The organism is Streptacidiphilus sp. EB129 (assembly GCF_041262645.1).
Classification (GTDB): Bacteria; Actinomycetota; Actinomycetes; order Streptomycetales; family Streptomycetaceae; genus Streptacidiphilus.
On the sequence record NZ_JBGCCS010000003.1, the window covers coordinates 1 to 55910 of the forward strand.

Below are 55910 nucleotides of genomic sequence, written 5' to 3' on the forward strand. Positions count from 1 at the left end.
GCCCCCCCCCCCCCCCCCCGGGGGGGCGGGGGGGCCCCCCCCCCCCCGCCCCGGTCCCCCCCCCCCCCCCCCCCCCCCCCCCCCCCCCCCGGGGGGGGGGGCCGGGGGGGCCCCCCCCGGCCCCCCCCCGGCCGGTTCGTACTCGGCTGCCCGGGAGGCCGGGGCCGTCGGGTCAGCCGCTGACGCTCGCCGCGCCGGTCTCGATGTGGCCGACGAAGCGGCGCGACCAGGAGGCGTCGATGTCGACGGTCACCGTGAAGTCGTACCAGCCGTTGCTGTAGGCCACGGCGTTGAAGTAGTCCGAGACGTTGCCGCCGGCCGGGACCTGGTAGGTCCAGGGGCCGTCGGTGCGGTAGTTGTTCGTGGTGATGGTGAAGGTGGCCGTGGCGGTACCGGAGTTGGCCATGGCGAGCCAGAGGGCCTGCTTGCCGGTGCTGGAGGTGATCGCGTAGGAGCTGGTCACCTCGACGTCCTTGCCGGCGGCGGTGGCGTCGCCGGCGAAGTGGCGCAGGAAGCGGTTCGGGCCGACCAGGGTGAGGTCGTACTTGCCGTCGCCATAGCCGGTGCCGATGTTGAAGAAGTCGCTGGCCGTGCCGTCCTGGCCGGTGGACGGGTTGTAGGCGGGGACCGTGTACTGCCAGGGGCCGCCGCTGCGGTAGGCGTTGGCGTAGATGGAGAAGTGGGCCGCGCTGCCGGCCTGGACACCCTGGTTGGCCATGTTGATCCAGAGCAGGGTCTTGCCGTTGGCGTCGAACTCCAGGTGGTCCACGTTGCCGTTGGGCTGGTACGGCAGCGCTCGGGCCGGGCGGGTGCCGGGCTCCTGGGCGGGCAGGGAGTTGGTGGTCGGGCCCGGGTTGGGCATGACGTTGCAGGTGCCCTGCCCGATCACGGTGCCCGTGGCGGGGAGCGAGGGCAGCCCGTAGACCGGGTTGCCGAAGTCGAAGGCGCCGGTGAGGTCGCCGCAGACGGTGCGGCGCCAGTTGCTGATGCTGTTGCAGACCGCCGGGGTGCCGAGCGCCGCGGTCCAGGTCTCCATGAAGCGGATCACCGAAGTGTGGTCGGAGACCTGGGAGTCCACCCAGCCGCCGCGGGTCCACGGCGACACGATGACCATCGGCACCCGGAAGCCCAGGCCGATCGGCGTGCCGTTGACGAACTCGGCGTCGGTCCCGGCCGGGGGCACCGGCGGCGGCACGTGGTCGAAGAAGCCGTCGTTCTCGTCGTAGTTGAGGAACATCACGGTCGAGTCGAACGTCGCCTGGTCGGCGGCCAGCGCCTGGATCACCAGGTTCACGAAGTGCGCGCCGTCGTTCGGCGGGCCGTCGGGGTGCTCGGAGAAGGCCTGGTTGGCGACCACCCAGGAGACCTGCGGCAGGGTGCCGTTGAGCGCGTCCTGCCGGATCGCGGCGGCGATGTCGTCCGGGGTGGAACCGGTGCTGGGCACCGAGGACATGCCGCGCTGGTAGAGCGGGCTGCTGGAGGCGGCGTTGGCGAACTGCTTGAAGTAGGCCAGGCCGTTGTCGCCGAAGTTGTCGTTGGCGTTCTGGTAGACCTTCCAGCTCACGCCGGCGTTCTGCAGCGACTCGGCGTAGGTCTGCCAGCTGAGGCCGGACTCCGAGCCGCCGTCCGAGGCCGGGCCGCCGGCGGTGCCGGCCGGGTCGATCATCCCGCCCCACAGGTAGGTGCGGTTCGGGCCGGTCGCGCTGAGGATGGAGCAGTGGTACGCGTCGCACACCGTGTAGGCGTCGGCGAGCGCGTAGTGGAAGGGGATGTCGCTGCGGTTCAGGTAACCCATGGTGCGGTTGGACCCCTTGGCGGAGATCCAGTTGTCCATCTTGCCGTTGTTCCAGGCCGAGTGCTGGGTGCTCCAGCCGTGGTCCAGCGAGCCGTCGCACTGCGCCAGTTCCTCGTGGCTGACCCCGAAGTACCAGGTGTTGTTGGCGCTCAGCTGCCACGGGTACTGCCGCCCGGAGCCGTTGGGCTGGTTGAACACCGAGTTGCCGCCGGCCACCGCGATCGCGGATCTGTCGGCGAAGCCGCGCACGCCCTTGAGGCTGCCGAAGTAGTGGTCGAAGCTGCGGTTCTCCTGCATCAGCACCACGACGTGCTTGACGTCGCTGATCGTCCCCGTGGTCGCCGCAGCGGCTGAGGGGGCCGAACCGGGAAGGGCCTCAAGTCCGAGTGCCGCGCCGAGGGCGGCGGCGGAGCCGAGGAAGGTACGACGGGTGACGGGCGCCACGGGGGCCTCCGGAATTGGGTGACAGGCTCGATGTCGGGACTATCGGGTCACCAGATGTCCGCAGCCCCCGTACAAGGTGGCAGGAACATGAAGCCCCGCCCACTACTTGGACTGGACTCGTTATCCAACCGACATACAAAGCCGGGCGCGCCCCGGAATCGGGGCACGCCCGGCAGGTTGCCGTCGCCGTCGGCCGATCCGCGGCCGAGGCCTAGCCACGCAGGGAGACCACCTCGAACGCGGCGGCGTAGCGGACCCCGAGGCGGGCTCCGGCGGTGCGGCCGAAGGCCTCCAGCATCTCGTCGGGGTCGGCCATCGGGCCGCTCAGGCCCTCCAGATAGGCCCGGTGTTCCTTCAGTGAGGCCAGGCCCTGGCCGAAGTGATCGGTGGTGTCGACCGCGTGCCCGGCCTCGGGGGAACCGGCCGCGAGCAGCATCCGGACGCCGTTCCAGGGCTCCAGCCCCTCAGCGCGCAGTTCGGTGAACACCCACCGGTTGCCGGCGTCCCGCACCGCGTCCAGGGTGGCCCGGCCGACCGCGATGTGGTCGGCCTGGTTCGGGAAGCCGCCGCCGTAGCTGTCACGGTAGTTGGTGGTGATCACGACCTCCGGGCGGTGCCGGCGCACCGCCCGGGCGATGTCCCGGCGCAGCGGCAGGCCGTACTCGACCACGCCGTCCCGGTGGCCGAGGAACTCCACCACATCCACGCCGACCACCGCCGCCGAGGCGATCTGCTCGGCCTCGCGCAGCGGTCGGCACCGCTCCGGGTCGATGCCGTCGATCCCGGCCTCGCCGCTGGTCACCATCACATAGACGACGGACTTGCCCCGCGCGGTCCAGCGGGCCACCGCCGCGGCGGCGCCGTACTCCATGTCGTCGGGATGGGCGACCACCGCGAGGGCGGACTGCCAGTTCTCGTCGACCGGTTCGAACAGCTGGGTCTCCGGTTCGTTCATGGCCCGAACCCCTTGGTGTTCCTTCCCTGTTGGGCCGGGGGCGGGGTCAGGAGTCCTCCAGGCGGAAGCCCAGCTTCAGGCCGACCTGGAACTGGCCGACCGCTCCGTCCACGATGCTGCCGCGGACCTGGGTCACCTCGAACCAGTCCAGGCCGCGCAGGGTCTGCGAGGCGCGGGTGAGGGCGTTGCGGATCGCGGCGTCGACGCTGTCCGGCGAGGATCCGACGATCTCGGTGACGCGGTAGGTGGGGGTGCTCATGGCGGGCTCCAGTGGGTCGTTGGACTCCAGCCCTTCCACCCTGCCGCACCCGTGGGCCGTGCGCGCGCCGAGCGCCGGGCGGGCGGGGACTCCGGGCGGTGTCCGGGCCATTGACCGGCTCCCCGGCATTGGACTATACCTAGCGCTCATATGGTCTATACCACGTGGTTGATGCGTGGTGTCCGACCGCGGCTGAACGCGCCCCCGCGCCCTGCGCGGAGCGCGGCGCCGGCATGCCTCCGTGACGTACCCCGACATGCAGAGCCCATGAGGAGAGCCCATGTCCAGCCACGTCCCCGCCGGACCCGCAGCAGGGTCCGCCAGATCCGCCCGACGCCGCCGGGTGCTCGTCGCGGCCACCGCCACCGCCTGCGCCGCCGCGCTCCTGGGCGCCGCCCCCGCCGGCGCCCAGGAGCGGACCGGCGTGCCGGTGAACGCGCAGTCCCCGTCCGGCCACGCGCAGAAGCAGCTGGTCGGCTACTTCACCCAGTGGGGCATCTACAGCGGCTTCTTCGAGAAGAACCTGATCAGCTCCGGTGAGATCAAGCACCTCACCGAGCTGGACTACGCGTTCAGCAACATCGCCGCGGACGGCACCTGTGCCAGCGGCGACAGCTGGGCGGACTACCAACGGCCGTTCGCGGCGGGGGAGTCGGTCACCGGACAGGCCGACGCGGCCGGGCAGGCGCTGCTGGGCAACTTCAACCAGCTGCGTGAGCTCAAGGCCGCCTACCCCCAGCTGAAGATCGTGATGTCGATCGGCGGCTGGTCCTGGTCCAGCCAGTTCTCCGGGCTCGCGGCCACCGCCGCCGGACGGCAGAAGTTCGTCTCCTCCTGCGTGGACCAGTACCTGAAGGGGAACATCCCCGGCCTGCCGGCCGGTGCCGCCGCCGGGATCTTCGACGGCTTCGCGGTGGACTGGGAGTACCCCGGCGCCCCCGGCAACGGCAACCCCTACGGCCCGCAGGACACCCCCGACTACACCGCGCTGATGGCGGAGTTCCGCACTCAGCTGGACGCCGCCGCGCCGCAGGGCACGCACTACCTGCTCACCGCCAACACCTCGGCCAACCCGGCCACCGCGGCCGCGCTGGAGCTGAACAAGATCGCCAAGGTGGTCGACTGGTTCAACGTGATGACCTTCGACTACCACGGCAGCTGGGAGCCGGCCGGCCCGACCGACTTCGCCTCGGCGCTGTTCCAGGACCCGCGCGACCCGAACCCGGCGAACAACCGGTACACCGTGACGCAGGCGGTCCAGTACTACGAGCAGCACGGGGTGCGGGCGGACCAGATCTCGCTGTCCATCCCCTACTACGCCCACTCGTGGACCGGCGTCGCCCCCGGCCCCCACGGCGACGGGCTGTTCCAGACCGCGACCGCGGGCGGCGGTACGCCCAACTACAACCAGGTGGTCGCCGCCCCGGGCAAGACCTACTTCGACCCGCTGTCCGCGGAGCCGTACAAGTACGACGCCGCCTCCGGCACGTTCTACACCTACGACAGCCCGGCCTCGGTCTGGATCAAGGGCCAGTACATCCGCGCGGCCGGCCTGCGCGGGACCATGGTCTGGTCGCTCGACGGTGACACCTCCGACGGCCAGCTCACCGCGGCGCTCGGCGCGGGCCTGAACGGACGCTGACCCCCGCGGCGCGGGCCGCCTGCCGCGGGCGGGGGCGGGGGGCGGTGCGGCCGCAGGTGCGGGCGGCGCGCGGGGTGGGAGTGGCGGGGGGGGGGGGGGGGGGGGGGGGGGGGCGGGCGCCCCCCCCCGGGGGGGGCGGGGGGGGGGGGGGGGGGGGGGGGGGGGGGGGGGGGGGGCGGGGGGCGGGGGGGGCCGCCCCCCCCCCCCACCGCCGTTGGTGCCCCGGGTTGGGTGGGGAGCCGCTTAGACCCCGGGGGCGACGGCCGGTGCCGTGCCGTGACGGCCGGTGCTGCGGCGGTTGGACCCCGCGTGCGGCGTCGGAGTGTGGCCGGCCGGGTTGCCGAGGTCGGCGTTGTGACGGGCCGCGCGGCGGCGGTCTGTGCTGTGGCGGTCAGGTGTGTGAGTGGAGGTGGGTGGCCAGTCGGCGGGCCCACGCGGCGAGCTCCGGGCGGTTCCCGGACTCGCCCTCGCAGAGAGCGGTGAGCTGGGCGTCGCTGATCCGGTTGGGGCCGGGCGCCTCCAGCATCGTGGACAGGTGCGCCATGACGTGCGCCAGCCGCGCGGCGTCATCGTGGCCGAGGTTCACCGAGGGGTGCATGTGGCCGATCGTGACGGATCCGGGCATGGTCGTCGCCTCCTCTGATGCGGTGTTCCTCCACCGTACGGCCGGGCCCGCCCACCCGCGTGCCGGGATCCTGCGAGGTCGGGGGTATCCGCCCTGCGGGTGACTTCGGTGGCGGGTGACGCGCGTGTCGCGGCCGGCGGGACGGATCCGGGGCGGGCCCTGGTGATCAGCCGGGCGAAGGCCGAGGTATGCCTCGGTTGTACCGACTGGTATGTACACTCGATGACCCCCGTTCGAGTTGCGGGCGTCCACACGGTGGGTCCGACTTGTGTAGGGGCTGCGAGCGAGACAGGGCTGCACGCGAGAGAACGAGAGAACGAGGAGTGGGGTCTGATGGCCGCCGGGGTGTCGGAGCAGGAGGCGCAGGCCCATGTCTACGGCGTGTGTTTCAAGACCGGGCCGCCCGCACGGACCGGTGTGGAGCTGGAATGGCTGGCGCATGACGCCGCCGACCCGCGCCGGGAGGTCGCACCCCGACGTATCGACAGGGCCCTGGATCCGTGGACGGCTCCGGGCGCCCTCCCGGCCCGCGGTCGGCTGACCCGTGAGCCGGGCGGCCAGGTCGAGCTCAGCACCCCGCCGGCTGCCACCCTGGCCGCCTGCGCGGCCGGTGCCCGCAACGACGCGGAGGCGATTCGCGGTGCGTTCGCCGCCGAGGGCCTGGTCCTCGCCGACAGCGCCCTGGAGCCGTTTCTGGATCCGCCCAGGGTGCTGGACCACCCCCGCTACCGGGCCATGGAGGCGTACCTGGACCACGGCGGCCCCTGGGGCCGGCTGATGATGCGCAGCACCGCCGCCGTCCAGGTCAATCTGGACGCGGGGGACGACAGCGACGGCCCCCGCGGCTACCGCTTCCGCTGGGAACTGGCCCACCGGCTCGGTCCGGTGCTGGTCGCCGCCTTCGCCAACTCGCCGCTGTGGCACGGCAAGCCGACCGGCTGGCGGAGTTCGCGGCGGGCCGTGTGGCAGCGGATGGACCCCAGCCGTACCCGCCCCCCGGCGTACCACGGCGACCCCCGCGCGTCCTGGGCCCGCTACGCACTGGACGCCCCGTTGCTCTGCCTGCGCCGCGACCCGCCCGAGGACTGGGACGCGCCGTACGGGCTGACCTTCCGGGACTGGACCCGGGGCGTGCCGGGCCTGCGCCCGCCCACCACGGCGGACCTGGACTACCACCTGACCACGCTGTTCCCGCCGGTTCGCCCGCGCGGCTGGCTGGAGCTGCGGATGATCGACGCCCAGCGCGGCGACGGCTGGACCGTGCCGCTGGTCCTCGCCGCCACCCTGCTGGACGACCCGGCGGCGGCCTATGCCGCCTGGGACGCCACGGAGCCGCTGTGCCCGAACGGGTCGGTGCTCCCCCCGGAGCCGGTCTGGTGGCGGGCGGCCCGGCTCGGCCCCGCCGACCCGGCGCTCGGCAAGGCGGTCCGGGCCTGCTTCAGCGCTGCCCTCGGCGCGCTGGCGGACTCCGCCGTCGAAGCCGAACTGCGGGAGGGCGTGGCCGAGTTCGCGCTGAGCTATGCCGAGCGCGGCCGCTGTCCGGCCGACGACCTCCTGGAAGGGATCAGCAGGTGAACGAGCAACCCGACGCCATCCGGGCGAACGCCGCGGCGGCGCTGCGGACCGCGCGGATCCGGACCCTGGCGCTCACCGACTGCCTGGACGACGCCGAACTGCAGGCCCAGCACTCCCCGTTGATGTCCCCGCTGGTCTGGGATCTGGCGCACATCGGCAACCAGGAGGAGCTGTGGCTGGTACGGGCCGCCGGCGGCCGACCGGCGCTGCGGCCCGACCTCGACCCGCTGTACGACGCCTTCGCCCACCAGCGTGCCGACCGCCCCGCCCTGCCGCTGCTGCCCCCCGAACCCGCCCGGCAGTACATCCGCGCGGTACGCGACCAGGCGCTGGAGGTCCTGGACGCCGCGCGGTTCGACGAGACCGGCAACCCACTGCTGGCCGGAGGCTTCGTCTTCGGGATGATCGCGCAGCATGAGCAGCAGCACGACGAGACCATGCTCGCCACCCACCAACTACGGCTCGGTCCAGCCGTGTTGAAGGCCCCGGCACCACCGCCGGCGGATACGGGCCGGCTGCCCGCCGAAGTGCTGGTGCCGGGTGGGCCGTTCACCATGGGCACCGACACCGACCCCTGGGCGCTGGACAACGAGCGCCCCGCGCACCGCGTGGACGTCCCGGCGTTCTGGCTGGACACCGTGCCGGTCAGCAACCGCGCGTACCAGGAGTTCATCGCCGACGGTGGCTATGGTGACCCGCGCTGGTGGAGCCCGGACGGCTGGAAGCACCGGCAGCAGGCCGAGCTGACCGCGCCGCTGTTCTGGCAGCGCGACGGCAGCGCCTGGCTGCGCCGCCGCTTCGGTACCGTGGAGCCCGTCCCGCCGGACCAGCCGGTGCTCCACGTGTGCTGGTACGAGGCCGACGCCTACGCCCGCTGGGCCGGCCGCCGGCTGCCGACCGAGGCGGAGTGGGAGAAGGCCGCCCGGCACGATCCGGACACCGGCCGCTCGCGCCGCCACCCCTGGGGCGACGCCGACCCGACCGCCGAGCACGCCAACCTCGGCCAGCGCCACCTGGAGCCGGCCCCGGTCGGCAGCTACCCGGCCGGCGCGGCGCCCTCCGGGGCACGGCAGTTGACCGGTGACGTGTGGGAGTGGACCTCCAGCGACTTCCTGCCCTACCCGGACTTCGCCGCCTTCCCCTACAAGGAGTACTCCGAGGTCTTCTTCGGGACGGAGTACAAGGTGCTGCGCGGCGGCTCGTTCGGGGTGGACCCGGTCGCATGCCGGGGCACCTTCCGCAACTGGGACTACCCGATCCGCCGGCAGATCTTCTCCGGCTTCCGCACCGCCCGCGACGCGGACCCGAGCGACACCGCACCCCGTGGCACCGCAGCCCGGGACGCCGATCGGGAGGTCAGCTGATGTGCCGTCATCTCGCCTACCTCGGACCGGTGACCACGCCGGCCGCGCTGATCCTGGAGCCGGCGCAGGGGCTGTACCAGCAGTCCTGGGCGCCCCGGTTGCAACGGCACGGCAGAGTCAACGCCGATGGCTTCGGCATCGGCTGGTACCCCACGGACCACGAGGCGCCCGACGCCGCCGACGCGGACGAGCCCCCGGAACCGGCGGAGTCCGCCGATCTGTCCACCGCGGCCGTGGAGTCCGGGGTGAGCGCCGAAGCGGCAGAGGCAGCCGACGCCGAGGAGGACCGGCCGGCCCGCTACCGGCGCGCGGTGCCGATCTGGACCGACGGCAACCTGCCCGACCTGGCCCGGACCGTCCACAGCCACGCCTTCCTGGCCGCCGTCCGTTCCGCGTCGGAGGGCACCAGCCGGGACGAGTCCGCGGCCGCGCCGTTCCGTGAGGGCCGCTGGCTGTTCAGCCACAACGGCTTCGTCCCCGACTGGACCCGGCTGCCGCTGGCGGGTACGGGTCTTGAGCCCGCCGACCTGCTGGCGCTGGACGCCCGCTCCGACTCGGCACTGCTGTGGGCGATGGTCGCGCTGCGGCTGCGCCGGGGCGAGCCGGCCGGCCTGGTGCTGGCCGCCGTGGTGCGCCAGGTCGCCGACGCGCGACCGGACGCCCGGCTGAACCTGCTGCTCACCGACGGTCACACCATCGCGGCCACCCGGCACGGCGACACCCTCTGGTACCGCAGCGCTCCGGGCCGCGTGGTCGTCGCTTCCGAGCCCGACCTGGGCCTTGATCCGGACCAGGGCGAGTGGCGCGAAGTCCCCGAGCACTCGCTGCTGCTGGCCACTCCGGCCTCCGTCCACTGCACCCCCCTGCGCCACCCGCACAGCAAGGAACAGCATCGGATGAACGACCGCTTCAGTCTCGAACTCCGTCTGCCCGAGGACTACTTCGCCTCCACTCTGCGTGCCGACGTACTGGCCGGGCTGTCCGCCCCGCCGCGTACCCTGCCGCCGAAGTGGTTCTACGACGACCGGGGCAGCAAGCTCTTCGAGCAGATCACCGATCTGCCGGAGTACTACCCCACCCGGGCCGAGCAGGAGATCCTGGCCCGGCGGGCCCCCGAGATCGCCGCCGCCGGGCGGGCCGCGACCCTGATCGAGCTGGGTTCCGGCTCCTCCCGCAAGACCCGGCTGCTGCTGGACGCCCTCACCGCCGCCGGCACCCTGCGCCGCTACACCCCGCTGGACGTCAGCGTCTCCGCGCTGGCCGAGGCCGGCGAGGCGATCTGCCGCGACTACCCCGAGCTGAGGGTCACCGCCACCGTCACCGACTTCGAGCACGACCTCGCGCTGACCGACGAACCGGGCCCGCGCCTGTTCGTCTTCCTGGGCAGCACCATCGGCAACCTCGACCAGGCCCAGCGTGCGCTGTTCTTCGGCATGCTGCGGCACGCGCTGAGCGCCGACGACGTCCTGCTGCTCGGCGCCGACCTGGTCAAGGACCCGGCGGTGCTGGTCGCCGCCTACGACGACAGCCAGGGTGTCACCGCCGCGTTCGACAAGAACGTGCTCTCGGTGCTGAACCGGGAACTGGGCGCCGACTTCGATCCGGACGCGTTCGACCACCGGGCGGTCTGGAACGCCGACGAGTCGCGGGTCGAGATGCACCTGGTCGCCCGGTCTCCGCAGCGGGTCGGCATCCCGGCGGTGGGCCTGTCGGTCGACTTCGCCGCCGGTGAGGCCTTGCGCACCGAGATCTCGGTCAAGTTCCGCCGTGAGTCGCTGACCGCAGAACTCGACGCGGCCGGCTTCACCGTCCGGCACTGGTGGACCGACCCGGGCGCCCGCTTCGCGCTGCTGATGGCCGTGCCCAGCCGGTGACGGCGGCGACGGGCATCGGCGGTTACGGTGACGGCGGCTACGCGCGGTCCTCGTGGTCGGGGCGGTCGCGGTCGTGGCCGGGCCTGTTCCACTCCGGGTCCTCCCAGCGCGGGTCGTCCCACCAGTCGTCGTCCCGGTCGCGCGCGTTGGCCAGTACGGCCGCGACCGGGGGGATGACCATGGCGACCACGCAGATGCCGACCGCCGCGCCGACCGAGTAGAAGCGCACGAACCCCCACGCCACGACGAACATCCCTACGCAGACGCTCATCATGACGAAGTACCTGACATGGCGTCGGTGTGCCTGCACACTCCCAGGCTACGACCCCGCAGCGCCCTGACGGCAGTCGCGCGCGCTATTTCAGCAGCCGGGAAAGCCGCCGGTCGGCCAGCGGCTTGCCGCCGGTCTGGCAGGTGGGGCAGTACTGGAGCGAGGAGTCGCTGAAGGACACCTCACGGATGGTGTCCCCGCACACCGGGCAGGGCTCTCCGGTGCGCCCGTGCACCCGTAGCCCGCTCTTCTTCTCCGCCTTCAGGTCCCTGAGCGCCAGTCCCCGGGAGCGTTCGACCGCGTCGCGCAGGGTGCTGCCGACCGCCTGGTGGAGCCGGGCGACCTCGTCCTCCGAGAGGGCGGCGGCGAGTTTGAACGGGGACATCCGGGCGGCGTGCAGGATCTCGTCGGAGTAGGCGTTCCCGATCCCGGCGAGCGTGCTCTGGTCCCGGAGGACCCCCTTGATCTGCCGGCGCTCGCCGCTGAGCAGCTCGGCGAAGGCCGTCAGGGTGAAGCCCGGGGCGAGCGGGTCGGGTCCGAGCCGCGCGATACCGGGAACGTCCAGCGGATCGCGTACCAGGTAGACCGCGAGGTGCTTCTGGGTGCCCGCCTCGGTCACGTCGAACCCGGGGCCCGCCGGCTCCGGCAGTCCCGGGTCCGTCAGCCGTACCCGCAGGGCCAGCGGCCCCTTGCCGGGGCGCGGCGGAGCCTCCGGCAGTGCGTCGTGCCAGCGGACCCACCCCGCCCTGGCCAGATGCACGACCAGGTGCAGCCCCCCGGCCCGGAAGTCCAGGAACTTGCCGTGCCGCCCCACCCCGTCGAACACCTGTCCCTCCAGTGCGGAGAGCGGGGGATCGTAGGTCTTCAGCGCGTGCACGGCCAGCGCGGACACCCGGCTCACGGTACGTCCGGCGACGTGGTCGCCGAGGAACCCGGCCAGCGCCTCCACCTCCGGCAGCTCAGGCATGCCCCCAGTCTGCGTCCGCGCCGCCCGCTCCGCCGCCCGGACCCCCGCGGCCCCGCCGGTCAGGTGTGGGCAGCGGGGGGACCGTCATGATCGCGGTGTAGTAGTCGGCGGGGTGGGGTTCGCCGACGGGTTCGCCGTCGACCGAGACCCAGGCGTGGGCGCGGAACGGCTGGGTGCGCACCCCCGTGCACCAGGTGGGCCAGACGCCCCGCATCCTGCACAGCACCGCCGTGGCCAGCGAGCGCTGCAGGCAGCCCCGGTGGCTCGCACAGCGACGGCTGACGGTGATCACCGCCGCCCTGGCCCTGGCCGTCTGCTCGGCACCGGCCGGATCCGCGCCTCTGCGCAGCACCCCCAGCGCCTGGCTGATGCGGTACGGCGGGAGCCGGGACAGCAGCCGTGCGACGGTGACCGCGCACAGGGCCGCAGGCCGGTGCCGCAACCGCAGCGGCTCACGCGGGGCGACGACGAGGTCGTTGCTCAACGGGCCTCCTCCTGCCGGTCCCGGCCGTCAGCCCGGCCCGGTTCGATCAGACCCGGTTCGATCAGCCGCGCCTGGTCGAGCTGCTGGACGATGGCCGCGACATCGGCTGCCGCCCGGTCCGCCGCCGAGGGATGCGCGGCGGTCAGGGCGGCAGCCGCCTCCTCGGCGCTCGCGCCGGCCACCAGGGCCCGCACCACGAGTGCGGCGGTGGCGTTGATCTGCCAGTACGTGCCGGAGAGCTGGTCGAGCAGCACCATGCCGTCCGGGGTCGGGGTCGCCGTCACATGCCGGCGCAGCGCGAGGGGTGGGGTCGGTCGGGTCATGTCTCTGGGTCACCTCGGTGGCGGCCGGGATCGGGCCGGAGAAGGGGGAGTGGGGACTGGAAGCGGAAGGGGCGAAGCGGACCCGGGGTCAGGCCGGGCTGACCGCCCGGAGCCACATCTCGCAGGCCAGGGTGGCGTCCAGGCGGACCAGCTCGGTGGTGTTCTTGTGCGGACGCAGCAGCACCTCCCGGACCGCGGCGGCGTCCACCAGCCCATGCCGGGCGAGCAGTGGTTCGTCGAAGAGGGCCAGCAGGTCGCGGCGGTGGCGGCGCAGTCCGACGTAGAAGTCGGCACTGAACTCGCCCTTGGTGGTCCGGTCCAGCAGCGGGTCGGGGACGATCCCGCGCATGGCGGCGCCCAGCAGCGGTTTGAAGCGGTAGGGGGAGTTGCGGTCCGCCAGTCGCACCGCCATGGCCGCGCCGACCACCTGGTCGTCCAGATAGGGAACGGCCAGGCGGACGCCGTACCCGGCGCTGATCCGGTCCGCCTGCCGAAGCGCCACCCCGCCGGAGCGCAGTGCGAGCAGCACGGCGTGCTGGGCCCGCTGCGGCGCCAGCGGCTCCACCGTCCCCCGGGCGGCCTCCGTCAGCAGGTCGCGGGCGGCGGCCGCGGCGTCGGAGGTGGTCCAGCCGGGCATGCGGTGCGGGTGGGTCCAGCCGAACTCGACGTCGCGCGGGCGCGGTACCGGAGCGGTCAGCGCGGAGGCCCGGGCGGCCAGTTCCCGGGCCGGGGACTGCCGGTCGGCCAGTGCCTTGAGCAGTGACACGGTCGACCACCGCCCCTGCACCCGGTGGTCGCGGACGTGCCGCAGTCCGGCCAACGGGCGTTCCCGGAACAGGTCGTAGAGGTAGCCGGGGCCGATCCGGAACAGTTCGTCGCCGCCATGGCCGGCCAGGTGCAGCCGCGAGCCCTCGGCCGCCATCGCGCGGGCCACGTGGGCGATGCGCTGCCGGTTGCGTGCGAAGGCGAAGGGCTCGTCCGGATCGGCCGGTGAGGCGTCCGGAGCCAGGTCGCCGAACATCGGCGCGACGTCCTGCGGCGGATGGACGATGTGCAGGGTCTGCGGCAACCGGGCTGCGGCCAGCGGGGCGTAGCGGGCGTCGTCGTTGCCGCTGTCGTGCTCGGCCCAGCGGTAGGTGACCAGCCGGGCCGGGCCGCGCGCGGCGAGGAAGGCCAGGCTGGTGGAGTCCATACCGCCGGACAGGTCACTGCTGACCGTGCCGCCGTCGGCGGTGCGGACGTCCACGGCGGCGGTCAGCGCCTGCCGGACCGCGACCGCTCCCTCGGCGAGCGGCAGCGCCGGTTCCGGCGCGGTCCAGTGCGGCCGTACGGCGGCCGTCCCGTCCGGTTCCAGTGCCAGCCAGTGGCCGCCGGGCACAGCCCGAACGCCCCGCCAGGGACTGGACTCGTGGAACGGGAACGGGGCAGTGGTCAGGCTCAGCCGCAGGGCCAGCCAGGCCCGGTCCCAGTCGGCGCCGATCAGCCGGGCCAGCGTGTACGCCGAATCGGCGGCGATCTCCACCCCGCGGTACCGGGCGTGGAACACCCGGCGCACCGACGCGAGGGTGCCCTGGGCGCGCACCCGGCCGCCGGCCGAGACGAGCAGGTGGAAGCAGCCTGCCGCCCCGGCGACGGCGGCGTCCGCGTCGTCGACCGAGCGCACCCGGCCCACCCGGGTCGCCAGCGAGGCCTCCGTGGGACCGGTCCCGAGCAGGGCCATCCGCACCGTCCCCGCCGTGGCGACGGTGAGATCCCCGGGCGGCCAGCGGCCGAGCAGCCAGGGCCGCCCCGAGACGTGGTCGACCGTCTGGCGCGCGGACGGACGAAGTCCGCGCGCCGCGGCCCGGCCCGCGTCACTGTCGGGAAAGACGACGAACCATTCCTCAGCCATCGTTCGGCCGTCCTCCGCGGTGCGCTGGGGTTGCTGGTACTGCTGGAGCGCCGGTGGGGCCGACGGTGGCCGGGGCACGACCCGGCCACCGTCGGCCGCTGGGCTCACCGCCCCTAGAAGTAGTACGTGTACCAGGTGTCGGTGGAGACACCCTCGTAGAACCCGAGCGTCATGTCGCCGAACTCCCCGACCTCCACCAGCATCGGCGGTTCGTACACCTCTGTTTCGTCATGCTGGTCCTGCATGGATCGATCTCCTTCCGTCTGTATACGGCTTGTACCTGCCTGGAGGGCTGATGCCCGGTGATTCGGCGAAGGAACGGGCAGGTTGGCGGGATCACTCCATATGATGAATCGTAGTCAAACCAAGGAGCGGGCACCGAGCTGGCGTCCGAGCCGGGACGGGCTATCGGCCTGACCTCGTGGGGAACTGATGGTGAATCAGATCTTCGGGATCCGCTCCGTCCCGTTGACTCGTTGGTTACGATCGGCGTGAGAAGGATCAGTGGTGGGTTTGTCTGGTGGTTGGGGAGTGTGACGTGGCTGTTGGGCGTGTGGTGAGGTTCGACGCGGGGCGTGGATACGGGTTCATCGCCCCGGAGCAGGGCGGGGAGGATGTCTTCCTGCATGTGAACGACCTGTTGATCCCGGAGCTGTATCTCCGCTCGGGGCTCGCGGTCGAGTTCGAGGTCGCCACCGGCGACCGGGGCCTCAAGGCGACGGGAGTGCGCTTCGCGCCCGGCACCGAGGCGGCGGCCCTCGCGCACCCGCCGGAGCCCGCGCGGGTGGCCCAGGCACCGTGGTCGGCCGCGCGGGCAGCGGACCAGCCGGGCGAGGAGCCGATGTGCGACGTCCTCGGCGTCGACGAGTTCCGTCGTGACGTCACCGAACTGCTGCTGGCCTCCGCGTCGCAGCTGACGGGCGAACAGGTCCTGGCGCTGCGCGCCGCGCTGCTGCGCTTCGCCCAGGGCCACGGCTGGGTCGAGGACTGACCCGCCAGAACCCGCACGGCGGACCGGTGCGCGAATGCCCCCGCCCCGCCTCTTCGGGCGGACGCGGTTGGCTGACTCGAGGCATGCTTCGCCTCGTCCATCATTGGATCGACGGGGCGAAGCGCTGCGAAGTGGCGGGTCCGGGTGCTCGGTCTTCTGCTCCGCCCGGCGTTGGTGGAGAACCGCGCAGCGATGGGCGCCATGCCGGGCAACCCCCACGGCACGGGCGTGACCGCGCCGTTGGGCAGCCTCCGCAGTGCTTAGCGGGCCTGGGCGGGAGTCGAGGTCGTGCGGCTATGACGCCGGTTCGGCCAGGACGATCGGCAGGCCGGTCATGTACTCGCGGAAGCAGTCCTCATGGTTGATCGCCACGCGCCTGGACGTGGGGTCGCCGGGGCGCTGGCGGACGGTGATGCCTTCGGCGGGCAGGTGGCAGAAGTCGCACATGCGGGCCGGGCGTGGGCCGGTGGTGGGTGTGGTCACTCCGTCACCTCCGCCAGGTCCCCGACCAACTGCAGCACGTTGTACAGGCTGCTGGTGAGCGCCCCGACGATGAGCAGTAGCTCGGCCGCTGGAGCACCGCCCAGCTCGAGCTGACGGGCCCGCTCCAGATCATTGCGGGCGACCCGCACCCGAAAGTCCTGCGGTGCCGTCAGAGGGTGCCGTGACACCCCGAGTTCTGCTGCCTCAAAGGGCCTCATCTCGTTCATGAGAGCCAAGGTGGTCCCGGTTGGGAAGAGCGGCAATGACGAGATCTGTGCGAAGACGAGACTTCGTCATACGGAGCCAGTGAATACATGGGTCTCCTCGCACAGCGGATATGAAATCAGCGTCCCGCAGCCACAATGCAGCCCTACCGTAGAGGCCGGAGCCACAGAAACCGGGAGGGCGCGATGCCCCGCACCGATCCGAAGAAGGCCACAGCCGCACGCCTGCGTGAGGTTGCGACTCGGGAACACTGGTCGTCCTGGCAGCTTTCGGGCGCCATTGGTGAGCAGTGCTCTGTTGGTCTCCTTCAGGCCCACCGCCTCGCCCGTGGCTGGACCTTGGAGGACGCGGTCGCCAAGTTCGTGCAGATCTGTGTTCACACAGGTGTCCGCGATGCCAAGCTCACGGTTCAGCAGTTGAGTGCGTTCGAGACCGGGCGGAGTACTCCAGGGGCAGCGAACCTGGACCGGCTGTGTCGCCTGTATGCCACACGCCCTGACCGCCTCGGGTTCGGCAACGACTACACCCTGTCGGACGCGGTCATCGGAGACGATGAGGTGCGGCCCCTTGCGGCAGATCCGTCACGGCCTTTACATACAGGGCGCACTGAGCCCTCCTTGGAGGAGAAGGCCAAACGGTCCAGCCGGCGCGCAATACTGCGCGGCCTTCTTGCTCATGCCGGGGCATCCCTGTCGATGGGGGTCCTCGACGCTCTCGCGGATGTGCGCCTATCCATGGCTGACACCCTGGAGAGTGCCACGGTCGGCGAGACCACGATCGAGCAGTTGGAACGCAGCGCCACTGAATATGGCCACGCCTACCAGATGAGCCCCCCGCTGACCCTGCTCAGTGAGAGCGTGCAGGACTTCCTCGACGTCCACGCCCTGCTGGAACGCCGGCAGTCGAGCGACATGCGTACCCGTCTGTGCCGAGTCGCCGCCCAATTGGCGGGTACAGCGGGGATCGCGCTGGTCGCGCTTGGTGAGCATCGGGAAGCGCGGGCTTGGTTCCGAACTGCCCAGGTCGCCGCCGATGAGACCGGCGACCGCGCGTTGCGGGCGTGGCTGTTCGCCCGAGAGGCCGTGATCCCCTTCTACTTCGGAACGCCCCACGCGGCCCTGGAGCTGGCTGAACGTGCCCGCTTGGTCGCGGGCAAGACGCCCTGCTCCGCCGCTGCCTGGGCGCCCAGCCTGGAGGCCCGATCCCTCGCCCGCCTTGGTCGACTGGCTGACGCCGAGGCCGCGATGCGCCTGGCGCGGAATGCGTTCGCCCGGCTGCCCGCTGACCAGATCGGTGACACCGCATACGGGTACACAGAGCGGCAGCTGCGCTGGCACGAGGGCAGCATGTACACGGTGCTGGGCGATACCCGCCGGGTGCAGGGCCCGCTGGAAGCCGCTTGGGGCCTCTACTCTCCGGCGGAGCACTTGGACCGGGCCCTGATCGGATTCGACCAAGCCACCTGCCTACTGCGCGTCGGGGAGATCGGCATCGCCTGTCAGGCCGCCGAGCGGATCCTCGACCATGTCCCGCGCGAGCATCTGACGGGCATCGTTGTGACGCGCGCCCGGGATCTACTGGCCGCTGTACCGAATCGAGGGGCCCGCCTACCTGCTGTGCGCCAGCTGCGGGAACTCGTCGCCGTTGGCGCGGCGGCTCAGTAGGCGCAGCGGCGGGCCAGGAGTTGTAGTAGTCCGGTCACAGCGACTCCAGCGACGATCTCCCGTCGATCGATCATCTCGTGGATGCGGTCGAGCGGGATCCACTCGATTCTGTCCGCCTCGTGAGCGTCGACGGGTTCGGTGACGTGCACCGCGTCCCTCCCGAGGAAGACATGGTGCTCAGCGTTGGACATGCCGCCGATCGGCTGGTTGTACGCGAGTGGAACGAGGCGCCGCGGGTCGATCTGGTAGCCCGTTTCCTCAAGGACTTCGCGGGCGGCCGCGACGGTCAGATCCTCGCCCGCTTCGACGATGCCCGAGGGGATTTCCCAGTTCCAGGTCTGGGTGGCGAAGCGATGCCGCCACATCAGCAGGACTTCGTCCCGGTCGTTGAGGAGGACAGTGGCGGCGACGGGTGCCCACTTCACGAGATGGTGTTCGTATCGGGGGTGGCCCGGGGGTTCGACGTCGACAAGGTCGAGTTCGACCCAGGGGCTGGTGTAGATGGTGCGGCTGCCGTGTACGGTCCACTCGCTCAACGCAGGTCCCCTGGAGTCCCGATGGTCGCAGGGGGGTCATCTTCTCACGGGGCCGGGCTCGGCGTTGGTGCAGATCCGCAGCCCCCTGATGTAGTCCTCGTCAGGGGGCCAGGCGGGCGGATGATGCGGCGTTACCCGCGGAACTGAACCACTCGGGTGCGTCAGCCTAGGCGCCGGCTGCGGCGAGGGTGTCGAGGAGGCGGCGGAGCGGGGTGGTGAGGCCCCAGCGTTCGGCGAGTTCTTCGAGGGCGACGGGGTCGAGCGGTTCGCGGGGCAGGGTGGGGTCGAAGCTGGGCAGTGGGACGTCCTGGGCGACGCGGACGACGATGGGGGCGACGGCGAGGTACTCGCCGCCTTCGATCAGCCGCCTGCGCTGGGCGGGGGTGAGCGTGCTGGCCGGGTCGGCGGCGGCGGCCTGGATCGTGGCCAGGTCGCCGTACTGGGCGATGAGCTTGGTCGCGGTCTTCTCGCCGATGCCGACGACGCCGGGCAGGCCGTCGCTGGGGTCGCCGCGCAGCACCGCGAAGTCGACGTACTGGGAGCCGGTGACGCCGTACTTCTCCACCAGCAGCGCCTCGTCGGTGTGCTGCAGCGTGCCCACGCCCTTGATCGGGTAGAGCACCCGCACCCCGCGGGCGTCGTCGACCAGCTGGAACAGGTCGCGGTCGCCGGTGACCACGTCCACCGGGCCGAAGGCCTGGGTGGCGAGCGTGCCGATGATGTCGTCCGCCTCGTAGTCCGGGACGCCGATGCGGGCGATGCCGAGGGCGTCCAGCACCGCCTCGATCACCGGAACCTGCGGGGACAGGCCGTCGGGGATCTCCTCGGAGCCCTTGACCGGCGAGTCCGGCGCCAGCCGGTGGGCCTTGTACGTGGGGATCAGGTTCACCCGCCACTCCGGCCGCCAGTCGGCGTCCCAGCAGGCCACCAGCTGATCCGGGGAATGGTCGTGCACCAGCCGGGTGATGAACTCCAGTAGTCCGCGTACGGCGTTCACCGGTTTCCCGTCGGGGGAGCGGAGCGAGTCGGGGACGCCGAAGAAGGCACGGAAGTACAGGCTGGCGGTGTCCAGCAGCATCAGCCGGGGCGCAGGTGCGGTCATAGTCCGAAACTATGCCGCAGACTGCGGTGAGGGCTGGCCCAATGTCACGGATCCATGGGTCGCGCCCTCGTGCGGCCGGGCCCGGCTGTCCCCGACGGACCGGGGTTACCCGCCGGGCGGCTCCTCCAAACTCGCCGGTATCCGGATGCCGGCGCAGTCTGAGACCATGCCGGACAAGTCCGTCAGCGGTCGACCCGCCGCGTCGCTCACCAGGAGGAACCGTCATGGCGTGGACCGCCGCCGATGTACCCGACCAGTCGGGGCGGATCGCCCTGGTCACCGGGGCCAACAGCGGCCTCGGGCTGGAGACCGCGAAGGTGCTGGCGGAGCGTGGCGCCACGGTCGTGCTGGCCTGCCGCAACCAGGTGAAGGCGCGGACCGCCGCGACGCTGATCGGGGGCGCCACCGAACTGCTGGAACTGGACCTCGCCTCGCTCGACTCGGTCCGGGCGGCGGCCGCCGAGGTCCACGAACGCTTCGACCGGCTGGACCTGCTGATCAACAACGCCGGGGTGATGGTCCCGCCGCACCAGCGCACCGCCGACGGCTTCGAGCTCCAGTTCGGCACCAACCACCTCGGGCACTTCGCCCTCACCGGGCTGCTGCTGGACCGGCTCCGCGACGTCCCGGGTTCCCGGGTGGTGGTGCTCGGCAGCCTGGCCCACAAGCTGGCCCGGGGCGGGATCAACTTCGACGACCTGCAGTCGGAGCGCCGCTACCACCGGGTCGGCGCCTATGCGCAGTCCAAGCTGGCCAACCTGATGTTCATGTACGCCCTGCAGCGCCGGCTGGCGGCCGAGGGGGCGCAGACCATCGCGCTGGGCGCGCACCCCGGATTCTCCGCGACCGAGCTCACCCGCCACGTTCCGGCTCCGCTGCAGTCGATCAACGCGATGGCGGGAGCCCCGTTCACGCAGCCGCCGGACCGGGGTGCGCTGTCGACGCTGCGCGCCGCCACGGATCCGCGCGCGATGGGCGCCCACTACTACGGTCCTGACGGTCCGTTCGAGTGGCGTGGCCGGCCGGTGCTGAAGGCCTCCGCGGCCACTGCCCACGACCGGGCCGCGCAGGACCGGCTCTGGGCCGTCTCCGAGGACCTGACGGGCGTCAGCTTCGGCTGACCGGCGGGTCGCCGTCCGAGCAGCCGGCGTGCGGTCGGTGTGCAGCCGGCAGGCAGTCGGGACGCGGCCGGCAGGCGGTGGGGACGCGGGGCTGGTGCGGGGGCGGTCCACTCTCTAGTCTGTGCTCCAGCAAAACATGAGCATGTCTCAAGTTTTCTCCTGCATCAGACCCTGGGAGCCCGCGATGGCGCACCTCACCGACGAGAACGCCCCCGAGCAGACGCCGTCCGTCCGCCCGGCCGGCGCCGGTCCGTTCGCGGAGCCCACCGTGCCGGTCGGCCGGGGCTGGCTCACCGGCTTCGTCCTGGCGAACTTCGGCATGCAGATCGCCATGCAGTCGCCCAGCACCTTCCTGATCCCCCAGCAGATCGCCGCGATCGACCCGGGCGGGAAGGTCACCGCCTATGCCTGGGCCAGCGCCCTCGGAGCCGTCGCCGGGCTGATCGCCGCCCCGGTGGCCGGGGCGCTCTCGGACCGGACCGCGAGCCGGTACGGCCGGCGCCGGCCGTGGATGGCCTGGGGTGCGGTGGCCACGATCGCGGTGCTGGTCGGGATGGGCGTGGCCGACCAGGTCTGGGAGGTGTCGCTGGGTGCGCTGCTGCTCTCGGTGACCATCTGCGCGCTCGGCGCCGGGCTGAACACGGTGGTGCCGGACCGGGTGCCGGTCGCGCAGCGCGGCCGGGTGCTGGGCTGGGCGGCGGTCCCGGCCGCGGCCGGGCTGGCCCTCGGTGGTGTGCTGGTCGGACTGGTCCCGGGCAACCTGGCCGGTTACCTGATGCTGGCGGCCTCGCTGCTGCTGGTGTTCCCCTTCGCCCGCAGCACCCCCGACCCGCAACTGAGGGAGCAGGACCGACGCCCGTTCAGCCGGCGGCTGCTGCTGGACGGCTGGCGCATCGACCCGCGCCGCAACCCGGACTTCGCCTGGGCACTGGCCACCCGCTTCATCATGTTCCTCGGCTACGGCCTGGGCACCCTCTACATCCCCTACTTCCTCACCGACGTGGTGCACCACAAGAACGACCTGCTGCTAGTGGTCGCGATCAACGCGGGCGCGGTGGTCTCGGTCGCGGTCGTCGCCGGACGGATCTCCGACCGGATCGGGCTGCGCCGCCCGCTGGTCTCCATCGGCTCGGTGGTGATGGCGGTGCCCGCGGTGATGCTGGCACTGTGGCCGACCTGGACCATGACGCTGGTCAGCGCGGTGCTGCTGGGCGTCGGCTTCGGGGTGTACGTGGGCGTGGACCTGGCCCTGGTCACCCAGGTGCTGCCGTCGGACACCGACCATGCCCGGGACCTGGCCGTGGCCGGGCAGATGAGCACGCTGCCGTATGTGCTGGTGCCGGTTCTGGCCGCGGTGATCATCCACAGCCTGGGCGGCTACAGCTCGCTCTACCTCGCCTCGGCCCTCGCCTCGCTGATCGGCGCCGCCCTGGTCTGGCGCATCCGCTCGGTGCGCTGACCCCGCCGCCGTGACCCCGCCGCCGTGACCCCGCCGCCGTGACCCCGCCGTGCTGACCTCGGCGCGCTGACCCGCCGCGCTCACGCCGCGTCCGGCCCGCCCTGCGGTGGGCCGGGCGCGGCGGTGTGGGTCAGAGCAGGTCGGGGCGCTGCCAGGGCTGGTCGAGGACGTGGTGGGCCAGGAACGCGAGGACCGTGCTGTACCAGACCTTGGCGTTGTTGGGCTTGAGGATCCAGTGGCCCTCGTCCGGGTAGTAGAGGAACTTCGCCGGCACCCCGAAGCGCACCAGGTCGGTCCAGAGCCCCAGGGCCTCACCGATCGGCACCCGGTAGTCCTTGTCGCCGTGGATGACCAGCATCGGCGTGTTGATCTCGGCGGCGCGCAGGTGCGGCGAGAACCGGTCGTAGCGATCGGCGCCGGCCAGCGGGTCGCCGATCTCGCGGCGCCAGTAGTGCGGCGCGTCGGTGGTGCCGTGGAAACCATGCAGGTTCCACAGGCTGGCGTGGCTGACGATGGCCTTGAAGCGGCTGGTCCTGCTGGCGATCCAGTTGGCCATGTAGCCGCCGAAGGAGCCGCCCATCATCGCGGTCCGCGAGGCGTCCAGGTCGTCGCGCTCCAGGGCGGCGTCGGTGAGCGCCATCACGTCCAGGTACGGGTTGTCGCCCCACTCGCCCCAGCCGCGGTCGTGCATCTGCTGCCCGTAGCCGGTGGACAGCGCTGGGTCGGGCAGCAGCACCGCGTAGCCGGCCGCCGCGGCCACCCACGGGTTCCAGCGCCAGGTCCAGGAGTTCCAGCTGAGCTGCGGGCCGCCGTGCACCCAGAGCAGCAGCGGCGCCGGGGCGTCGGCCGAGGCGCCGTCCGGCAGCACCAGCCAGGACCGCAGCGCGGTGCCGTCCTCGGCCGTGGTGTGCACCTCGGTCAGGGTGCCCGGCAGCGGGCCGACCTGGCCGGGGGCCTGCAGCGGCACCGGCTGCTGGTCGGCGTCGTCGGCGCCGGTGGCCAGCCGTACCGGGGCCGGCGGGGAGTCGATGCCGGCGCGCAGCGCGAACAGGGTGCCGCCGTCGGGCGAGACCACCAGGTCGGTGTACGAGCCGGAGGCGGTGAGCCGGGTCACCGAGCCGTCGGCGGTGTCCAGCCGGAAGACCGGGCAGTGGCCGCGCTCGTCGGCGGTGAAGAACACCACGCCGGGCGACGGAGCGGGCACCGCGGACAGCGGCCACAGGTCCAACTCGGGCAGCAGGTCCCGGCCCTGGTCCTGGGTGTCGGTGGCGTCGACGGTCCACAGGGTCACATCGTGACTGTGCTTCGGGTCGGACCGGGACCAGTGCTGCAGGTACAGGGTGCGGTTGTCGGCGGCGAACGCGGGGCTGCCGAAGTCGCGTCCCTCGGCCGCGACCAGCCGCAGCCGCTCGCCGGTGGCCGCGTCGGCGACGACCACGGCGGACCGGAACTCGTCCGGGGTGTCGCCGAGTTGGATGCTGTACGCGATCAGCGTCCCGTCCGGGGACAGCGCCTGCTCGGGGTCGTAGGGAGTCTGCACGCCGCAGTCGACCGGGGTCTGCGCGGCCGAGGCCTCGGGCAGGGTGACGGCGTGGGCGACACCGGGGCCCAGGTCGTGGTCCCAGTAGCGGACATGCGCGCTCTCCTGCAGGATCGCGGTGACCTTGGCCTCCTCGCGGGCCTTGCGCAGCGCGGCGTCGCTCCCGGCGTCGGTGGCGCCCGGCAGCAGGGAGGTGCTGAGCGCGATCCGGGGCGACTGCCGGGCCACGGCGTAGCCGCCGATCCCGCCGGGGCACCCCAGCAGCCGCACCGCTTCGCCGCCCTCGGCGGGCAGCGCCCAGAGCGCCGGGTCCTCGTGCTTCGGTGCGTCTTTGGGCGGATCGGCGTCCGGGCGCGCGGACAGGAAGAGCAGGGTGCCGTCCGGCTGGAACGCGGGCGCGGACTCGCCCTTGGCGGAGCGGGTCAGCCGGCGCGCGGGGCGCTCCCCGGCCGGGTCGAGCTCCCACAGGGCGCTGGCGTAGCGGGTGCCGTCGGCGGCGAGCTCGGCGACGGCGGCCACCAGCCGGCCGCCGTCCGGGGAGAGTGCGAGTGCGGAGACGCGGGGGACGGAGAGGAAGGCCCCGAGGTCGTGGAAGACGGTGGGCGTCGGCCCGGTGCCGCCGGTCGGGCTCTGTGCCGGCTTCGCGGTCGAGTTCTGTGCGGGGTCGTGCCCGGTGGTGTGGTCCGAGTCGTACGCGGTGCTGTGGTCCCTGGTACGGGAGTTGTCTGGCATGGAGCCATCCTCATCGCTGAACCGTGTACGCACCAGAGTCGGCCGGGAGTCCGTCACCGGCCTTCGCCCGGCTTGCGGCGGTCTGCACCAGATGCCGGGCCAACCGCAGGTCGGAGCCCTGCTCGGGATGCCACTGGACGGCCAGCGCCAGCCCGTCCGCGCTCTCCACCGCCTCGACCGTGCCGTCCCGGTGGCGGGCGCTGACGGTGAGGTTCCCGCCCACTCGCCGCAGGGCCTGGTGATGGTACGTCGGCACCTCCAGCTCGGCCTCGCCGAGCAGCGCGGCCAGCCGGGTGCCGGGAACCGGGGTGACCGGGTGCGACGCGTAGGCGCCGGGAGTGGGGGAGTGCTCCTGATGTCCGATCACCTCGGGCAGGTGCTGCACCAGGTCGCCGCCGCAGACCACGTTCAGCAGCTGCATGCCCCGGCAGATGCACAGCAGCGGCAGCCGCTGCTCGCGGGCCGCCTCGATCAGCGCCGTCTCCCAGGCGTCCCGGCGCAGGGCGGCGGGATCGGTCCGCGGGTCACGCCCGGCGCCGTAGCGGGCCGGGTCGACGTCCGGGCCGCCGCTGACGACCAGTCCGTCCAGCCGCGCCACCGTCTCGGCGGCCGCCTCCGGGAGGTCCGGCGGCAGCATCACGGCCAGGCCCCCGGCCGCCTGCACCTGTTCGGTGTACCGAACGGGCAGCAGCGCGGCCTCCTGGCCCCGCCACACCCCCCAGTCGGCGGGGACGAGGTACGTGGTCACACCGATGAGCGGGCGGGGCATGGGGAGTCCTCTCGCAACGGGTCGAACGCCGCAGACGCGCTGTAGCGGGCTGTACGGGTCGCACGGGCTGTACGGCCTGTGCGGGCTGTACCGGTCTCGGGGGTGGGTTCCGGGGTGGGGGCGGTCAGGACAGGAAGCCGCGGAGCAGCGCGCCGGTGCCGGCCAGGTGCTCGCGCATCGCGGTTCTGGCCCGCTCGGGGTCGCCGGCCAGGATCGCGTCCAGCAGCTCGCCGTGCTGCCGCTCGGAGTGCTCCAGGTTGGGCGGCAGCAGCGGGATGCAGTCCAGCAGCTCGTTGACGGTGGCGCGGACCGCCGCGTACTGGGCGGCCACCGAAGGGGAGCCGGACAGTTCGGCGATGGCCAGGTGCAGCCGGGTGTCGTGGCGGCGGTAGTCGGCGGGGCCGCTGGCGCAGGTCGCGGCGAGGCAGTCGCGCAGCCGCTGGGCGTCCGCGCCGACCGGCCGGCGCGCCGCGCAGAGCTCGGCCGCGCCCACCTCCAGCACCTCGCGGAACAGCAGGGTGTCCTCCAGCCGGTCGCCGAGCAGCTCGGCGCGCCGGCGCAGCTCGGTGCCGTCGCCGGACACCACGTCGGGGGAGGCCAGCACGAACGCCCCGCCGTAGCGGCCGCGCCGTACCTCCAGCAGCCCCGAGTCCTGCAGCACCTTCAGCGCCTCGCGCAGCGTCACCCGGCTGACCTGGAGCCGGTCGGCCAGCTCGCGCTCGGGCGGGAACCGCTCGCCGACCGGCACCAGGGCGAGCCGGATCAACTGCAGCAACCGCTCGACGGTCTCCTCAAAGGTGTTCCCCGAACGCACCGGCCGCAGTGCTGCGGCCAGCGGATCGACACCGACAGCCTCACTCATCGAACCCCCTTCCCTTTCAATGGTACAGCGCTATACCTTTAAGTCGCTCGACAGCCCGGAACCCGCTGGAGAGCAGCTGAACCAGACGTCTGCACCACAGGTCCCACCAGCGCGTCTGACCCGTACGCCTGAACCGCCCCAGTACCGCCATGCAGTCCGTTCCACGCACGCAGTCGGAGGCAAGTTCGTGACAGTCCGTCAACCCGCGCTCAGCGTCCAGGAGCTTCGCAACCTGGTCGATGCCGGCGAGATCCACACCGTAGCCCTCGCCTTCACCGACATGCAGGGCAGGCTCCAGGGGAAGCGCTTCGCGGCGGGATTCTTCCTCGACGAGGTCCTCACCCACGGCAGCGAGGGGTGCGCCTACCTGCTGGCCGTCGATGTCGAGCTCAACACCGTCGACGGCTACCCGATGTCCTCCTGGGACACCGGCTACGGCGACTTCGCCATGATCCCCGACCTCGCCACGCTGCGGCTCACGCCCTGGCAGCCCGGCACCGCGCTGCTCACCGCCGACCTGGCCTGGCTCGACGGCGCCCCCGTCCCCGCCTCGCCCCGGCAGATCCTGCGCCGCCAGCTGGACCGGCTCGCCGAGCGCGGCCTCACCGCCTGGGCCGGCACCGAGCTGGAGTTCATCGTCTTCCGGGACAGCTACGAGGACGCCTGGAAGCGCGGCTACCGCGAACTCACCCCGGCCAACCAGTACAACGCCGACTACTCGCTGCTCGCCACCGCCCGCATCGAGCCGCTGCTCGCCCGGATCCGCAACGAGATGGGCGCGGCCGGGATGACCGTCGAGTCCGCCAAGGGCGAGTGCAACCTGGGCCAGCACGAGATCGCGTTCCGCTACGACGACGCGCTCACCACCTGTGACCAGCACAGCATCTACAAGACCGGGGCCAAGGAGATCGCCGCCCAGCAGGGCGTCTCGCTCACCTTCATGGCGAAGTACAACGAGCGCGAGGGCAACAGCTGCCATATCCACCTCTCGCTGCGCGACGCCGAGAACCGGCCCGTCTGCGCGGGTGCCGACGGCGAGATGTCGACCCTGATGCGGCACTTCCTGGCCGGTCAGCTGGCCGCGATGCGCGAGCTCACCCTGTTCTACGCTCCCAACATCAACTCCTACAAGCGTTTCCGGCCCGGCTCCTTCGCCCCCACCGCCGTCGCCTGGGGCCAGGACAACCGCACCTGCTCGATGCGCGTCGTCGGCCACGGGCCCTCGCTGCGGGTGGAGAACCGCGCCCCGGGCGGTGACGTCAACCCGTACCTCGCGGTGGCCGCCATGATCGCGGCCGGACTGCACGGCATAGAGCACGAGCTGGAACTGCCCGAGCCCTGCACCGGCAACGCCTACACGGCCGACTACGAACATCTGCCGACCTCCCTGCGCGACGCCGCCGAACTGTGGTCCGGCAGCAAGATCGCCCAGACCGCCTTCGGCGGCGACGTGGTGCAGCACTACCTGCGGATGGCCGAGGTCGAGCAGGACGCCTACGACACCGCCGTGACCGACTGGGAGCGCTTCCGCTCCTTCGAGCGAATGTGAGACCAGCCGTGAGCACCCCACCCACCACGGCGCCCCCCGAAGGGCCGCTGACCGTCCTCAACCCCGCGACCGAGGAGGTCGTCGCCACCGTCCCGGCCACCACCGCGGCGCAGGTCGACGCCGCCGTGGTCCGTGCGGCCAAAGCCCAGAGCGGCTGGGCCGCGCTGGCCCCCGGCGACCGGGCCCGGCTGCTGCGCCGCTTCGCCGACGCCGTGGACGGCGCGATCGACGAACTCGCCGCCCTGGAGGTCCGCCAGGCCGGACACACCCTGGGCAACGCCCGCTGGGAGGCCGGCAACGTCCGCGACCTGCTGGAGTACGCGGCGGCCGGGATCGAGCGGCTGACCGGTCGCCAGATCCCGGTCGCGGGCGGGCTGAACGTCACCTTCCACGAGCCGCTGGGCGTCGTCGGCGTGATCGCGCCGTGGAACTTCCCGATGCCCATCGCCGCCTGGGGCTTCGCCCCCGCGCTGGCGGCCGGCAACGCCGTGCTGCTCAAGCCCGCCGAGACCACCCCGCTCACCGCGCTGCGGCTGGCCGAACTCGCGCTGGCCGCCGGACTGCCCGAGGGCCTGTTCCAGGTGCTCCCCGGACACGGCACGGTGGCCGGCCGGGCCCTGGTCGACCACCCCGGCGTGCGGAAGATCGTCTTCACCGGCTCCACGGCGGTCGGCAAGGAGATCATGGCCCGCTGCGCCGGGCAGCTGAAGCGGATCACGCTGGAGCTGGGCGGCAAGAGCCCCAACATCGTCTTCGCCGACGCCGACCTGGCCCGCGCGGCGGCCGCCGCCCCGATGTCCTTCCTGGACAACACCGGGCAGGACTGCTGCGCCCGCACCCGGATCCTGGTCCAGCGGGAGGTGTACGACGACTTCCTGGCCCTGGTCGCCCCGGCCGTGGCCGCGGTACGGGTCGGCGACCCGGCCGACCCGGCCACCGAGATGGGCCCGCTCATCTCCGCACTCCAGCGGGACCGGGTCAACGCCTATCTGACCCCGGACCAGAAGGTGGTGGCCCAGGGCGAGGCGCCCTCGGGCCCCGGCTTCTGGTGCCCGCCCACGCTGCTGGCGCCGGAGGACCCGACCAGCCCGGCCGCGGTCGAGGAGATCTTCGGCCCGGTCGCCGTGATCCTCCCCTTCACCGACGAGGCGGACGCGCTGCGGCTGGCCAACGCCACCCGCTACGGTCTGTCCGGCTCGCTGTGGACCCGTGACCTGGGCCGCGCCCTGCGCATGGCCCGGGGCGTCAACGCCGGCAACCTGTCCGTCAACTCGCACAGCTCCGTGCGTTACTGGACCCCCTTCGGCGGTTTCGGCGAGTCCGGCCTCGGCCGCGAACTCGGTCCGGACGCGCTCGCCCACTTCACCGAGACCAAGAACGTCTTCTTCAGCACCGAGGAGTAGAGCAGTGACCGAGCAGGACACCGTCTGCCGCCGACTGGTCGGCCGCACCGCAGTGATCACCGGCGCCGGCAGCGGCATCGGCCTCGCCACCGCCCGCCGGCTGGCGAGCGAGGGCGCCAACGTCGTCTGCGCCGACATCGACGAGGCCGCGGGCAAGGCCGCGGCCGAGGAGGTCGGCGGGCTGTTCGTCCGCGTCGACGTCACCGACGCGGAGCAGGTCGACGCGCTGTACAAGGCCGCGTTCGACACCTTCGGCAGCGTCGACATCGCCTTCAACAACGCCGGGATCTCCCCGCCCGACGACGACTCCATCCTCACCACCGGCATCGACGCCTGGCGCCGGGTCCAGGAGGTCAATCTCACCTCCGTGTACCTCTGCTGCAAGGCCGCCCTCCCCTACATGCAGCGGCAGGGCAAGGGTTCCATCATCAACACCGCCAGCTTCGTCGCCCTGATGGGCGCCGCCACCTCCCAGATCTCCTACACCGCGTCCAAGGGCGGGGTGCTGGCGATGTCCCGCGAGCTGGGCGTCCAGTTCGCCCGCGAGGGCATCCGGGTCAACGCGCTGTGCCCGGGGCCGGTCGACACCCCGCTGCTGCGCGAGCTGTTCGCCAAGGACCCGGAGCGTGCCGCCCGCCGGCTGATCCACATCCCGCTGGGCCGCTTCGCCCGCCCGGAGGAGATCGCCGCCGCGGTCGCCTTCCTGGCCAGCGACGACTCCTCGTTCATGACCGCCAACGAGTTCCTGGTCGACGGCGGCATCGGCGGAGCGTACGTCACCCCGCTGTAGGCCGTTCCGTGCCGCTCAACGCAGCCCGGCTTCGGCGCGACGGTTACGCCCGGCCCGCGTGCGCACCACCGAGGTGCAGGCGGGGGCCGGGCGCGTTCGGGGGCGGATGAACTGGACTTGTGTGGCCCGCAACGGCAGGCCTGTCGTCCGTGCGTCGATGCATCCGCGGTTCATTCGCCCGCGGTTCATTCGCCGAGCAGTAGTGCGGCAACCGCCTCCGGGGCCTCGTGCATGGCGTCGTGGCCGGTTGGGAGGTCGTGGACCTGCCACTCGGGATCGGCCTGGAGTCGGGTGCGGAGTTCAGCGAACGGCGTCCGGTCCTCCCATCCCGAGCAGTAGACGAACTCCCGACGGGGGACCTGGGCGTGCCTGCCTGTGAGCCGGATCGTCTGCAGGAATGACGCGAGGGGATGGGGACGGCGGCGGGGATCGCCACCGTCCGGCGGTCGGACGGCGTAGCCGGTGGCGGCGGCGCCGGCGGCGAACACTTGCCGGAAGTGCTCGTTCGTTGACGACCAGCACGACTCGCCGTCGCGCGGCACGTAGGCGTCGAGATGCACCAGTCGTGAGATGCGGCCGTCGGCGCGGTCGGCGGCGGCGGCGATCACCATCCCGGCGTAGCTGTGGCCGACCAGCGTCGCGCTGGTGATGTGGTGGCGATCGAGGTGCCGCAGAACGTCGTCGGCGTGCGTGTCGAGGTTGGCGGTCGCCACCGTCGCGTTGTCGTCGTCTGGCCGCAGACCGGTCAGGGTCAGCGCGTCAACGGTGTGACCGGCACGTTCCAGCAGCGGAACCACCGCCTCGAACGACCAGGAGCCCTTCCAGGCGCCGGGCACAAGGACGAACGTCGCCATGCGTTTCTCCTTCTGTCTCAAGCCGCGGCATCGGGGCACGCTGCCTCGATGACATGTGGTGCGGTCGGGCACTCTGCGCGACTGAAGACCACCTCCGCATGGAGAAAGTGTCACTGGATCAGGGAGTGGCTTGCTACCGCTAGCATGCCAACTGATGCCTGTTCACCGCCAACCTCGCCCGATCGCTGCTGCGACGTCGCATATATGGCCCTCTGGCGGGCGCCACCTGCGGTCATCCGGCGAAACAAGTGCCGTGCAGTCGCACGCCCGGGGACACCTGGTGTACGCAGCCAGCGGTGTCCTGGCAGTTCACACCGAGCGCGGCACGTCGATCGTGCCCGCCAACCGGGCCGCCTGGACCCCCGCCGGGTTCACGCACCACCACCGCGCCCACGGCGACACCGATATGCGGATCGTCTTCCTCGCGCCATCCCTGGCCCGGCTCATACCAGACCATCCCGCCGTGTTCCTGGCCTCCGACCTCGCCCGCGAGGTCATGCTCGCCCTGACCGGCCCCCGCAACTACGACCCCGCCGCGCCCGGCTACAGCCGCTCCGCGCGCTCCCGCCTCCTTCGAGTCCTCGTCGATGAACTCCGCGAAGCACCCGAACAGCCACTGCACCTGCCCGAACCACGGGACGACCGGCTGCGGGCCGTCGCCCGGATGCTGCGCGAGTCGCCTGCGGACAACGCCACGCTGGCCGAACTCGGGAGGACGATCGGAGCCAGCGCCCGCACCCTCAGCCGCCTCTTCCACAACGAACTCGGCATGACCTTCTACGAGTGGCGCACCCAGCTACGCGTCCACCACGCGCTCGTGCTCCTCGCCGAGGGCCACGACACCACCCACACCGCCTCCGCCTGCGGATGGGCCAACCCCAGCAGCTTCATCACGGCGTTCACCACCATCATCGGGACGACCCCGGGCCGCTACCGGTCACGTTGACGTGATCCTCAGGGCAATCTAATCGCCCGCTTATCGAATTACCCGTAGATTGCCTGCGTGAGTATGACAACGCCGCCCGGTTGGTATCCGGACCCAAGGCCCAGTGACCCCGCCCACCCCGGTCAGCGGTGGTGGAACGGCAGCGAATGGACCGTCGGCACCCAGCCTGCCGACGCGACCGTGCCCTTCGACGCGATGCCCGGCGGATTCGCCGGTCCCGGCGCCTACGGTGCGTACGGCGCGCCTGCCGCACGCCGGCCGCGCCGCACCGCGGTGCTGGTCGGCACGGTGGCCGCGCTGCTCGGGATCGGCGTGGGCACGCTGGCCACCTACCTGATCATGGACGGACGCACCAGCACGTCCAGCGCGTCCGCGCCCAGCAATCGCGGACAGCTGCCCTTCGGTGGCAGCGGCGGTGGCAGTGGCGGCGGTTCGGGCTCCGGCGGGGGCAGCGGGAGCTCCGGCGGCAGCGGCGGATCGGGTGGCTCGGGTTCGGGCAGCTCCACCACCGCCTACGACCTGGTCGACGGCATCTCCCTGGCCATCCCCTCCGGCTGGAAGGGCAGCACCACCAGCGACGGCCATGCCGCCATGTACTTCGGCAGCTACAGCTGCCAGGGCCAGGGCAGCGGATCCTGCTCCCTCGCGGGCGCCGACACCAGCACGCTGACCGCACCGGTCAGCGGCGGGGCCCAGGCCGCCGCGCAGGCCGACATCACCGCCGCGGCGAAGGCGGACTACGGCGACCTCACCGGTCATCAGCAGCTGGAGGCCCAGGCCGTGACCGTCGCGGGCCGCTCCGGCTACCTGGTCCGCTGGAAGGTGAACGCCAAGGTCGGCAACAACGGCACGGTGGAGACCGTGGTCTTCCCGAGCAGTGACGGCAAGAGCCTGATCGCCCTGCACATGGGCTTCGACATCGCCACCGGGTCGCCCGACCCGTCCGTGATGGACTCCATCGTCTCCGGCATCCAGGACGCCACCGGACCCACCTCCGGCGGCGGCAACACCACCGGCTCCGGTTCCTGACGCGCCGTCCGCCCCTCGCACCTACGTACGGCTCCGGCCGCCACTCGCCCCCTGTGGGCGGATGGCGGCCGGAGCCGTACGCGTGTTCAGAGGAAGGTCTTGCCCTCGCCGCGGTAGGTCGGCACGGTGTCGACCACGCGGTCGCCCTCGATCAGCTGCAGTTCGGCGAAGCGCTCGCACAGCTCGCCGGCCTTGGCGTGCCGGAACCAGACCTTGTCGCCGATCAGCAGGTCGTCCGCCGCCGACCCCAGCAGCGGGGTCTGCACCTCGCCCGCACCCTCCTGCGGGTCGTAGTGCAGACCCTGCGGCAGATAGGGGACGGGGGAGCGGTCCGGTCCGGCCGCGCCCGAGGCCGGGTAGCCGCCGCCGAGCACCGTCACCACGCCCACCCCGGGCCGCCGTACCACCGGCTGCGCGAACAGCGCCGCCGGACGGCCGTGGAACGACCGGTAGTTGTCGAACAGCCGGGGGACGTACAGCCCGGACCCGGCGGCCACCTCGGTGACCGCCGGCTCGGCGACCGTCGACTCCACGCTGCCGGTGCCACCGCCGTTGACGAACTCCAGGTCCGCCACCCGCCGCACCGCCCGCACCACCGCGGCCCGGCGCTGGACCAGCTCGGCCCGTGCCTTGCGCTGCATCGCCTGGATCATCCGGGAGCGCACCGGCCGGCCGGCGATGCTGTCACCGACGCCCGCGACATGCCCCTCGTACGCCATCAGCCCCACCACCCGGAACCCCGGGCGCTGCTGCACCAGTTCGGCGAAGCCCGCGACCGCCTCCGGCGTGCGCATCGGTGAACGGCGCGCCCCGATCCGGACCCGGCCGCCCAGCAACTGCAGTGCGGTGTCCAGCTCCAGGCAGACCCTGATCTCCTCGGTGCCCTCGCCCCGGGCGGCGGCGACCAGATCCAGCTGCGCCGGGTCGTCCAAGACCACCGAGATGGCTGAGGCCAGCTTGGGATCGGCGGCCAGCTCGGCGTAGCCGGCCCGGTCCGCCGAGGGGTAGGCCAGCAGGATGTCGTCGAAGCCCGCCCGCGCCAGCCAGATCGACTCGGCCAGGGTGTAGCTCATGATCCCCTGGAAGCCGTCCATCCGCAGCACCCGTTCCAGCAGCGACCGGCAGCGCACCGACTTGCTCGCCACCCGGACCGGCTTGCCCCCGGCCCGCCGCACCAGGTCCTCGGCGTTGGCGTCGAACGCCTCCAGGTCCACGATCGCCACCGGCGCGTCGAGATGCGCGGTGGCACGGTCGTAGCGGGCGCGGTCTGTGGAATGGGTCACCATGCGCGAAGACTGCCACACGCTCCCTACCTGCGGGTAGGGGTTACCGCCCGCGGGGTGCGAACGCCAGCACCACGTCCAGGTCCATCGCGTTCGCCAGCCGCTCCAGCACCGGCACGGTCGGGTTCAGCTTCCCCAGTTCGATCCGCGAGATCACGGCCTGCGCGGTGCCCGCCTGCTCGGCCAGCTGCGCCTGCGACAGGCCCCGCTCCAGCCGCCACGAGCGGACCAGCTCCGCCGTGGTCATCGTTCGTTGCCCTTGCTGTACAGCGGGAGTTCGCCGGTGTCGATGATCCACTCGGCCACCGGGATCTCCTCACCGAAGTGGTACTTCCCGCAGTTGCTGTAGGCGTCGTTCTCGATGCCCCAGTAGTGCAGCGCGGTGCCGTCGCGAGGGTCGACGATCACGTAGTGCGGGACGCCCATGGCCGGGTAGTCATGCAGCTTCCCGACGTAGTCGTTCCTCGGATGGGACGGCGCGACGATCTCGACAGCGAGCCGGATGGCGGTGGCATCGATGGCGTCGGGGGTATCCATGTCCTCCGCAGCGATGACCAGCACATCAGGACGCCGCAGAGCGCCGACCTGCAGGTGCTCGATGTCCGTTGTGTACGAGACCAAGTCGTCGGGGAGCTGGCGGTTGAGCTGCTTGGTGATCACCGCTGCCACCAGATCATGAGTGCCGGACGGGCTCATCATGATCAGGATCTGGCCCTGGCTGATCTCGATGTGAGGGCTGAGCGGGGGCTCGGGGTTCAGGTGGTCGGCGAAATCACGGAGCTGCTGATAGATCGTCCGATCGGCCATGCCATCCACGCTACATGACCTATAGGTAGTCATGGCGTGTGAAAGTCTGACGCAGGCCGGCGGGAAAGCCGCAGTGCGTTCCTGTGTGAAGCCCTCGCCGCCCCCTCGCCGGCGAGGGCTTCACCATGCCCAAGATGGGTGCATACAAAATGGCACGTACGTGTCACCTGATAGTGGTGTGACCGTGGCGGAAACGCGCCGGACGGGCGGCCGCCTACTCCCGCACTGAGAGCTCGGCGCCGTAGAGCGGGCGTGACCATGGCTGAGGCAGTGTCGCAGGCGCAGATCGAGGAGCGGCTGAAGGATCTGCCGGGCTGGTCGACGGACGGCCGGAAGATCGAGCGCTCCTACTCGATCGGGCACATCCCCGGTGCGGCGTTCCTTGTGCACATCGCAGCGATTCAGGACGACCTCGGGCACCACTCCGATGCGACGCTCGGGTACAGGACGGTCCGGGTGGCGATCAGCTCCAGCGACCTGGGCGGGTACGTGGCCGAGCATGATGTCGAGCTGGCCCGCCGGATCGAGGCCGCAGCTTCAGGGCACGGCGCCACCTGAGAGGCGAGGCGCCCCGCACCAGCAGGCGCAACGGGGTCGGCTCCGGGTGATGTTCTCGGCCCGGGGAGCCCTTCTTGCCCTGGGTCACGTCGGAGGTGGCCTTCTGGCCTGCCTGGGGCTTGCGAAAGCTGGGCGTTTGTTCCGGATAGGCTCACGGGGTGGAGCGGAAGAACATCCCTGACCCGGGGTTCGCGGGTGACGACGGCTCGGCTGATCCCAGGCTGGCGGAGGCGCTGGCCGCTCATGCGGCCGGGCCGACGGCGGAGACCGAGGGGCGGCTGCTGGCGGCGTTGGTGGGGGCGCGGCTGATGGTGCCCATCGTGGCGATCCTGGGCGAGGCCGAGACCAACGATCAGGGGCTGACGCAGGAGAAGTCCAGCGACATGGCCGTCCCCACGGTCCAGGCCCCGGACGGCCGCAAGGGCCTGCCCGCCTTCACCTCGCTGGACGCCCTGGCCCGCTGGCGGGCCGACGCCCGCCCGGCGCCGGTGCCGGCCCAGCAGGCGGTCCAGGCCGCGTGGTCGGAGCAGGCCGACGCGCTGCTGATCGACCTGGCCGGGCCGCACTTCTACGAGCTCTCCGGCGCGGCGATGCGTGCCGTCGCGGAGAGCAGGGCGCGGATCGACCCGCTGCACGACCCGGAGGTCGCCGAGGCGATCCGGGCGGTGCTGCTGCGTCACCCGGTCGCGCTCCGCGCCCATCTGCTGCCCGGCAAGGAGACGGACGCCGTGCTGGCGGTCGTCCCGGATCCGGCGACCGGACGGGACGCGCTGGGCCCCGCCGTCCAGCGGCTGGCCACCGAACTGGCCGCGGACGACCTGCTGCGGATCCGGCTGGACCGGGGCCTGGACCTGGTCGTCGTGCCCGGCTCCGGCTCGGAGCCCGCCACCCCGCTCTACAGCCGCGAGCATGCAGAGCAGTAGAGCGGTAGAGCAGTAGGGCGGTAGAGCAGGACGGCGGCGGGCGGTGCCGTCAGCCGTAGACCGGGCCGGTGAACTTCTCGCCGGGGCCGGTGCCGGGCTCGTCCGGGACCAGTGAGGCCTCGCGGAAGGCGAGCTGCAGGGACTTCAGCCCGTCCCGCAGCGGGGCCGCGTGGAAGTTGCTGATCTCCGGCGCCCCGGCGGTCACCAGTCCGGCCAGGGCGGTGATCAGCTTGCGGGCCTCGTCCAGGTCCTTGTGCTTCTCACCGTCCTCGGCGAGCCCGAGGTTGACCGCGGCGGCGCTCATCAGGTGCACCGCGACGGTGGTGATGACCTCGACGGCCGGGACGTCCGCGATGTCACGGGTGAGGTCGTCGAAGCCGACGTTGTCGCCCGCTTCGGCGTCGGTGGTGCCGGTGGTGCCGGGCTGGTCGCTGTGGTCACTCATGGGGTGTGTCGCCTCGCTGCAGAATGAGATGTCAGTCCGAAGTCTGCCCGATGGCGAGGGTCCTGCTCACAGCGGCGTCCGGAAGAAGCGACCCCGCGTGCGGGAATTCTGCGGTATGCGCGAACGCTGGTATGCTCGGACACTGACCGGCCCGGCCCAGGCATGTCCGCTGAGGACATCGCCAAGGCCAGGCCCGCAAGTGGAGGCTCCCCTCCCACCCGCATCGACTCCAGGGTCGTCGGGTTCCGGTCAGGTGGTCCGCGCATCATCGTGCGGCATCACCTTCGCGCGTATCGCGGGCTCTGACAACAGTGCCGCGGCCAGCGCGCCCGGTTTTCTGTGGAGCCCCGCCTGCGTGTCATGCGGGGCTTTTTTCGTGCCTGCGGTGAGGTGAGTGACACGACCACCGCAGTACGAATGAAGTCCTGCGTGACGGTAACCAGTCCGTGTTCACGCGACTGCCGTCGGCAGCCGCGAGGTGCAACCGAGGAGGATCCATCAGCACCGAGCCCCGCATCAACGACCGGATTCGCGTCCCCGAGGTGCGACTCGTCGGTCCCAGCGGCGAGCAGGTCGGCATCGTGCCACTTGCCAAGGCCCTGGAGCTTGCGCAGGAGTACGACCTGGACCTGGTCGAGGTCGCGGCGACCGCCCGGCCGCCGGTGTGCAAGCTCATGGACTACGGCAAGTTCAAGTACGAGTCCGCCATGAAGGCCCGTGAGGCGCGCAAGAACCAGGCGCACACGGTCATCAAGGAGATGAAGCTCCGGCCGAAGATCGACCCGCACGACTATGACACCAAGAAGGGTCACGTCGTTCGGTTCCTCAAGCAGGGTGACAAGGTCAAGATCACGATCATGTTCCGTGGTCGTGAGCAGTCCCGCCCCGAGCTGGGTTTCCGGCTGTTGCAGCGCCTCGCGTCGGACGTCGAGGAGTTGGGCTTCATCGAGTCCAACCCGAAGCAGGACGGCCGGAACATGATCATGGTTCTCGGCCCGCACAAGAAGAAGACCGAGGCCATGGCCGAGGCCCGCGAGGCGGCCGCCGCCCGCAAGGCCGTGCGCCAGGGCCGCGACGAGACCGCGACCGACGAGGACGACGAGGTCGACGAGACCTCGGTCGAGGCCACGACGGTCGACGAGACTGCGCCGGTCGAGGAGACTGCGGCCGACGAGGCCGCGGTCGAAGAGACCGCGGAAGAGACCGACGCCCCCGCCGGCGACGAGGTCTCGGACGCACCGGAGGCGGCGGCCAGCTAGGCTGCCGCGTCCACCCGGTTCCCGGCACCCGCCGGTGGATCCAGCTGAACCACAGCGTTCCCGCCCGCGCCCGGCGCTCGGGCGGGAACGGACCGACGAGGAGAGTACGGCGACATGCCGAAGAACAAGACGCACTCCGGTGCCAGCAAGCGCTTCAAGCTCACGGGCTCCGGCAAGGTGCTGCGCCAGCGCGCCGGCCGCCGTCACCTGCTCGAGCACAAGTCGTCCACGCTGACCCGTCGCCTTGCCGGCACGGTCGAGGTGGCCCCGGCTGACGTCAAGAAGATCAAGAAGCTTCTCGGCAAGTGATCCTGCGCCCCGCGCAGCCGATCCCCTCGATCCATTCGTAACCGGACCGCGTGAGACAGACCGCGGTCCTCACCAAGGAGTAACAACGTGGCACGCGTCAAGCGGGCAGTAAACGCCCACAAGAAGCGCCGGGTCGTCCTCGAGCGCGCCAGCGGTTACCGCGGCCAGCGCTCGCGTCTGTACCGCAAGGCGAAGGAGCAGCTGCTGCACTCCTTCACCTACAACTACAACGACCGGAAGAAGCGCAAGGGCGACTTCCGTCAGCTGTGGATCCAGCGCATCAACGCTGCGGCGCGTGCGAACGGCATGACCTACAACCGCCTGATCCAGGGCCTGAAGGTCGCCAACATCGAGATCGACCGCAAGATGCTGGCCGAGCTGGCCGTCAACGACCCGGGCGCCTTCTCCTCGCTGGTCGAGGCTGCGCAGAAGGCCCTCCCGGCCGACGTGAACGCGCCCCGCGTCGCTGCCGACGCCGCCTGAGCGACCCTCGGGTCGCCGGAGCAGCACCTTGCCGGACCCGCAGGGGGAACCCTCCCCTGCGGGTCCGTGTCATTCCCGCAGGACCGCAGTCCCAGGACCCGCACTCCCGGGACCGCAGCCCCCGGACCGTCGAAGTGAGAGCCGCGATGACCCAGCACGCCCAGTACCCCGAGCTCACCTCGCTGCGCTCGCCCCGGGTCAGCGCCGCCCGCCGCCTCTCCCGCCGCGCCCAGCGCGGCAAGGAGCGCCGCTTCATCGCCGAGGGCCCGCAGGCCGTCCGCGAGGCCGTCGGCTACGGCACGCTCCCCGGCGGTGAGCACGCGGTCGTCGAGATCTACGCCACCGTCGAGGCCGCCGAGCGGCACGCCGACCTGCTGGCCGACGCCCGCGCCGCCCGGGTCCCGGTCCTCACCGCGACCGACGAGGTCATCGAGGCCGTCTGCCAGACGGTCACCCCGCAGGGCGTGGTCGCCGTCTGCCGCTTCGTCGACACCGGCTTCGAGCAGGTGCTGGCCGCCCGGCCCAAGCTGGTCGCCGTGCTGGCGCACGTCCGCGACCCGGGCAACGCCGGGACGGTGCTGCGTACCGCGGACGCCGCCGGGGCGGACGCGGTGATCCTCACCGACGCCTCGGTCGACCTCTACAACCCCAAGGCGGTCCGGGCCTCCGTCGGCAGCCTGTACCACCTGCCGGTGGCGGTGGGCGTCCCGATCGAGCAGGCCGTCGCCGGGCTGCGGGCGGCCGGGGTGCGGCTGCTCGCCGCCGACGGCGCGGGGGAGCGCGACCTGGACGCCGAACTGGACGAGGGCACCCTGGCCGGGCCCACCGCCTGGGTCTTCGGCAACGAGGCCTGGGGCCTGCCCGAGGCCACTCGTGCGTTGGCGGACGATGTCGTCCGGGTACCGATCCACGGCCACGCCGAGAGCCTCAACCTGGCCACCGCCGCGGCGGTCTGCCTCTACGCCTCGGCACGCGCCCAACGTGCTCCCGGCGGGTGCCGCGGGTAGCGCGGCATTCGCTAGGGTGGGCGTGCAGGCGGTCGAGGGGAGGGTGGCAATGACCGGCACACAGCACGCGCCTCCCAGCACGCCCGCGCCCCCCGCTGCCGTGCCGCCCGCCGCGGCCTTGGCTCCCACCACTGTGCCGCCCGCCGTCTTGGCTCCCGCCACCGTCCCCGCCGTCTTGGCTCCCGCCACCGTGCCCGCCGCGGCCTTGGCTTCCGCGACTGTGCCGCCCGGCGCGGACCTGTCCTCTGCTGCGGGCCCGGTCGCAGCCGCCGACCCGGCCGCCACCGTGGAGGCGAGCCCCCTCACCGACCCGCCTCCTGCCGTGGACCTGATCCCAGCCCCGCGGTCGGCCCCCGCCGTGCGGCCGGGCCCCGTGGTCTCGGAGGGCCGGATCGAGGGGGACGGCCGGATCGAGCGGGTCGACGCGATCGATCCCGAGGAACTGCCGGACGGGCTCGTGGTCGCGGACGCCGACGGCCGGGTGGTCTGCTTCAACGCCGCGGCCGCGCGGATCAGCGGGATCCCGGCCGCCGAGGCGCTGGGCCGGCCCCTCGCCGAAGCACTGCCGCTGCAGGACCTGGAGGGCCGCCGCTGGTGGCCGCTCACCGACCCCTACGGCGGGCTGGCCATACGCACCCGCCAGCCCGAGCGCAACCTGCTGCTCCCCGGCGGCCGCGAGGTGCTGGTCTCGGCGCGCTACCTCCGCGCGGACGGCCGCACCGGCCCGGTCCGACGCGTGGTGGTCGCGCTCCGCGGTACGGAGGCCCGGCGCCGGACCGAACGCGGCCACGCCGAGCTGATCGCCACCGTCGCGCACGAGCTCCGCTCCCCGCTGACCAGCGTCAAGGGCTTCACCGCGACCCTGCTGCAGAAGTGGGAGCGGTTCACCGACGACCAGCGCAAGCTGATGCTGGAGACCGTCGACGCGGACGCCAACCGAGTCACCCGGCTGATCGCCGAGCTGCTCGACATCTCCCGGATCGACGCCGGACGGCTGGAGGTCCGCCGCCAGCAGGTCGACCTGCCGGGGGCGCTGCGCCGCCACGTGGACGGGAAGATCGCCGCCGGGGTCGCCCCCGAGCGCTTCGTGATCGTGGTCGACGACCCGCTGCCGCCGTTGTGGGCGGACGCCGACAAGGTCGACCAGGTGCTCGGCAACCTGCTGGAAAACGCGGTGCGCCACGGCGAGGGGACTGTCACCATCGAGGTCCGGCCGGACACGGCGTGCCTCGACGACGGTCGGCTGCGGGAAGGAACGGCGGTGACGGTGAGCGATCAGGGGCCCGGTATCCCGGAGGACTCCATCCCGCGCGTCTTCACCCGCTTCTGGCGCGGCAGCAAGCGCGGCGGCACCGGCCTGGGCCTCTACATCGTCAAGGGCATCGTCGAGGCCCACGGCGGCAGCATCGCGGTCGACCACGCCCCCGGCGGCGGGGCCAGGTTCCGATTTATCCTGCCCGCGAGCATCCCCGACTTCATGTCCTGAGAAGTGCAGCCTGAGGATTGCACCAGGGCCGGACGGGATCCGCGGGCTGATCGGGCTGTGCGCCCGTCCCGGTAGACTCGGCCCTTGGCATCGTGCGATGCCACTCGCGGCCCCGCCGCGGACACCCCACCCGCGTCGAGCGGGCCGGGATGCCCGCCGCAGGACTGCGTGCGGCCGGGTACGAACGCAAGTTGCCGCCCCGAGCACGAACCACGCAGGAGCACGGGAAGAGAGAGATGTCCGCACCGAACAAGTCCTACGACCCGGTCGAGGTCGAGGCGTTGAAGCCCGAGGAGATCGAGCGTCTGCGCGACGAGGCCCTCGCCGCGTTCGCCGCCGCCGCCGACCTCGACGCGCTGCACGAGGCCAAGGTCGCCCACACCGGGGACCGCTCCCCGCTGGCGCTGGCCAACCGCGAGATCGGCGCGCTGCCCCCGCAGGCCAAGGCCTCGGCCGGCAAGCTGGTCGGTCAGGCCCGCGGCGCCGTCAACAAGGCCCTCGCCGACCGCCGGGTCGAGCTGGAGGCCGAGCGTGACGCCCGCGTCCTGGTCGAGGAGGCCGTCGACGTCACCCTCCGGTACGACCGCGCCGCGCGCGGCGGCCGGCACCCGCTGACCACGCTGTCCGAGCGGCTCGGCGAGATCTTCACCGCCATGGGCTACGCCGTCGCCGAGGGCCCCGAGGTCGAGGCCGAGTGGCTGAACTTCGACGCCCTGAACATGGGCCCGGACCACCCTGCGCGCTCCACCCAGGACACCTTCTTCCTGAAGGACGCGGACGGCTCGCTCGCCGAGTCCGTGGTGCTGCGCACCCACACCTCGGGCGTGCAGATCCGCTCGATGCTGGCCTCCTCCGAGCCGCCGGTCTACGTGGTCTGCCCGGGCCGGGTCTTCCGCTCCGACGAGCTGGACGCCACCCACACCCCGGTGTTCAGCCAGATCGAACTGCTCGCCGTGGACAAGGGCCTGACCATGGCCGACCTCAAGGGCACGCTGGACCACATGGTGGTCTCGCTGTTCGGCGAGGGCATGACCACCCGGCTGCGCCCCAACTACTTCCCCTTCACCGAGCCGTCCGCCGAGATGGACATGGTGTGCTTCGCCTGCCGCGGCGAGTCCGTGGGCAACCCGGACCGTCCCTGCCGGACCTGCTCCTCCGAGGGCTGGATCGAGCTCGGCGGCTGCGGCATGGTCAACCCCCGGGTGCTGGTCTCCTGCGGGATCGACCCCAACACCTACAGCGGCTTCGCGTTCGGCTTCGGCATCGAGCGACTGCTGATGTTCCGTCACAACGTCGAAGACATGCGAGACATCGTGGAGGGTGACGTGCGCTTCACCCTTCCGTTCGGGATGGAGATCTGATGCGCGTCCCGCTTTCCTGGCTGCGGGAGTACGTCGACCTGCCCGCCGGAGTGACCGGCCGCGACCTGGCCACCAAGCTGGTCCGGGCCGGCCTTGAGGTCGAGACCGTCGAGCAGCTCGGCGCCGACCTCAAGGGCCCGCTGGTGGTCGGCAAGGTCCTCGCCATCGAGGAGCTCACCGAGTTCAAGAAGCCCATCCGCTACTGCCAGGTCGACGTCGGCGACGCGAACGGGACCGGCGAGCCGCAGAACATCGTCTGCGGCGCGCGGAACTTCGCCGTCGGCGACAAGGTCGTCGTGGTGCTCCCGGGCGCGGTGCTGCCCGGCCCGTTCCCGATCGCGGCCCGGCAGACCTACGGCCACACCTCCGAGGGCATGATCTGCTCCGCCCGCGAGCTGGGCATGGGCGACGACCACGACGGCATCATCGTGCTGCCGCCGGAGTTCGAGCCCGGCACCGACGCGATCGAGCTGCTGGAGCTGGTCGACGAGGTGCTCGACATCGCGGTGACCGCCGACCGCGGCTACTGCCTGTCGGTGCGCGGCGTCGCCCGCGAGACCGCCATCGCCTACGGGCTGCCGCTGAGCGACCCGGCGCTGCTGGACGTGCCGCCGGCCAACTCCTACGGCCCGCTGGTCAAGGTCCTCGACCCGGTCGGCTGCGACCGCTTCGTGGCCCGCAGCGTCATCGGCCTGGAGCCGGACGCGGTCTCGCCGCTGTGGCTGCAGCGCCGGATCCAGAAGGCCGGGATGCGCTCCATCTCGCTGGCCGTCGACATCACCAACTACGTGATGCTGGAGCTCGGCCAGCCGCTGCACGCCTACGACCGGCACCGGATCGACGGGGCGATCACGGTCCGCCGCGCCGAGGCCGGCGAGAAGCTGCGCACCCTGGACGGCGTCGAGCGCGTCCTGGACGCCGAGGACCTGCTGATCTGCGACGACGCCGGGCCGATCGGCCTGGCCGGGGTCATGGGCGGGGCCGGCACCGAGATCGCGGAGCCGGTCGTCGACCCCGAGACCGGCCGGGTCACCGGTACCACCGAGGTCGTCATCGAGGCCGCGCACTTCGCGCCGGTCTCGGTCGCCCGCAGCGCGCGCCGGCACAAGCTGCCCTCCGAGGCAGCCAAGCGCTTCGAGCGCGGTGTGGACCCGGAGGCCGCCAAGGCCGCCGCCCAGCGCGCCGTGGACCTGCTGGTCCTGGTCGCCGGCGGCACCGCCGAGGCCGGTGTCACCGACATCGCCGCCGCGCACCCGGTGCACAGCATCACCATCTCCGCCGATCACCCCGACCGGGTCGCCGGCCAGGAGTACGGGCGGGAGACCGTCGTCCGGCGGCTCCAGGAGGTCGGCTGCACCGTCGTCGGCGGGGACGTCCTGGTGGTCACCCCGCCGAGCTGGCGGCCCGACCTGACCGACCCCAACGACCTCGCCGAGGAGGTCATCCGGCTCGAGGGCTACGAGGAGCTCCCCTCCACGCTGCCCCAGGTCCCGGCCGGCCGCGGCCTGACCGACGCGCAGCGGCTGCGCCGCCGTACCGGCATCGCGCTGGCGGGGGCGGGCTACGTCGAGGTGCTGAACTACCCGTTCCTCGGTGAGGCCGCGCTGGACGCGCTCGGTCTGGACGCGGACGACCCGCGCCGGAAGACCGTGGTGCTGGCCAACCCGATCTCCGAGGAGGAGCCGGCGCTGCGCACCACGCTGCTGCCGGGCCTGCTCGCGGCGCTGCGCCGGAACACCGGCCGCGGTGCCACCGACGTGGCGCTGTTCGAGCAGGGCCTGGTCTTCCGGGTCGACGGCGCGGCGGACACCCTCTACCGCGCCCCGCGGCTGCCGGTGGACCGCCGTCCCACCGACGAGGAGATCGCGCAGCTGAACGCGGCGCTGCCGCGCCAGCCGCTGCGGGTCGCCACCGTGCTGGCCGGGTCGGTCGAGCCGGACGGCTGGTGGGGCAAGGGCCGCGCGGCCACCTGGGCCGACGCCGTCGAGTCCGCCCGCACCGTCGCCGCCGCGGCGGGCGTGGAGCTGACCGTGCGCCAGGACCAGTACGCCCCCTGGCACCCGGGCCGCTGCGCGGCCTTCTACGTCGGGGACCGGCTGGTCGGCCACGCCGGTGAGCTGCACCCGCGGGTGATCAAGGCGCTGCACCTGCCGGAGCGCACCTGCGCGATGGAGCTGGACGTCGACCTGCTCACCGCCGACGGCGCGGAGCGGGTCGAGGGGCCGAAGATCTCCACGTTCCCGGTCGCCACCCAGGATGTCGCCCTGGTCGTGGCCGCTGAGGTCCCGGCCGCCGAGGTCGAGGCCGCGCTGCGGGCCGGCGCCGGTCCGCTGCTGGAGTCGCTGCGGCTGTTCGACGTCTACACCGGCGAGCAGCTGGCCGAGGGCAGGAAGTCGCTGGCCTACGCCCTGCGCTTCCGCGCCCCGGACCGGACGCTGACGGCGGACGAGGCCAGCGCGGCGCGCGGTGCCGCGATCGCCGAGGCCGTCGCCCGTACCGGGGCCGCGCTGCGCGGCTGACGTCCGACGCCCGGGAGAGGGGTGGTCCACCTGTCGGGGGTGGACCGCCCCTCTTCGCGTTCGGGGCCGCGTTGTCGGTCGTGGACGGCTGGGTGGTCACCTCGGTCACTGCGTGGTCGACTCGGTCAAGGATCGGCGTCGCCCTCGGTTTGAAGCCGGTCCCGGCACGCCAGGATCAGCAGCAGCGGCACGCTGTGCCGTCTGTGCTCCAGGAGGTCGAACGCGCCCATGCCCGACAGCCCGATCCAGCTCTCCGACGAGGTCCAGGAGGCGGTGGCCGCCGGCCGGCCCGTGGTCGCCCTGGAATCCACCATCATCTCGCACGGCCTGCCGCGTCCCCGGAACCTGGAGCTGGCGCAGGAGCTGGAGGCGATCGTCCGCGCGGGCGGGGCCGTGCCCGCGACCATCGCCGTGCTCGACGGCCGGGCCAGGGTCGGCCTGGACAAGCGGCAGCTGGAGCGGATCGCCAACGAGGACGGGCTGCGCAAGCTGGGTTTCCGCGACCTCGCCCCGGCCGTCGCCACCGGTGCCAGCGGCGCGACCACGGTCTCCGCCACCGCCTTCCTGGCGCAGTCCGCCGGAATCTCCGTCTTCGCCACCGGCGGCCTGGGCGGGGTCCACCGCGACTGGGCGACCAGCCAGGACGAGTCCGCCGACCTCGGACTGCTCGCCCGTACCCGGATCACGGTGGTCTGCGCGGGGGTGAAGTCCATCCTGGACGTCCCGGCCACCCTGCAGCGGCTGGAGACGCTGAGCGTGGGCGTCATCGGCTACCGCACCGCCGAGTTCCCCGGTTTCTACCTGCGTGGTTCCGGGCAGCCGGTGGACTGGACGCTGGACACCCCGGAGCAGGTCGCGGCGGCGATGCGGGCGCAGCAGCAGCTCGGGGGCCTGCACTCGGCGCTGATCGTGGCCAATCCGGTGCCGGAGGACCGGCAGCTCGACCCGGCCCTGCACGACCGGGTCCTGGCCGAGGCGCTGCTCGCGGCCGGACGCGACGGCGTCACCGGCCAGGCCGTCACCCCGTACCTGCTGGGATACCTCGTCGAGCACACGCACGGTGCCTCGCTGGAGGCCAACCTGGCCGCGGTGCGCGGCAACGCCGCGCTCGCGGCGCGGATCGCCTGCTGCGACGCGGCGGCGGACTGATGGCCGGCGGCGGGTTGGCGGTCAGCGGGTTGCTGGTCGTCGGCGACCTGGTCACCGACGTCGTCGCGCTGCACGGCAAGCCACTCGCGCCGGACACCGACACCAGCGCCAGGATCGCCGTGCGTCCCGGCGGCTCGGCCGCCAACACGGCCGCCTGGGCCGCCCGCGCCGGTGCGGACGTGCGGCTGCTGGCACGGGTGGGCGCGGACTCGGCCTCCTGGCACCGCGAGGCGCTTGCGGACGTGGGAGTCCGCCCGATCCTGCGGATCGACCCGGTGCGGCCGACGGCGGTGGTGATCGCCCTGGTGGACGCGGCGGGGGAGCGCACCATGGTCACCGACCGGGGCGCGAGCGGCGCGCTGGGACCGTCCGACTGGGACGACGCGCTGCTCGACGGAGTCGCCCGGCTGCACCTGTCCGGGTATCTGCTCTTCACCGAGGCCGGGCGGGCGCTGGCCGCGCTCGCGGTGGGGCGCGCCCGGGCACGGGGTCTCGGTGTGAGCCTCGACCCCGCGTCGACGGGCTTCCTGCACGAGTTCGGCGTGCCGCGCTTCCGGCGCCTGCTGGAGCAGCTCGGCGGCGTGGACCTGCTCTTCCCGAACCTGGACGAGGCACGGATGCTGACGGACCGACGGAATCCGGAGCAGGCCGCGTGCGCGCTGAGTGCCGACTGGGGCTGCTTGGTCGCGCTGAAGCTCGGCGCGGACGGCGTGCTGCTCGCCGAGGACGGCAGCCTGCTCGGTGTGGTGCCCGCGCCGCGGGGGCCGGTGCAGGACACGACGGGGGCGGGCGACGCCTTCGCCGGCGGCTACCTCGCCGCGGCCCTGGCCGGGAGCACGGCGCTGGCAGCGGCGGTGGCGGGGTGCCGCGGCGGCGCGGAGGCGGTGAGCGTTGTGGGGGGCCGACCGGCGGTGGGCTCGGCCGGTACTTGAGGCAAGCGAGGTACCACAACAGGGGCGCGGGGAACTGCGCTGCCAGGTAGTGAGCTGGTACCTCGTCTGCCTTTGCTAGCGGGCCCAGGCGAGGACCGAGCGGTTGAGCGTGGCGTGGAACCCGCCGTCGGCGGAGAGTGCGGACTGCTCGGCGAGCCAGTGGTCCGCCTGGGCGGGACTGATCCGGCCGGTGTCGCGGGCCCGTTCGGCCGCGTGCGGCAGGGAGATGATCGGGGAGAGCTCCTCCAGTGAGGCGTAGACGGCGAGTTCGACCTCGACGCGTACCTCGGTGAACCCGGCGGCGACCAGCAGCCGGCGCAGGTCGCGGCCGACGGCGCGGTGCGCGATCTGCGCGCCGACCTGGCCGGCGACCGCCGCCGCCGTCTCCGGGTCGGCGGAGGCGATGGTGAAGGAGCTCCAGTCCGGCTCGCAGACCGCCAGCGTGCCGCCGGGGCGCAGCACCCGTCGGGCCTCGGCGAGTACGGCGGCCGGGTCGGCGACATGCTGCAGTACCCGCTCGATCCGGCAGGCGTCGAAGGCGGCCGCGCCGAAGGGGAGCCGCGCCGCGTCCGCCTGGGCCAGCCGCGCGGGAAGGCCCTTGTCGGTCAGCCGGGCCAGCCCGGCGTGCAGCATCACCGTGCTGGCGTCGATGCCGACGGCGACGGCGCCGCCCGCTTCGAGGCGGGCGAGTTCATGGCCGGTGCCGCAGCCGAGATCCAGGACGAGCGCACCGTGCTGCACGGCCAGCCCCTGTTCGAGGCGCAGCTTGGGAGCCTGCAGGCCATGGTGGGCGTGGTCCAGGTAGGCGATCAGCTCCTGCGGACGGGCGCTGGCGTCGACGTCGGAGAACGTGCTCATGGCGGCTCGATTCTCGGCGGGGCCCAGGCGGTCGGCCTCCGCTCGACTGCTCCCCGGTGGTCGCTTCCACCCTGGTGCCGCCAGTCGCGTTGTGCCGCATTCTGCCCCAGGGGTAGGGGTGCGGGTCAATGGTCCATAACTCCTTGAGTGCTCAAGTATCTGCTACGGTGGATCGTATGAACGATGCCCTTGAGGTCACCCTGCGACTGGTGCGGGCGCAGACGGCGCTGGTGAAGCGCTTCGACGCCCGGCTGTCCAGCCTGCACGGGGTGAGCTTCGCCGACCTGATGGTGCTGCTCCAGCTCGGGGCGGCGGAGGGCGGCCGGATGCGGCGGGTCGACCTGGCGCAGGCGCTGGGGCTCTCCGCTTCGGGAGTCACCCGGGGGCTGATCCCGCTGGAGCGGATCGGTCTGGTCGTGCGCGAGCCCGACCCGCGCGACGCCCGGGTCGCCTACGCGGCGCTGACCGCCACCGGGCGCGAACGGCTGGCGGAGATGACTCTGACCGCGGAGGAGGTCGCCGAGGACCTGTTCGCGGCCGAACGCCGGCGCGGCGGCGGGCTGGACCAGCTCACCGCGCTGCTGGCCACCCTCCCCGGAATCGGGGGGCCGCCGTAGTGGTTGAGCTCCTGGGGGCGTCCGGCGCCGCGCAGTGGCGGACGGTGGAGTACATGCTCGGCGGCGGCTTCTGGGGCGCGCCGCCGGCCCGGACCGGACGAGAGGCGGCACGGATGGCACAGGACGCGCGGTCGAAGCCGGATCAGTCGCAGCCTCGGAAGCCGCAGCTGCCGGAGGTGACCGCGCTGCGCTACCTCATGCCGCTGCGGGCGGGCGGTTCGCTGCCCGGCGTCATCGAGACCGACGACCTGGGTACCTACGTGGTGAAGTTCCACGGGGCCGCGCAGGGGCGCAAGGCCCTGGTGGCCGAGGTCGTCGTCGGCGAGCTGGGACGCCGGCTCGGCCTGCGCGTGCCCGAGCTGGTGCGGGTCCGGTTCGACCCGCAGGTCGCGGCGCACGAGCCGGACGAGGAGGTGCAGGACCTGCTGCGGGCCAGCGTCGGACTCAACCTGGGCATGGACTACCTGCCCGGTGCCCGCGACTTCGCCCCGCGAGTGGCCAGGGACGTGGACCTGTCCCCGGCCGAGGCCGGGCGGGTGGTCTGGTTCGACGCCCTGGTGGGCAACGTCGACCGCACCGTGCACAGCCCCAACCTGATGGTCTGGCACGGCGGACTCTGGCTGGTCGACCACGGCGCGGCGCTGGTCTTCCACCACCGCTGGTCCGGCGCCGCCGACGCGGTCGCCAAGCGCTACCCGATGGCCGAACACGCGCTCGGCGGCTACGCGCCGGACGTGGCCGGCGCGGACAGGCGGCTCGCGCCGCTGGTCACCAGGGAGCTGCTGACCGAGGTGGTCGGGCTGGTCCCGGACGAGTGGCTGGCCGCCGAGCCCGGCCTGGAGTCGCCGGAGCACCAGCGGGAGGCGTACGTCGCGCATCTGCTGGCCCGCGTCGCCCGCTCCGCGGAGTGGCTCCCGGACGGCTTCGCCGGCCCGGCGGAGCTGGCCGAACGCGAGGCCCGCCGCCTGGCCGCGACCAAGGCCGGCCGCCCCGCCTGGCTCCAGCACGTCAGGGGCTGACCCCGCGGCGCGGACGGCCGTGTCGCGTGGGTCGGCTGTCGTGCGGGGCTGCCGCAGGGGTGGCTTGACCGGGCGGGACACCGGTGGGTTAGCGTCGTCCCATGCGTATCTGTGTGCTGGGCGCCGGAGCCATAGGCGGGTTCGTCGGAACGCGGCTTGCCGCCTCCGGGGTGGAGACGTCCGCGCTGGCGCGCGGCGCCACGCTGGAGTCGCTGCGCAAGCACGGCTGGCGGCTGGAGTCCGCCGACGGCACGCTGACGACCGCGCCGGTCCGGGCGACTGACGACGCGTCGGAGCTCGGCGTGCAGGATGTCGTCGTGCTGGCGGTGAAGGCGCACTCACTGCCCGGCGCGCTGGACTCGCTCGCCCCGCTGGTCGGCCCGGACACCGCCGTGGTCGCGGCCGTCAACGGGGTGCCCTGGTGGTTCTTCGACGGCTTCGGCGGCCCCTGCGAGGGCCGCAGGCTGGACGCGGTCGACCCCGACGGCCGGATCGCCGCGACCGTACCGACCCGGAACACCATCGGCTGTGTCGCGCACATCAGCAGCAGTTCGCCCGAACCCGGCCTGACCCGGCACTACAGCGGCGCCGGTCTGATCCTCGGCGAGCCGCTGGCGGGGGAGACCGCGCGGGTCCGCGAGCTGGCCGAGCTGCTGCGTACCGCAGGCTTCGACGCGACCGTGTCGGCGGAGATCCACAAGGACGTCTGGTACAAGCTCTGGGGCAACATGACCCTGAACCCGGTCTCCGCCCTCACCGGCGCGACCGGCGACCAGATCCTCTCCGACGAGCTGGTGATGGCGTTCTGCTACGCCGCGATGCGCGAGGCCGCCGAGATCGGCACCCGGATCGGCTGCCCCATCGCCGAGAGCCCCGAGGACCGCAGCGAGGTCTCCCGCAAGCTGGGCCCGTTCCGGACCTCCATGCTGCAGGACGCCGAGGCCGGCCGCCGGCTCGAACTCGACGCCCTGGTCGGCGCCGTGCGCGAGATCGGCACCATCGTCGGCGTGCCGACGCCCAGCATCGACGGGCTGCTCGGTCTCACCCGCCTCAGCGCCCGGGTGCGCGGCCTGGACTGACCGGCTGCCGGCTGACTGGCTGACCCGCCTGCCACGGACCGTGCCGGAGCGGCCCGATCCGTCCGGGCGCCGGCTCGCCGCCCCGGGCCGTGCCCCGCACACTGGGAGGGTGCAGCGACCCGAAGGGGGGTGGTGACCGATGCCACCGTCAACGCCAACACCGCCGTCCCCGCCGCCGCCGTCCCCACCACCGCCTGGACCGCCGACACCGGCGTCACCGCCGCCGAGCGCCTCGGGCGGCCGTGCCACCGGCTACTGGACCGTGCCTCGGACCGTCCTGGCGGTGCTGCTCGGTCTGGTGGTCGTGTTCGCCGCCGGCTACGGAGGCGCGCACCTCGCCGCCCAGCGCGTCGCTCCGGCGCCCAACCCGCCGCTGAGCGCCCCGAGGCAGGGCGACTGCGTCACGCAGCAGGGGGTCCCCCGGGCCGGCGGCACCGCGCGCGTCGTGGCCTGCACCGACGCCGCCGCGCAGTACGAGATCACGCAGGTGTTCCCGCACACCGGTGACCTGGACACCTGCGCCGATGTCGACGGCACCCGGTTCGCCTTCACCCAGCGCCAGAACCCCACCGCCCCGGTCAACCTGCTCTGCACGGTGCTGAAGCGCGAGCAGGTGGTGAACCGCGGGCCGTAGCAGTCTCCCCAAGTATGCGGCGGTGCCGGACAGTTCAGGGGAGCCACCGGATGCCGCAGGATCCGGGCCGGCGCACGGTGCGGACACGCGTCGGCCCCGCAGTCGGGGGGACGCTGCGGGGCCGGGCGTGTCTTCCGGAACCGAGTCTGCACCATCGCGAGATCTCGGGTGGGGCCATCACACAACCTTCACGCGCCGTGCCGCGCCACCCGTTCGGCGCACCTACCTTGCCTCTGTGCCGGGCCCGGCCGAGGATGAAGGAGTCGCTCGACGATCAGGGCTGGTCGTGAGGACGGTCGGGTGCTCTTCTCCCCGGCGCAACGGAGCCCCCTGTGACGAGCAGGGGGCTTCCGCGTGCACGGGCGGACAGACGGACGGAAGGTGGTTGGCATGAACGACACCTACACACCGGAACCCCTGGTCATCATCTGGGGCGTCCAGTACGAGGACGACGGGCTGGGGCGGCGGGTCCAGATCGGACGCAACGTGGTCGCCGTGGCGGAGTCCTTCGCGGACGTCGAGCAGCTGATGAAGATGGCCGGGCTGTCCGAATGGGTGGAACTTGACCCCACCATCGTCGAATGGCGCGGCGGCGGCCCCGAGGTCTGGTCCTGACGAGCGGCCAGGGGCCCGTCCTGACGAGCGGCCCAGAGGGCCGGTCCTGACCGCGCTGCGTGTCGGGTCCTGACCGCGCGTCGCGTCGCGTTCTGACCGCGCGCCGCCGGGTCAGCCCTCGTCGTTGAGGTGGCGCCACCACGCGCTGACCGATCGGACGGCGATCCGCACGCCGCGGGCGCGGTGCCACTCCCCGCCCGCGAGGAAGGACGCCGTCGCGAAGTGCAGGAACGCGGGCGTGTCCGCGCCGCTGTCCTCACCGAGGTCGGCGAACACGTCTCCCTCGGACGGTACCGACGCGACGACGTCCGCCCAGGCGGCGGGGCCGATCAGCCGGCCCTGCCAGACGACGCCGTCCGCGACCAGTCGCACGACTTCCCCTCCGGGCTCGCCCTTCGCCGCCGCGGCGAGGGCCAGGCTCTGCAGGATCGGGTCACTAGTCATGCTTCCACCGTGCCACCGCCCCCGCCCACCCGCCTGTCCACGGTGCGACAGCACCCGGCCCGATCGTCGCCTGCCGGCACGCGGCTGAGCTCCACGGGTTCGGGCGGCGGGCCGCCGGAGCCGTCAGGGTCCGCGCGATCGATCCGGCCGGGTGGCGGCCGTCGTTCCCGCCTTCTGGCCGGCCCGCCGGTCGGGTGTGGTTTTCCCGCCGATCGGCGGGGTTGTGTCCTTGGGACGTCAGTGATGTGACGGTGCATCACCGTCCTGGCGTGGTCTTTCGCGACGGTGTCCGTGGGCCGGCGGGCCCACTGGTCGGGGGGTTCGGGGCGCCCCGCTCCCGCTGGGTGATTTCTTTACCGAACGCATATAGCAATCTCATGCGTGACATATGCAATGGTACTGCTCACACGGCACCCGCACTCATCGAAAGGAACACCTGTGACCGCAGTACCGTCGCGCCCGCGCCGCCGGGCGTTGAGCGTACTCACGGCCCAGCTCGCCACCCTGGCCCTCGCCGTCGGCGCCCTTGCCGGCGTCGGCGGGACGACCGGTGCGGCCGCCGCCGCCCCGGTCGACGCCCATCCCGCCTCGGCCGGCTGGGTGCAGACCCACGGCAGCTGGGTGCAGATCCAGCCCGGACGCCCGCACGCCGCCCTCGACGCCCGCACCGCGGCCCAGGCGGCCCAGGGCAAGGGCGCCGGCGGCAGTGTCGCGGCGTCCCCGAACACCTCAGGCAGCATCGTCCCCGTCAACAACGGCCAGCCGAACCTCGCCTACAACGGCGGTCAGGACTCGGTGGGCGTCACCTCGGGACCGCCCAAGGTCTACGTCATCTACTGGGGTTCCCAGTGGGGCACCGCGGGCAAGGACGCCGACGGCAACACCACGCTCTCCAACGACCCGGACAGCGCGGCGCCCTACCAGCAGTCCTTCTTCAAGGGCCTGGGGACCAAGAACGACGCCTGGAGCGGCGTCATGACCCAGTACTGCGAGAGCGTCAGCACCGGCTCCACCAACTGCCCGGCGGGGGCTCCGCATGTCGGCGCGCCGCACGGTGACGCGCTGGCCGGCGTCTGGGTGGACAACTCCACCGCCGCTCCGCAGGCCGCCACCGAACCGCAGATCGCCGCCGAGGCGGCCGCGGCCGCCAAGCACTTCGGCAACACCACGGCGGCGCAGAACCGCAACGTCCAGTACGTGGTCACCACCGCGCAGGGGATGGACCCGGACCACTGGCACGAGCTGGACAGCTGGTGCGCCTGGCACACCTTCGAGCGGTCCAGCTACGGCACCCTGGCCTACACGATCATGCCGTATCTGACGGACTACAAGTACTGCGGAACCAACTGGATCAACCCCGGGCCGCGCGGCCGGCTCGACGGCTGGAGCATCCTGGGCGGCCACGAGTACGCCGAGACCATCACCGACCAGAACGCCATGGGCGGCTGGATCGACCCGGCCGGCCAGGAGAACGGCGACAAGTGCGCCTGGATCACCGAGGGCACTCCGGGCGGTCTGTTCAACCTGCAGCTCGCCACCGGTGACTTCGCCGTGCAGACGACCTGGTCCAACGACCAGCACACCTGCTCGGGATCGCATCCCGTGGTCGCCAACCAGCCGCTGGTGGTGAGCACGCTGTGCGACCGCACCGTCCGCCTCGGCGGTGAGGTCTCCGTTCCGGTGATCGCCTCCGACACGGCGTCGAACCGCAGGTCGCTGACCTACTCGGCGACCGGGCTGCCCAGGGGAATGACCATCGACCGCCGTACCGGCGTGATCCACGGCCGCACCGGGCAGCGCGGGTACCGCTCGGTCACGGTCACCGTGCGGGACGGGGCCGGGAACCGGGCGTCCACGCAGTTCTGGCTCGGCGGCTTCAGCACCGGCCAGTACGGGTGCCTGGGCATCGAGCAGATCGTGGACCCCGGCTTCGAGGTCCCGACCGACGCCAAGGGCAACTACCCGGGCTGGTGGAGCCAGTCATCGCCCGGCATCATCACCCAGTCGACCGCGCACGCCGCCCGCTCCGGCCAGGGCTACGCCTGGCTCGGCCACAGCGCCGCGACCGACGACAGCCTGAGCCAGGGCGTGGAGACCACCCCCGGCTACACCCACGCGAGCCTGTCCTTCTGGCTGCACGTCGACTCCACCAACACCTCGGCCCAGTCGCCGGACACCCTCACCCTGGAGCTCGACGACCAGTACTCCGGCAAGCCGATCGCGACGCTGAAGACCTGGACCAACGCCGACGCGAGCTCCGGCTACGTGCCGGTCAGCATCGACCTGACGCCGTACGTGGCCAAGGAGTTCGGCTCCACGGTGATCGTCAGGTTCACCTCGCACGAGACCGGCGGCGCCGCCACCGCGTTCCTGATCGACGACACCTCACTGCGCCTCAGCTGACCTCCGGCCCCGCCGGCCGAGCGCCGCAGTTCTTCGGCCAGTCGCCGTACCCGGCGACCCGCGCGCCGCCTCCCGGGCCGGACCCACAAGGTCCGCCCGGGAGGCGGTTTCCCGCTCTCCGCGCGGGGAGGCGTCAGTACTGGTAGAAGCCGCGGCCGGACTTGCGGCCGAGGAGGCCGGCGTCGACCATGCGCTGCAGCAGCGGCGGCGCCGCGTACAGCGGCTCCTTGTACTCGTGGTACATCGACTCGGCGATGGAGACGATGGTGTCCAGGCCGATCAGGTCGCACAGCCGCAGCGGGCCCATCGGGTGGGCGCAGCCGGCCTCCATGCCCTTGTCGATGTCCTCGGCCGTGGCCACGCCCGACTCGAACATCCGGACGGCGGACAGCAGGTAGGGCACCAGCAGCGCGTTCACCACGAAGCCGGCCCGGTCGCGGGCGCGGATCGGGTCCTTGGCGAGGGTCTCCCGGGCGAAGGCCTCGGCGCGGGCCACCGTCTCGGCGGAGGTGGTCAGCGTGGGGATGATCTCCACCAGCTTCTGCACCGGGGCCGGGTTGAAGAAGTGCACGCCCAGCACCTGCTCGGGGCGCGAGGTCGCCGAGGCGAGCTTCACGATCGGGATCGACGAGGTGTTGGAGGCCAGGATCGCGTCGCGGCGCTCGACGACCTGGTCCAGCGTCTGGAAGATCGCGACCTTGACGTCCTCGCGCTCCGCGACGGCCTCGATGACCATGTCGCGGTCGGCGAAGTCGGCGAGCTGGGTGGTGAAGGAGATCCGGGCCAGCGCCTCGTCGCGCTGCTCCTCGGTGAGCTTGCCCCGGCGCACCGCGGTGTCCAGCGAACCGGTCAGCCGGGTCCGGCCCAGCTCCAGGGCCTCGCCGCTCGCCTCGGAGACTCTGACGTCCAGGCCTGCCCGGGCGAACACCTCCGCGATTCCCGACCCCATCAGGCCGCAGCCGACGACCCCTACTCGCGCGATGTCGTTCACCCTGTGTCTGTCCTTAGAACGGTGCTGTCGTGGAACGGTGCTGTTGTGCTGCGCGCCCGCCGGGTGACCGGCCGGCGACGGCGCCGCCCCGACGTTACCTCCCCGCCGTCCGCGTGTCCGCGCCCGGAGCCGGGCGGAGGCGATCAAGAATGGACCGCGGGCCGGTCCACGGCTCTTCGACGGCCGGCCGGGCGGTGCCCGTGCG

The 55910-nt window shown here is 72.5% G+C and carries 55 protein-coding genes; 30 read left to right on the top strand and 25 right to left on the bottom strand.

Annotation, left to right across the window (positions count from 1 at the left end; translation table 11 throughout):
* Window positions 1-172: 172 nt before the first annotated feature.
* From ABH925_RS04180 to ABH925_RS04190, 3 genes are all read right to left on the bottom strand, one after another.
* Complete coding sequence (locus ABH925_RS04180) at window positions 173-2239, bottom strand: phosphocholine-specific phospholipase C (protein ID WP_370145429.1); 2067 nt, start codon at window positions 2237-2239, stop codon at window positions 173-175.
* Window positions 2240-2450: 211 nt separating this feature from the next.
* The gene (locus ABH925_RS04185) at window positions 2451-3194 is read right to left on the bottom strand and encodes a PIG-L deacetylase family protein (protein WP_370145430.1); all 744 of its coding nucleotides are present in this window, start codon (window positions 3192-3194) and stop codon (window positions 2451-2453) included.
* Between the two features lie 46 nt (window positions 3195-3240).
* Entirely contained in the window at window positions 3241-3453 is a 213-nt protein-coding gene (locus ABH925_RS04190) for a dodecin (protein ID WP_370145431.1), read from the bottom strand.
* 280 nt (window positions 3454-3733) lie between these two features.
* Here ABH925_RS04190 and ABH925_RS04195 point away from each other — a divergent pair, with 280 nt between their 5' ends.
* Window positions 3734-5095: a glycoside hydrolase family 18 protein gene (locus ABH925_RS04195; RefSeq protein WP_370145432.1), complete on the top strand. Its 1362-nt coding sequence runs from the start codon at window positions 3734-3736 to the stop codon at window positions 5093-5095.
* Window positions 5096-5486: 391 nt separating this feature from the next.
* On the opposite strand, the gene ABH925_RS04200 is transcribed toward ABH925_RS04195, so the two are convergent.
* Complete coding sequence (locus ABH925_RS04200; protein ID WP_370145433.1) at window positions 5487-5720, bottom strand: hypothetical protein; 234 nt, start codon at window positions 5718-5720, stop codon at window positions 5487-5489.
* Window positions 5721-6053: 333 nt separating this feature from the next.
* On the opposite strand from ABH925_RS04200, the gene egtA reads away from it, so the two are divergent.
* From egtA to egtD, 3 genes are all read left to right on the top strand, one after another.
* Window positions 6054-7295, top strand: a complete 1242-nt coding sequence (egtA, locus tag ABH925_RS04205; RefSeq protein ID WP_370145434.1) for an ergothioneine biosynthesis glutamate--cysteine ligase EgtA — start codon at window positions 6054-6056, stop codon at window positions 7293-7295.
* Window positions 7292-8659: an ergothioneine biosynthesis protein EgtB gene (egtB, locus tag ABH925_RS04210; protein WP_370145435.1), complete on the top strand. Its 1368-nt coding sequence runs from the start codon at window positions 7292-7294 to the stop codon at window positions 8657-8659. Before egtA ends, egtB begins: the two co-directional genes overlap by 4 nt.
* An 896-nt stretch (window positions 8660-9555) precedes the next feature.
* Complete coding sequence (gene egtD / locus ABH925_RS04215) at window positions 9556-10533, top strand: L-histidine N(alpha)-methyltransferase (RefSeq protein ID WP_370145962.1); 978 nt, start codon at window positions 9556-9558, stop codon at window positions 10531-10533.
* Between the two features lie 37 nt (window positions 10534-10570).
* On the opposite strand, the gene ABH925_RS04220 is transcribed toward egtD, so the two are convergent.
* From ABH925_RS04220 to ABH925_RS04245, 6 genes are all read right to left on the bottom strand, one after another.
* Window positions 10571-10843 (bottom strand): DUF3099 domain-containing protein, encoded by a 273-nt coding sequence (locus ABH925_RS04220; protein WP_370145436.1) that lies wholly within the window; start codon window positions 10841-10843, stop codon window positions 10571-10573.
* Window positions 10844-10889: 46 nt separating this feature from the next.
* Window positions 10890-11771, bottom strand: coding sequence for an Fpg/Nei family DNA glycosylase (locus ABH925_RS04225; protein WP_370145437.1), 882 nt, complete (start codon window positions 11769-11771; stop codon window positions 10890-10892).
* Window positions 11764-12255 (bottom strand): lasso peptide biosynthesis B2 protein, encoded by a 492-nt coding sequence (locus ABH925_RS04230; RefSeq protein ID WP_370145439.1) that lies wholly within the window; start codon window positions 12253-12255, stop codon window positions 11764-11766. The genes ABH925_RS04225 and ABH925_RS04230 overlap by 8 nt, the downstream gene beginning before the upstream one ends.
* Window positions 12252-12578 carry a lasso peptide biosynthesis PqqD family chaperone gene (locus ABH925_RS04235; RefSeq protein WP_370145440.1) on the bottom strand — a complete coding sequence of 109 codons (327 nt, stop codon included), beginning with the start codon at window positions 12576-12578 and terminating at the stop codon, window positions 12252-12254. Before ABH925_RS04235 ends, ABH925_RS04230 begins: the two co-directional genes overlap by 4 nt.
* 88 nt (window positions 12579-12666) lie before the next feature.
* The gene (locus ABH925_RS04240) at window positions 12667-14469 is read right to left on the bottom strand and encodes an asparagine synthase-related protein (RefSeq protein WP_370145441.1); all 1803 of its coding nucleotides are present in this window, start codon (window positions 14467-14469) and stop codon (window positions 12667-12669) included.
* Window positions 14470-14582: 113 nt separating this feature from the next.
* Window positions 14583-14714 (bottom strand): lasso RiPP family leader peptide-containing protein, encoded by a 132-nt coding sequence (locus tag ABH925_RS04245; RefSeq protein ID WP_370145442.1) that lies wholly within the window; start codon window positions 14712-14714, stop codon window positions 14583-14585.
* A 293-nt stretch (window positions 14715-15007) separates the two neighbouring features.
* Here ABH925_RS04245 and ABH925_RS04250 point away from each other — a divergent pair, with 293 nt between their 5' ends.
* Window positions 15008-15460: a cold-shock protein gene (locus ABH925_RS04250; protein ID WP_370145443.1), complete on the top strand. Its 453-nt coding sequence runs from the start codon at window positions 15008-15010 to the stop codon at window positions 15458-15460.
* A gap of 294 nt (window positions 15461-15754) precedes the next feature.
* Here ABH925_RS04250 and ABH925_RS04255 read toward each other — a convergent pair whose 3' ends face one another.
* Together ABH925_RS04255 and ABH925_RS04260 are read right to left on the bottom strand one after the other, a co-directional pair.
* A complete protein-coding gene (locus ABH925_RS04255) occupies window positions 15755-15943 on the bottom strand; it encodes a hypothetical protein (RefSeq protein ID WP_370145444.1) in 189 nt (62 codons plus the stop codon).
* The gene (locus tag ABH925_RS04260) at window positions 15940-16170 is read right to left on the bottom strand and encodes a hypothetical protein (protein WP_370145445.1); all 231 of its coding nucleotides are present in this window, start codon (window positions 16168-16170) and stop codon (window positions 15940-15942) included. Before ABH925_RS04260 ends, ABH925_RS04255 begins: the two co-directional genes overlap by 4 nt.
* A 183-nt stretch (window positions 16171-16353) precedes the next feature.
* On the opposite strand from ABH925_RS04260, the gene ABH925_RS04265 reads away from it, so the two are divergent.
* Window positions 16354-17832, top strand: coding sequence for a helix-turn-helix domain-containing protein (locus ABH925_RS04265; RefSeq protein WP_370145446.1), 1479 nt, complete (start codon window positions 16354-16356; stop codon window positions 17830-17832).
* Here the strand turns inward: ABH925_RS04265 and ABH925_RS04270 are convergent.
* Complete coding sequence (locus ABH925_RS04270; protein ID WP_370145447.1) at window positions 17826-18368, bottom strand: NUDIX hydrolase; 543 nt, start codon at window positions 18366-18368, stop codon at window positions 17826-17828. The genes ABH925_RS04265 and ABH925_RS04270 overlap by 7 nt on opposite strands.
* Before the next feature lie 166 nt (window positions 18369-18534).
* Entirely contained in the window at window positions 18535-19470 is a 936-nt protein-coding gene (locus ABH925_RS04275) for a 5'-3' exonuclease H3TH domain-containing protein (protein ID WP_370145448.1), read from the bottom strand.
* 224 nt (window positions 19471-19694) lie between these two features.
* Here ABH925_RS04275 and ABH925_RS04280 point away from each other — a divergent pair, with 224 nt between their 5' ends.
* Together ABH925_RS04280 and ABH925_RS04285 are read left to right on the top strand one after the other, a co-directional pair.
* A complete protein-coding gene (locus tag ABH925_RS04280; RefSeq protein ID WP_370145449.1) occupies window positions 19695-20591 on the top strand; it encodes an oxidoreductase in 897 nt (298 codons plus the stop codon).
* A gap of 184 nt (window positions 20592-20775) precedes the next feature.
* Window positions 20776-22050 (top strand): MFS transporter, encoded by a 1275-nt coding sequence (locus ABH925_RS04285; RefSeq protein ID WP_370145450.1) that lies wholly within the window; start codon window positions 20776-20778, stop codon window positions 22048-22050.
* 130 nt (window positions 22051-22180) lie between these two features.
* Here ABH925_RS04285 and ABH925_RS04290 read toward each other — a convergent pair whose 3' ends face one another.
* The 3 genes from ABH925_RS04290 to ABH925_RS04300 all read right to left on the bottom strand — a co-directional run bounded on the left by ABH925_RS04290 (window position 22181) and on the right by ABH925_RS04300 (window position 25953).
* On the bottom strand, window positions 22181-24322 hold the full coding sequence (locus tag ABH925_RS04290) for an alpha/beta fold hydrolase (protein WP_370145451.1): 2142 nt from the start codon (window positions 24320-24322) through the stop codon (window positions 22181-22183).
* A gap of 10 nt (window positions 24323-24332) precedes the next feature.
* Window positions 24333-25091, bottom strand: coding sequence for a gamma-glutamyl-gamma-aminobutyrate hydrolase family protein (locus ABH925_RS04295; RefSeq protein WP_370145452.1), 759 nt, complete (start codon window positions 25089-25091; stop codon window positions 24333-24335).
* Window positions 25092-25215: 124 nt separating this feature from the next.
* Window positions 25216-25953, bottom strand: a complete 738-nt coding sequence (locus ABH925_RS04300) for a FadR/GntR family transcriptional regulator (protein WP_370145453.1) — start codon at window positions 25951-25953, stop codon at window positions 25216-25218.
* A 187-nt stretch (window positions 25954-26140) separates the two neighbouring features.
* Between ABH925_RS04300 and ABH925_RS04305 the strand changes: the two genes are divergently transcribed.
* The 3 genes from ABH925_RS04305 to ABH925_RS04315 are packed head-to-tail and all read left to right on the top strand — an operon-like array spanning window position 26141 to window position 29695.
* A complete protein-coding gene (locus ABH925_RS04305) occupies window positions 26141-27502 on the top strand; it encodes a glutamine synthetase family protein (RefSeq protein ID WP_370145454.1) in 1362 nt (453 codons plus the stop codon).
* A gap of 8 nt (window positions 27503-27510) precedes the next feature.
* Window positions 27511-28905 (top strand): aldehyde dehydrogenase, encoded by a 1395-nt coding sequence (locus tag ABH925_RS04310; protein ID WP_370145455.1) that lies wholly within the window; start codon window positions 27511-27513, stop codon window positions 28903-28905.
* Between the two features lie 4 nt (window positions 28906-28909).
* Window positions 28910-29695, top strand: coding sequence for a 3-oxoacyl-ACP reductase (locus ABH925_RS04315; RefSeq protein WP_370145456.1), 786 nt, complete (start codon window positions 28910-28912; stop codon window positions 29693-29695).
* Between the two features lie 185 nt (window positions 29696-29880).
* On the opposite strand, the gene ABH925_RS04320 is transcribed toward ABH925_RS04315, so the two are convergent.
* A complete protein-coding gene (locus ABH925_RS04320; protein ID WP_370145457.1) occupies window positions 29881-30549 on the bottom strand; it encodes an alpha/beta fold hydrolase in 669 nt (222 codons plus the stop codon).
* A gap of 253 nt (window positions 30550-30802) precedes the next feature.
* Between ABH925_RS04320 and ABH925_RS04325 the strand changes: the two genes are divergently transcribed.
* Together ABH925_RS04325 and ABH925_RS04330 are read left to right on the top strand one after the other, a co-directional pair.
* Window positions 30803-31495, top strand: coding sequence for a helix-turn-helix transcriptional regulator (locus ABH925_RS04325; protein WP_370145458.1), 693 nt, complete (start codon window positions 30803-30805; stop codon window positions 31493-31495).
* A 63-nt stretch (window positions 31496-31558) separates the two neighbouring features.
* Complete coding sequence (locus ABH925_RS04330; RefSeq protein WP_370145963.1) at window positions 31559-32524, top strand: DUF2510 domain-containing protein; 966 nt, start codon at window positions 31559-31561, stop codon at window positions 32522-32524.
* Window positions 32525-32610: 86 nt separating this feature from the next.
* On the opposite strand, the gene ABH925_RS04335 is transcribed toward ABH925_RS04330, so the two are convergent.
* Genes ABH925_RS04335 through ABH925_RS04345 form a run of 3 tightly spaced genes read right to left on the bottom strand, consistent with a single transcriptional unit; the run spans window position 32611 to window position 34614 of the window.
* Window positions 32611-33810 (bottom strand): amino acid deaminase/aldolase, encoded by a 1200-nt coding sequence (locus ABH925_RS04335; RefSeq protein ID WP_370145459.1) that lies wholly within the window; start codon window positions 33808-33810, stop codon window positions 32611-32613.
* A 40-nt stretch (window positions 33811-33850) separates the two neighbouring features.
* Window positions 33851-34054 carry a helix-turn-helix domain-containing protein gene (locus ABH925_RS04340; RefSeq protein WP_370145460.1) on the bottom strand — a complete coding sequence of 68 codons (204 nt, stop codon included), beginning with the start codon at window positions 34052-34054 and terminating at the stop codon, window positions 33851-33853.
* Window positions 34051-34614 (bottom strand): Uma2 family endonuclease, encoded by a 564-nt coding sequence (locus ABH925_RS04345; RefSeq protein ID WP_370145461.1) that lies wholly within the window; start codon window positions 34612-34614, stop codon window positions 34051-34053. The genes ABH925_RS04340 and ABH925_RS04345 overlap by 4 nt, the downstream gene beginning before the upstream one ends.
* A gap of 258 nt (window positions 34615-34872) precedes the next feature.
* Between ABH925_RS04345 and ABH925_RS04350 the strand changes: the two genes are divergently transcribed.
* Together ABH925_RS04350 and ABH925_RS04355 are read left to right on the top strand one after the other, a co-directional pair.
* Complete coding sequence (locus ABH925_RS04350; protein ID WP_370145462.1) at window positions 34873-35172, top strand: 4a-hydroxytetrahydrobiopterin dehydratase; 300 nt, start codon at window positions 34873-34875, stop codon at window positions 35170-35172.
* Between the two features lie 158 nt (window positions 35173-35330).
* A complete protein-coding gene (locus ABH925_RS04355; protein WP_370145463.1) occupies window positions 35331-36095 on the top strand; it encodes an SseB family protein in 765 nt (254 codons plus the stop codon).
* A 49-nt stretch (window positions 36096-36144) separates the two neighbouring features.
* On the opposite strand, the gene ABH925_RS04360 is transcribed toward ABH925_RS04355, so the two are convergent.
* Entirely contained in the window at window positions 36145-36540 is a 396-nt protein-coding gene (locus tag ABH925_RS04360; RefSeq protein WP_370145465.1) for a DUF1844 domain-containing protein, read from the bottom strand.
* A gap of 458 nt (window positions 36541-36998) precedes the next feature.
* Between ABH925_RS04360 and infC the strand changes: the two genes are divergently transcribed.
* From infC to ABH925_RS04405, 9 genes are all read left to right on the top strand, one after another.
* Window positions 36999-37799 (top strand): translation initiation factor IF-3, encoded by an 801-nt coding sequence (gene infC / locus ABH925_RS04365; RefSeq protein ID WP_370145964.1) that lies wholly within the window; start codon window positions 36999-37001, stop codon window positions 37797-37799.
* 114 nt (window positions 37800-37913) lie between these two features.
* Entirely contained in the window at window positions 37914-38108 is a 195-nt protein-coding gene (gene rpmI / locus ABH925_RS04370) for a 50S ribosomal protein L35 (protein ID WP_370096124.1), read from the top strand.
* A gap of 87 nt (window positions 38109-38195) precedes the next feature.
* Complete coding sequence (gene rplT / locus ABH925_RS04375; RefSeq protein WP_370145466.1) at window positions 38196-38591, top strand: 50S ribosomal protein L20; 396 nt, start codon at window positions 38196-38198, stop codon at window positions 38589-38591.
* Window positions 38592-38737: 146 nt separating this feature from the next.
* Entirely contained in the window at window positions 38738-39598 is an 861-nt protein-coding gene (locus tag ABH925_RS04380) for a TrmH family RNA methyltransferase (RefSeq protein ID WP_370145467.1), read from the top strand.
* A gap of 373 nt (window positions 39599-39971) precedes the next feature.
* Window positions 39972-41084 carry an ATP-binding protein gene (locus tag ABH925_RS04385; RefSeq protein WP_370145968.1) on the top strand — a complete coding sequence of 371 codons (1113 nt, stop codon included), beginning with the start codon at window positions 39972-39974 and terminating at the stop codon, window positions 41082-41084.
* Window positions 41085-41320: 236 nt separating this feature from the next.
* Window positions 41321-42445, top strand: a complete 1125-nt coding sequence (gene pheS / locus ABH925_RS04390; RefSeq protein ID WP_370145469.1) for a phenylalanine--tRNA ligase subunit alpha — start codon at window positions 41321-41323, stop codon at window positions 42443-42445.
* Complete coding sequence (pheT, locus tag ABH925_RS04395; protein ID WP_370145470.1) at window positions 42445-44964, top strand: phenylalanine--tRNA ligase subunit beta; 2520 nt, start codon at window positions 42445-42447, stop codon at window positions 44962-44964. The genes pheS and pheT overlap by 1 nt, the downstream gene beginning before the upstream one ends.
* A 228-nt stretch (window positions 44965-45192) precedes the next feature.
* The gene (locus tag ABH925_RS04400) at window positions 45193-46113 is read left to right on the top strand and encodes a pseudouridine-5'-phosphate glycosidase (RefSeq protein WP_370145471.1); all 921 of its coding nucleotides are present in this window, start codon (window positions 45193-45195) and stop codon (window positions 46111-46113) included.
* Window positions 46113-47045 carry a carbohydrate kinase family protein gene (locus ABH925_RS04405; protein WP_370145473.1) on the top strand — a complete coding sequence of 311 codons (933 nt, stop codon included), beginning with the start codon at window positions 46113-46115 and terminating at the stop codon, window positions 47043-47045. Before ABH925_RS04400 ends, ABH925_RS04405 begins: the two co-directional genes overlap by 1 nt.
* Window positions 47046-47120: 75 nt before the next feature.
* Here ABH925_RS04405 and ABH925_RS04410 read toward each other — a convergent pair whose 3' ends face one another.
* A complete protein-coding gene (locus ABH925_RS04410) occupies window positions 47121-47903 on the bottom strand; it encodes a methyltransferase domain-containing protein (protein ID WP_370145474.1) in 783 nt (260 codons plus the stop codon).
* A 176-nt stretch (window positions 47904-48079) separates the two neighbouring features.
* Here ABH925_RS04410 and ABH925_RS04415 point away from each other — a divergent pair, with 176 nt between their 5' ends.
* The 5 genes from ABH925_RS04415 (at window position 48080) to ABH925_RS04435 (ending at window position 51867) form a co-directional block, all read left to right on the top strand.
* Entirely contained in the window at window positions 48080-48520 is a 441-nt protein-coding gene (locus ABH925_RS04415) for a MarR family winged helix-turn-helix transcriptional regulator (protein WP_370145476.1), read from the top strand.
* A 113-nt stretch (window positions 48521-48633) separates the two neighbouring features.
* Window positions 48634-49539, top strand: coding sequence for a HipA family kinase (locus ABH925_RS04420; protein ID WP_370145971.1), 906 nt, complete (start codon window positions 48634-48636; stop codon window positions 49537-49539).
* 101 nt (window positions 49540-49640) lie between these two features.
* Entirely contained in the window at window positions 49641-50618 is a 978-nt protein-coding gene (locus tag ABH925_RS04425; protein WP_370145477.1) for a 2-dehydropantoate 2-reductase, read from the top strand.
* A 262-nt stretch (window positions 50619-50880) separates the two neighbouring features.
* Window positions 50881-51252, top strand: a complete 372-nt coding sequence (locus ABH925_RS04430; protein WP_370145478.1) for a hypothetical protein — start codon at window positions 50881-50883, stop codon at window positions 51250-51252.
* A gap of 390 nt (window positions 51253-51642) precedes the next feature.
* Window positions 51643-51867: a hypothetical protein gene (locus tag ABH925_RS04435; protein WP_370145479.1), complete on the top strand. Its 225-nt coding sequence runs from the start codon at window positions 51643-51645 to the stop codon at window positions 51865-51867.
* 111 nt (window positions 51868-51978) lie between these two features.
* On the opposite strand, the gene ABH925_RS04440 is transcribed toward ABH925_RS04435, so the two are convergent.
* The gene (locus ABH925_RS04440; protein WP_370145480.1) at window positions 51979-52311 is read right to left on the bottom strand and encodes a hypothetical protein; all 333 of its coding nucleotides are present in this window, start codon (window positions 52309-52311) and stop codon (window positions 51979-51981) included.
* Window positions 52312-52749: 438 nt separating this feature from the next.
* Here ABH925_RS04440 and ABH925_RS04445 point away from each other — a divergent pair, with 438 nt between their 5' ends.
* The gene (locus ABH925_RS04445) at window positions 52750-54714 is read left to right on the top strand and encodes an Ig domain-containing protein (protein ID WP_370145481.1); all 1965 of its coding nucleotides are present in this window, start codon (window positions 52750-52752) and stop codon (window positions 54712-54714) included.
* A 133-nt stretch (window positions 54715-54847) separates the two neighbouring features.
* Here the strand turns inward: ABH925_RS04445 and ABH925_RS04450 are convergent, their stop codons facing one another.
* Window positions 54848-55705 (bottom strand): 3-hydroxybutyryl-CoA dehydrogenase, encoded by an 858-nt coding sequence (locus ABH925_RS04450; RefSeq protein WP_370145482.1) that lies wholly within the window; start codon window positions 55703-55705, stop codon window positions 54848-54850.
* Window positions 55706-55910 lie beyond the last annotated feature (205 nt).

Excerpts from the sequence above, each read along its gene's own strand:
- ABH925_RS04330 (WP_370145963.1), top strand. The coding sequence starts at position 31,559 with ATGACAACGCCGCCCGGTTGGTATCCGGACCCAAGGCCCAGTGACCCC.
- ABH925_RS04350 (WP_370145462.1), top strand. The coding sequence starts at position 34,873 with ATGGCTGAGGCAGTGTCGCAGGCGCAGATCGAGGAGCGGCTGAAGGAT.
- ABH925_RS04320 (WP_370145457.1), bottom strand. The coding sequence starts at position 30,549 with ATGGCGACGTTCGTCCTTGTGCCCGGCGCCTGGAAGGGCTCCTGGTCG.
- ABH925_RS04280 (WP_370145449.1), top strand. The coding sequence starts at position 19,695 with ATGGCGTGGACCGCCGCCGATGTACCCGACCAGTCGGGGCGGATCGCC.
- rpmI (WP_370096124.1), top strand. The coding sequence starts at position 37,914 with ATGCCGAAGAACAAGACGCACTCCGGTGCCAGCAAGCGCTTCAAGCTC.
- ABH925_RS04415 (WP_370145476.1), top strand. The coding sequence starts at position 48,080 with ATGAACGATGCCCTTGAGGTCACCCTGCGACTGGTGCGGGCGCAGACG.
- ABH925_RS04245 (WP_370145442.1), bottom strand. The coding sequence starts at position 14,714 with ATGCAGGACCAGCATGACGAAACAGAGGTGTACGAACCGCCGATGCTG.
- ABH925_RS04275 (WP_370145448.1), bottom strand. The coding sequence starts at position 19,470 with ATGACCGCACCTGCGCCCCGGCTGATGCTGCTGGACACCGCCAGCCTG.
- ABH925_RS04340 (WP_370145460.1), bottom strand. The coding sequence starts at position 34,054 with ATGACCACGGCGGAGCTGGTCCGCTCGTGGCGGCTGGAGCGGGGCCTG.
- ABH925_RS04410 (WP_370145474.1), bottom strand. The coding sequence starts at position 47,903 with ATGAGCACGTTCTCCGACGTCGACGCCAGCGCCCGTCCGCAGGAGCTG.
- ABH925_RS04225 (WP_370145437.1), bottom strand. The coding sequence starts at position 11,771 with ATGCCTGAGCTGCCGGAGGTGGAGGCGCTGGCCGGGTTCCTCGGCGAC.
- pheS (WP_370145469.1), top strand. The coding sequence starts at position 41,321 with ATGTCCGCACCGAACAAGTCCTACGACCCGGTCGAGGTCGAGGCGTTG.
- ABH925_RS04360 (WP_370145465.1), bottom strand. The coding sequence starts at position 36,540 with ATGAGTGACCACAGCGACCAGCCCGGCACCACCGGCACCACCGACGCC.
- ABH925_RS04185 (WP_370145430.1), bottom strand. The coding sequence starts at position 3,194 with ATGAACGAACCGGAGACCCAGCTGTTCGAACCGGTCGACGAGAACTGG.
- ABH925_RS04400 (WP_370145471.1), top strand. The coding sequence starts at position 45,193 with ATGCCCGACAGCCCGATCCAGCTCTCCGACGAGGTCCAGGAGGCGGTG.
- ABH925_RS04420 (WP_370145971.1), top strand. The coding sequence starts at position 48,634 with ATGGCACAGGACGCGCGGTCGAAGCCGGATCAGTCGCAGCCTCGGAAG.
- ABH925_RS04335 (WP_370145459.1), bottom strand. The coding sequence starts at position 33,810 with ATGGTGACCCATTCCACAGACCGCGCCCGCTACGACCGTGCCACCGCG.
- ABH925_RS04345 (WP_370145461.1), bottom strand. The coding sequence starts at position 34,614 with ATGGCCGATCGGACGATCTATCAGCAGCTCCGTGATTTCGCCGACCAC.
- ABH925_RS04300 (WP_370145453.1), bottom strand. The coding sequence starts at position 25,953 with ATGAGTGAGGCTGTCGGTGTCGATCCGCTGGCCGCAGCACTGCGGCCG.
- ABH925_RS04265 (WP_370145446.1), top strand. The coding sequence starts at position 16,354 with ATGCCCCGCACCGATCCGAAGAAGGCCACAGCCGCACGCCTGCGTGAG.
- ABH925_RS04440 (WP_370145480.1), bottom strand. The coding sequence starts at position 52,311 with ATGACTAGTGACCCGATCCTGCAGAGCCTGGCCCTCGCCGCGGCGGCG.
- egtA (WP_370145434.1), top strand. The coding sequence starts at position 6,054 with ATGGCCGCCGGGGTGTCGGAGCAGGAGGCGCAGGCCCATGTCTACGGC.
- pheT (WP_370145470.1), top strand. The coding sequence starts at position 42,445 with ATGCGCGTCCCGCTTTCCTGGCTGCGGGAGTACGTCGACCTGCCCGCC.
- egtD (WP_370145962.1), top strand. The coding sequence starts at position 9,556 with ATGAACGACCGCTTCAGTCTCGAACTCCGTCTGCCCGAGGACTACTTC.
- ABH925_RS04425 (WP_370145477.1), top strand. The coding sequence starts at position 49,641 with ATGCGTATCTGTGTGCTGGGCGCCGGAGCCATAGGCGGGTTCGTCGGA.
- ABH925_RS04200 (WP_370145433.1), bottom strand. The coding sequence starts at position 5,720 with ATGCCCGGATCCGTCACGATCGGCCACATGCACCCCTCGGTGAACCTC.
- ABH925_RS04235 (WP_370145440.1), bottom strand. The coding sequence starts at position 12,578 with ATGACCCGACCGACCCCACCCCTCGCGCTGCGCCGGCATGTGACGGCG.
- ABH925_RS04190 (WP_370145431.1), bottom strand. The coding sequence starts at position 3,453 with ATGAGCACCCCCACCTACCGCGTCACCGAGATCGTCGGATCCTCGCCG.
- ABH925_RS04295 (WP_370145452.1), bottom strand. The coding sequence starts at position 25,091 with ATGCCCCGCCCGCTCATCGGTGTGACCACGTACCTCGTCCCCGCCGAC.
- ABH925_RS04435 (WP_370145479.1), top strand. The coding sequence starts at position 51,643 with ATGAACGACACCTACACACCGGAACCCCTGGTCATCATCTGGGGCGTC.
- ABH925_RS04290 (WP_370145451.1), bottom strand. The coding sequence starts at position 24,322 with ATGCCAGACAACTCCCGTACCAGGGACCACAGCACCGCGTACGACTCG.
- ABH925_RS04405 (WP_370145473.1), top strand. The coding sequence starts at position 46,113 with ATGGCCGGCGGCGGGTTGGCGGTCAGCGGGTTGCTGGTCGTCGGCGAC.
- ABH925_RS04380 (WP_370145467.1), top strand. The coding sequence starts at position 38,738 with ATGACCCAGCACGCCCAGTACCCCGAGCTCACCTCGCTGCGCTCGCCC.
- ABH925_RS04285 (WP_370145450.1), top strand. The coding sequence starts at position 20,776 with ATGGCGCACCTCACCGACGAGAACGCCCCCGAGCAGACGCCGTCCGTC.
- ABH925_RS04195 (WP_370145432.1), top strand. The coding sequence starts at position 3,734 with ATGTCCAGCCACGTCCCCGCCGGACCCGCAGCAGGGTCCGCCAGATCC.
- ABH925_RS04260 (WP_370145445.1), bottom strand. The coding sequence starts at position 16,170 with ATGAACGAGATGAGGCCCTTTGAGGCAGCAGAACTCGGGGTGTCACGG.
- ABH925_RS04240 (WP_370145441.1), bottom strand. The coding sequence starts at position 14,469 with ATGGCTGAGGAATGGTTCGTCGTCTTTCCCGACAGTGACGCGGGCCGG.